General features: G+C 36.5%; 53 protein-coding genes and 2 riboswitches. Of the genes, 21 read left to right on the forward strand and 32 right to left on the reverse strand.

Features of this window, described 5'->3' with window-relative positions; all coding sequences use genetic code 11:
- Positions 1–975: 975 nt before the first annotated feature.
- Genes D8M06_RS17370 through D8M06_RS17380 form a run of 3 tightly spaced genes read left to right on the forward strand, consistent with a single transcriptional unit; the run spans position 976 to position 3,555 of the window.
- Positions 976–1,965 (forward strand): ABC transporter substrate-binding protein, encoded by a 990-nt coding sequence (locus tag D8M06_RS17370; RefSeq protein ID WP_121205856.1) that lies wholly within the window; start codon positions 976–978, stop codon positions 1,963–1,965.
- 13 nt (positions 1,966–1,978) lie between these two features.
- Positions 1,979–2,758, forward strand: coding sequence for an ABC transporter ATP-binding protein (locus D8M06_RS17375; protein ID WP_121205857.1), 780 nt, complete (start codon positions 1,979–1,981; stop codon positions 2,756–2,758).
- Positions 2,755–3,555 (forward strand): ABC transporter permease, encoded by an 801-nt coding sequence (locus tag D8M06_RS17380; protein WP_121205858.1) that lies wholly within the window; start codon positions 2,755–2,757, stop codon positions 3,553–3,555. The genes D8M06_RS17375 and D8M06_RS17380 overlap by 4 nt, the downstream gene beginning before the upstream one ends.
- 751 nt (positions 3,556–4,306) lie before the next feature.
- On the opposite strand, the gene ytkD is transcribed toward D8M06_RS17380, so the two are convergent.
- The 8 genes from ytkD to D8M06_RS17420 form a co-directional block, all read right to left on the reverse strand.
- A complete protein-coding gene (gene ytkD / locus D8M06_RS17385) occupies positions 4,307–4,774 on the reverse strand; it encodes an RNA deprotection pyrophosphohydrolase (protein WP_121205859.1) in 468 nt (155 codons plus the stop codon).
- A gap of 27 nt (positions 4,775–4,801) precedes the next feature.
- Positions 4,802–5,347: a hypothetical protein gene (locus D8M06_RS17390; RefSeq protein WP_121205860.1), complete on the reverse strand. Its 546-nt coding sequence runs from the start codon at positions 5,345–5,347 to the stop codon at positions 4,802–4,804.
- A gap of 136 nt (positions 5,348–5,483) precedes the next feature.
- Complete coding sequence (locus D8M06_RS17395) at positions 5,484–5,789, reverse strand: hydrolase (RefSeq protein ID WP_121205861.1); 306 nt, start codon at positions 5,787–5,789, stop codon at positions 5,484–5,486.
- Between the two features lie 120 nt (positions 5,790–5,909).
- Positions 5,910–7,361 carry an o-succinylbenzoate--CoA ligase gene (locus D8M06_RS17400; protein WP_121205862.1) on the reverse strand — a complete coding sequence of 484 codons (1,452 nt, stop codon included), beginning with the start codon at positions 7,359–7,361 and terminating at the stop codon, positions 5,910–5,912.
- Between the two features lie 129 nt (positions 7,362–7,490).
- Positions 7,491–8,309 carry a 1,4-dihydroxy-2-naphthoyl-CoA synthase gene (gene menB / locus D8M06_RS17405; RefSeq protein WP_121205863.1) on the reverse strand — a complete coding sequence of 273 codons (819 nt, stop codon included), beginning with the start codon at positions 8,307–8,309 and terminating at the stop codon, positions 7,491–7,493.
- Between the two features lie 105 nt (positions 8,310–8,414).
- Positions 8,415–9,215, reverse strand: coding sequence for a 2-succinyl-6-hydroxy-2,4-cyclohexadiene-1-carboxylate synthase (gene menH / locus D8M06_RS17410; protein WP_121205864.1), 801 nt, complete (start codon positions 9,213–9,215; stop codon positions 8,415–8,417).
- Position 9,216: 1 nt separating this feature from the next.
- Positions 9,217–10,974 carry a 2-succinyl-5-enolpyruvyl-6-hydroxy-3-cyclohexene-1-carboxylic-acid synthase gene (gene menD / locus D8M06_RS17415; protein WP_121205865.1) on the reverse strand — a complete coding sequence of 586 codons (1,758 nt, stop codon included), beginning with the start codon at positions 10,972–10,974 and terminating at the stop codon, positions 9,217–9,219.
- Between the two features lie 3 nt (positions 10,975–10,977).
- Complete coding sequence (locus D8M06_RS17420) at positions 10,978–12,366, reverse strand: isochorismate synthase (RefSeq protein ID WP_121205866.1); 1,389 nt, start codon at positions 12,364–12,366, stop codon at positions 10,978–10,980.
- A 196-nt stretch (positions 12,367–12,562) separates the two neighbouring features.
- Here D8M06_RS17420 and D8M06_RS17425 point away from each other — a divergent pair, with 196 nt between their 5' ends.
- Both D8M06_RS17425 and D8M06_RS17430 read left to right on the forward strand, forming a co-directional pair.
- Positions 12,563–13,498 (forward strand): 1,4-dihydroxy-2-naphthoate polyprenyltransferase, encoded by a 936-nt coding sequence (locus D8M06_RS17425; protein ID WP_121205867.1) that lies wholly within the window; start codon positions 12,563–12,565, stop codon positions 13,496–13,498.
- Positions 13,499–13,545: 47 nt separating this feature from the next.
- Positions 13,546–13,935, forward strand: coding sequence for a hotdog fold thioesterase (locus tag D8M06_RS17430; protein ID WP_121205868.1), 390 nt, complete (start codon positions 13,546–13,548; stop codon positions 13,933–13,935).
- A 1,014-nt stretch (positions 13,936–14,949) separates the two neighbouring features.
- Here D8M06_RS17430 and D8M06_RS17435 read toward each other — a convergent pair.
- The 3 genes from D8M06_RS17435 to D8M06_RS17445 all read right to left on the reverse strand — a co-directional run bounded on the left by D8M06_RS17435 (position 14,950) and on the right by D8M06_RS17445 (position 22,131).
- Positions 14,950–15,537 (reverse strand): ECF transporter S component, encoded by a 588-nt coding sequence (locus D8M06_RS17435; RefSeq protein WP_421904686.1) that lies wholly within the window; start codon positions 15,535–15,537, stop codon positions 14,950–14,952.
- A gap of 168 nt (positions 15,538–15,705) precedes the next feature.
- Positions 15,706–15,849: riboswitch (FMN riboswitch) on the reverse strand.
- A gap of 138 nt (positions 15,850–15,987) precedes the next feature.
- The gene (locus D8M06_RS17440) at positions 15,988–20,358 is read right to left on the reverse strand and encodes a S8 family peptidase (RefSeq protein WP_241558983.1); all 4,371 of its coding nucleotides are present in this window, start codon (positions 20,356–20,358) and stop codon (positions 15,988–15,990) included.
- A gap of 714 nt (positions 20,359–21,072) precedes the next feature.
- Positions 21,073–22,131 carry a M20/M25/M40 family metallo-hydrolase gene (locus D8M06_RS17445; RefSeq protein ID WP_121205870.1) on the reverse strand — a complete coding sequence of 353 codons (1,059 nt, stop codon included), beginning with the start codon at positions 22,129–22,131 and terminating at the stop codon, positions 21,073–21,075.
- 122 nt (positions 22,132–22,253) lie between these two features.
- Here D8M06_RS17445 and D8M06_RS17450 point away from each other — a divergent pair, with 122 nt between their 5' ends.
- The 5 genes from D8M06_RS17450 (at position 22,254) to D8M06_RS17470 (ending at position 27,865) form a co-directional block, all read left to right on the forward strand.
- Positions 22,254–22,799, forward strand: coding sequence for a thioredoxin family protein (locus D8M06_RS17450; RefSeq protein WP_121205871.1), 546 nt, complete (start codon positions 22,254–22,256; stop codon positions 22,797–22,799).
- Positions 22,800–22,980: 181 nt separating this feature from the next.
- The gene (locus tag D8M06_RS17455; RefSeq protein WP_121205872.1) at positions 22,981–23,979 is read left to right on the forward strand and encodes a potassium channel family protein; all 999 of its coding nucleotides are present in this window, start codon (positions 22,981–22,983) and stop codon (positions 23,977–23,979) included.
- A 133-nt stretch (positions 23,980–24,112) separates the two neighbouring features.
- Complete coding sequence (yugI, locus tag D8M06_RS17460) at positions 24,113–24,502, forward strand: S1 domain-containing post-transcriptional regulator GSP13 (RefSeq protein ID WP_121205873.1); 390 nt, start codon at positions 24,113–24,115, stop codon at positions 24,500–24,502.
- 183 nt (positions 24,503–24,685) lie between these two features.
- Positions 24,686–26,032 carry a glucose-6-phosphate isomerase gene (locus D8M06_RS17465; RefSeq protein ID WP_121205874.1) on the forward strand — a complete coding sequence of 449 codons (1,347 nt, stop codon included), beginning with the start codon at positions 24,686–24,688 and terminating at the stop codon, positions 26,030–26,032.
- 663 nt (positions 26,033–26,695) lie between these two features.
- Entirely contained in the window at positions 26,696–27,865 is a 1,170-nt protein-coding gene (locus D8M06_RS17470) for a MalY/PatB family protein (RefSeq protein WP_121205875.1), read from the forward strand.
- Between the two features lie 403 nt (positions 27,866–28,268).
- On the opposite strand, the gene D8M06_RS17475 is transcribed toward D8M06_RS17470, so the two are convergent.
- Positions 28,269–28,859, reverse strand: a complete 591-nt coding sequence (locus D8M06_RS17475; RefSeq protein WP_121205876.1) for a superoxide dismutase family protein — start codon at positions 28,857–28,859, stop codon at positions 28,269–28,271.
- 137 nt (positions 28,860–28,996) lie between these two features.
- Positions 28,997–29,251 carry a hypothetical protein gene (locus tag D8M06_RS17480; protein ID WP_338323001.1) on the reverse strand — a complete coding sequence of 85 codons (255 nt, stop codon included), beginning with the start codon at positions 29,249–29,251 and terminating at the stop codon, positions 28,997–28,999.
- A 67-nt stretch (positions 29,252–29,318) separates the two neighbouring features.
- On the opposite strand from D8M06_RS17480, the gene kapB reads away from it, so the two are divergent.
- On the forward strand, positions 29,319–29,720 hold the full coding sequence (gene kapB, locus D8M06_RS17485; RefSeq protein WP_121205878.1) for a kinase-associated lipoprotein KapB: 402 nt from the start codon (positions 29,319–29,321) through the stop codon (positions 29,718–29,720).
- A gap of 34 nt (positions 29,721–29,754) precedes the next feature.
- On the opposite strand, the gene D8M06_RS17490 is transcribed toward kapB, so the two are convergent.
- Positions 29,755–30,018, reverse strand: coding sequence for a phosphocarrier protein HPr (locus tag D8M06_RS17490; protein ID WP_121205879.1), 264 nt, complete (start codon positions 30,016–30,018; stop codon positions 29,755–29,757).
- 204 nt (positions 30,019–30,222) lie between these two features.
- On the opposite strand from D8M06_RS17490, the gene deoD reads away from it, so the two are divergent.
- From deoD to D8M06_RS17505, 3 genes are all read left to right on the forward strand, one after another.
- On the forward strand, positions 30,223–30,930 hold the full coding sequence (gene deoD / locus D8M06_RS17495; protein WP_121205880.1) for a purine-nucleoside phosphorylase: 708 nt from the start codon (positions 30,223–30,225) through the stop codon (positions 30,928–30,930).
- Positions 30,931–31,033: 103 nt separating this feature from the next.
- A complete protein-coding gene (locus D8M06_RS17500) occupies positions 31,034–31,624 on the forward strand; it encodes a biotin transporter BioY (protein WP_121205881.1) in 591 nt (196 codons plus the stop codon).
- A gap of 233 nt (positions 31,625–31,857) precedes the next feature.
- A complete protein-coding gene (locus D8M06_RS17505; protein WP_121205882.1) occupies positions 31,858–32,334 on the forward strand; it encodes a divergent PAP2 family protein in 477 nt (158 codons plus the stop codon).
- 399 nt (positions 32,335–32,733) lie between these two features.
- Here the strand turns inward: D8M06_RS17505 and D8M06_RS17510 are convergent, their stop codons facing one another.
- Both D8M06_RS17510 and D8M06_RS17515 read right to left on the reverse strand, forming a co-directional pair.
- Positions 32,734–33,408: a 3D domain-containing protein gene (locus tag D8M06_RS17510; protein ID WP_121205883.1), complete on the reverse strand. Its 675-nt coding sequence runs from the start codon at positions 33,406–33,408 to the stop codon at positions 32,734–32,736.
- A 314-nt stretch (positions 33,409–33,722) separates the two neighbouring features.
- A complete protein-coding gene (locus D8M06_RS17515) occupies positions 33,723–34,034 on the reverse strand; it encodes a YuiB family protein (protein ID WP_121205884.1) in 312 nt (103 codons plus the stop codon).
- Positions 34,035–34,281: 247 nt separating this feature from the next.
- On the opposite strand from D8M06_RS17515, the gene D8M06_RS17520 reads away from it, so the two are divergent.
- On the forward strand, positions 34,282–35,274 hold the full coding sequence (locus D8M06_RS17520) for an NAD(P)/FAD-dependent oxidoreductase (RefSeq protein WP_121205885.1): 993 nt from the start codon (positions 34,282–34,284) through the stop codon (positions 35,272–35,274).
- 46 nt (positions 35,275–35,320) lie between these two features.
- Here D8M06_RS17520 and D8M06_RS17525 read toward each other — a convergent pair whose 3' ends face one another.
- The 3 genes from D8M06_RS17525 to D8M06_RS17535 form a co-directional block, all read right to left on the reverse strand.
- Positions 35,321–36,022 carry a Crp/Fnr family transcriptional regulator gene (locus tag D8M06_RS17525; protein WP_121205886.1) on the reverse strand — a complete coding sequence of 234 codons (702 nt, stop codon included), beginning with the start codon at positions 36,020–36,022 and terminating at the stop codon, positions 35,321–35,323.
- 481 nt (positions 36,023–36,503) lie between these two features.
- Positions 36,504–36,860: a HesB/IscA family protein gene (locus D8M06_RS17530; protein WP_121205887.1), complete on the reverse strand. Its 357-nt coding sequence runs from the start codon at positions 36,858–36,860 to the stop codon at positions 36,504–36,506.
- A 111-nt stretch (positions 36,861–36,971) separates the two neighbouring features.
- Positions 36,972–37,298 (reverse strand): YuzD family protein, encoded by a 327-nt coding sequence (locus tag D8M06_RS17535; protein WP_241558984.1) that lies wholly within the window; start codon positions 37,296–37,298, stop codon positions 36,972–36,974.
- 173 nt (positions 37,299–37,471) lie between these two features.
- Here D8M06_RS17535 and D8M06_RS17540 point away from each other — a divergent pair, with 173 nt between their 5' ends.
- Positions 37,472–37,696, forward strand: coding sequence for a NifU family protein (locus D8M06_RS17540; RefSeq protein ID WP_085991476.1), 225 nt, complete (start codon positions 37,472–37,474; stop codon positions 37,694–37,696).
- Between the two features lie 152 nt (positions 37,697–37,848).
- Here the strand turns inward: D8M06_RS17540 and D8M06_RS17545 are convergent, their stop codons facing one another.
- Entirely contained in the window at positions 37,849–38,811 is a 963-nt protein-coding gene (locus tag D8M06_RS17545) for a 2-hydroxyacid dehydrogenase (RefSeq protein WP_121205889.1), read from the reverse strand.
- A 24-nt stretch (positions 38,812–38,835) separates the two neighbouring features.
- Complete coding sequence (locus D8M06_RS17550; RefSeq protein ID WP_121205890.1) at positions 38,836–39,810, reverse strand: protein kinase family protein; 975 nt, start codon at positions 39,808–39,810, stop codon at positions 38,836–38,838.
- 125 nt (positions 39,811–39,935) lie between these two features.
- Here D8M06_RS17550 and D8M06_RS17555 point away from each other — a divergent pair, with 125 nt between their 5' ends.
- Complete coding sequence (locus tag D8M06_RS17555) at positions 39,936–40,445, forward strand: phosphatidylglycerophosphatase A family protein (protein WP_421904697.1); 510 nt, start codon at positions 39,936–39,938, stop codon at positions 40,443–40,445.
- A gap of 214 nt (positions 40,446–40,659) precedes the next feature.
- On the opposite strand, the gene D8M06_RS17560 is transcribed toward D8M06_RS17555, so the two are convergent.
- The 3 genes from D8M06_RS17560 to D8M06_RS17570 are packed head-to-tail and all read right to left on the reverse strand — an operon-like array spanning position 40,660 to position 42,541.
- Positions 40,660–41,433, reverse strand: a complete 774-nt coding sequence (locus tag D8M06_RS17560) for a TIGR01457 family HAD-type hydrolase (protein ID WP_121205892.1) — start codon at positions 41,431–41,433, stop codon at positions 40,660–40,662.
- A gap of 14 nt (positions 41,434–41,447) precedes the next feature.
- A complete protein-coding gene (locus D8M06_RS17565; protein ID WP_121205893.1) occupies positions 41,448–42,089 on the reverse strand; it encodes a helix-turn-helix transcriptional regulator in 642 nt (213 codons plus the stop codon).
- Positions 42,090–42,103: 14 nt separating this feature from the next.
- The gene (locus tag D8M06_RS17570; protein ID WP_121205894.1) at positions 42,104–42,541 is read right to left on the reverse strand and encodes a DUF86 domain-containing protein; all 438 of its coding nucleotides are present in this window, start codon (positions 42,539–42,541) and stop codon (positions 42,104–42,106) included.
- A 121-nt stretch (positions 42,542–42,662) separates the two neighbouring features.
- Between D8M06_RS17570 and D8M06_RS17575 the strand changes: the two genes are divergently transcribed.
- A complete protein-coding gene (locus D8M06_RS17575; RefSeq protein WP_121205895.1) occupies positions 42,663–44,090 on the forward strand; it encodes an amidase in 1,428 nt (475 codons plus the stop codon).
- 86 nt (positions 44,091–44,176) lie between these two features.
- On the opposite strand, the gene D8M06_RS17580 is transcribed toward D8M06_RS17575, so the two are convergent.
- Positions 44,177–44,488 (reverse strand): hypothetical protein, encoded by a 312-nt coding sequence (locus D8M06_RS17580; protein ID WP_121205896.1) that lies wholly within the window; start codon positions 44,486–44,488, stop codon positions 44,177–44,179.
- Between the two features lie 752 nt (positions 44,489–45,240).
- Between D8M06_RS17580 and D8M06_RS17585 the strand changes: the two genes are divergently transcribed.
- Positions 45,241–45,492 carry a hypothetical protein gene (locus D8M06_RS17585; protein WP_121205897.1) on the forward strand — a complete coding sequence of 84 codons (252 nt, stop codon included), beginning with the start codon at positions 45,241–45,243 and terminating at the stop codon, positions 45,490–45,492.
- Positions 45,493–45,528: 36 nt separating this feature from the next.
- On the opposite strand, the gene D8M06_RS17590 is transcribed toward D8M06_RS17585, so the two are convergent.
- A complete protein-coding gene (locus tag D8M06_RS17590) occupies positions 45,529–45,804 on the reverse strand; it encodes a YutD family protein (protein ID WP_121205898.1) in 276 nt (91 codons plus the stop codon).
- Between the two features lie 133 nt (positions 45,805–45,937).
- On the opposite strand from D8M06_RS17590, the gene D8M06_RS17595 reads away from it, so the two are divergent.
- Positions 45,938–46,498, forward strand: a complete 561-nt coding sequence (locus D8M06_RS17595) for a YhcN/YlaJ family sporulation lipoprotein (RefSeq protein ID WP_121205899.1) — start codon at positions 45,938–45,940, stop codon at positions 46,496–46,498.
- Positions 46,499–46,595: 97 nt separating this feature from the next.
- Positions 46,596–47,528, forward strand: coding sequence for a M23 family metallopeptidase (locus D8M06_RS17600; RefSeq protein WP_121205907.1), 933 nt, complete (start codon positions 46,596–46,598; stop codon positions 47,526–47,528).
- Between the two features lie 50 nt (positions 47,529–47,578).
- On the opposite strand, the gene D8M06_RS17605 is transcribed toward D8M06_RS17600, so the two are convergent.
- From D8M06_RS17605 to D8M06_RS17630, 6 genes are all read right to left on the reverse strand, one after another.
- Entirely contained in the window at positions 47,579–47,686 is a 108-nt protein-coding gene (locus tag D8M06_RS17605; RefSeq protein WP_121205900.1) for a MetS family NSS transporter small subunit, read from the reverse strand.
- Positions 47,687–49,219, reverse strand: coding sequence for a sodium-dependent transporter (locus tag D8M06_RS17610; RefSeq protein ID WP_121205901.1), 1,533 nt, complete (start codon positions 49,217–49,219; stop codon positions 47,687–47,689).
- Positions 49,220–49,461: 242 nt separating this feature from the next.
- On the reverse strand, positions 49,462–51,015 hold the full coding sequence (locus D8M06_RS17615) for a Na+/H+ antiporter NhaC family protein (protein WP_121205902.1): 1,554 nt from the start codon (positions 51,013–51,015) through the stop codon (positions 49,462–49,464).
- Positions 51,016–51,171: 156 nt separating this feature from the next.
- Positions 51,172–51,349, reverse strand: a riboswitch (Lysine riboswitch).
- Positions 51,350–51,394: 45 nt separating this feature from the next.
- Positions 51,395–52,204 carry a sporulation protein YunB gene (yunB, locus tag D8M06_RS17620; RefSeq protein ID WP_121205903.1) on the reverse strand — a complete coding sequence of 270 codons (810 nt, stop codon included), beginning with the start codon at positions 52,202–52,204 and terminating at the stop codon, positions 51,395–51,397.
- 53 nt (positions 52,205–52,257) lie between these two features.
- Positions 52,258–53,340 carry an HD-GYP domain-containing protein gene (locus D8M06_RS17625; protein WP_121205904.1) on the reverse strand — a complete coding sequence of 361 codons (1,083 nt, stop codon included), beginning with the start codon at positions 53,338–53,340 and terminating at the stop codon, positions 52,258–52,260.
- Between the two features lie 161 nt (positions 53,341–53,501).
- Positions 53,502–53,813, reverse strand: a complete 312-nt coding sequence (locus D8M06_RS17630; protein WP_121205905.1) for a YunC family protein — start codon at positions 53,811–53,813, stop codon at positions 53,502–53,504.
- Positions 53,814–54,262: the final 449 nt, after the last annotated feature.

Genomic DNA, 54,262 nt, shown 5'->3' on the forward strand with positions numbered 1-54,262 from the left:
TTATCTCTAAAAGGGATATATGGGAAGAGCCACATGCGAAGGTCCGCACGTGTGAGCTCTGTGAGAGGCGTGGTCAGTAATGGCGACGCCTACTCGGTTATTTAGATAACTTAATCGCACGTTTTCTCAGATATTTATTTTTTTTGGTTCATTTCTGAAAGTTTGTTGATTTTTAACATACTTTACATTTTGTATAGATTTCTAATATCTTTAATTCAGAATACTGCTTTATACCCGCTACGGAAATACACTACGCTTTCCGCGGGCGCTACTGAGCCTACTCCGAGCTATTGCTCTCCGTAGTCTCATCTAGGCTTTTCATCCCGCAGGACAAGGAACGCTTCGGCAGGGTTACATCGCACGCAGAAAAAAGTGGTTTTCTTTTTTCAAGGAGTCTCCGTGTATTTCCTGCGCTAAGTTTCCTACTCTACCTGATTTTAACTAGAAAAATTCTGTATTTACGAGGAACAACTACCTTAAACGTGACAATATGGAGTAAATCTTAAAATTATTTAGAGTTTCAACATAGCGGAGGCAGAATGCGGAGACTCTTCGAAAATAAAAGGCAATTTTCTTCGTGCGATGCAATGCTGACATAGCCTTCCTTGTCCTGCGGGAAAAGTACGTGTCCGAAGCCCCCGCAGGAAGTGGGTTTCTTCCGAGGAAGCTGAGGCCGTGCCCGCGGAAAGCGAAGTATTCTACTGGAGCGAAACCCAGCACAAAACATTCATAAGTGTAAGTGAGAGCTACATTATTCTGAACTAAATAAATCAGGAATTTCTATCAACTGTAAACTTCCAAAAAAACAAACGATACAAAAGGGCCTTTTGTTTAGATTTACAACCCGATAAAATACGTAATCCACCTCCCCTCACCCATCCAAGCAAAAAGTTTTCTATATAGGCATTCACACATTTTTCACCAAAGCATAAAATGTTTTGACAATCAGAAAATTTAGGAAAGAGGGTCAAATGTATGAGAAAGATTAGATATCTTGCATTAACTTCTATCGGTTTGCTTATCTTTCTTTCGGCTTGCGGTTCTACTGGTACAACAAAAATTAGCTTAGCAGAGGTTACAAGATCCGTATTTTATACACCAATGTACGTTGCCATAGAGGAAGGTTTTTTTGAGGAGGAAGGATTGGAAATTGATTTGCAAACGACCTGGGGTGGTGATACAACAATGACCACACTATTATCAGGTGGAGCAGACATTGCACTAGTAGGAGCAGAGACATCGATTTATGTTTATGCACAGGACTCTAGGGACTATGCTATTAATTTCGCCCAATTAACCCAAACAGACGGTACTTTCCTAGTGGCTAAGGAACCGAAACCTGACTTTGAATGGGAAGATTTAGAAGGTAGTAACTTTCTAGGTCAGCGTGTTGGAGGAATGCCACAAATGGTTGGAGAATATGTCTTGAAGAAGCATGATATTGATCCACAATCAGATGTTAATCTCGATCAAAGTGTTGATTTTGCCAATATTCCAGGAGCTTTTGCTTCCGGTGATTATGAATATGTACAATTATTCGAACCAACTGCTAGTGTGTTTGAACGAGAAGGTACAGGACATATTGTTGCATCATTTGGTGAAGAATCAGGTAAGGTTCCTTATACAGGATTTTTAGCAAAGCAAAGTTTCATGGATGAAAATGAAGAAGCTGTCACAAATTTTACAAAGGCAATATATAAAGCACAGAAATGGGTTCAAGAAAATGATGCCGATAAAATTGCAGAAGTAGTAGCTCCATTCTTTGAAGATACAGATGTAGAATTATTAGCATCTTCTATTGAGCGATATAAGAGTCAAGACTCCTTTGCTACAGATCCAATTCTTGACGAGGAAGAATGGAAACAATTAAAAGCCATTATGGGTGAAGCAGGAGAATTACCTGAAGATGTGCCATACGAAGAATTGGTGAATACGAAATTTGCTGAAGAAGTCATTAATAACTAAGGAGGGAAATACGTTGTCATTTCTAACCTTAGAACATGTATCACACCATTACTTCTCAAAAACTGATTATACTAAAGCTTTAGACGATATATCCTTTTCCTTAAAAGAAGGTGAATTTGTTGCATTACTTGGACCAAGCGGTTGCGGTAAGTCCACAATCCTGTCCATTATTGCAGGAATCATGAAGCAAACAGTAGGAAATGTATTGCTTGAAAAAAAGCCAATTGATGAATCCGAGCTTGCAATAGGTTATATGTTACAACAGGATTATTTATTTCCTTGGAAGACGATTATTGACAATGTATTATTAGGTCCCAAGATTAATAACAAGTCAACCGATGAATTGAGAAACAATGCAATTAAAATGTTACAAGAAGTAGGTTTATCTAATGTTCAAGACAGCTATCCATCTTCCCTTTCTGGTGGAATGCGACAGCGGGTAGCACTTGTCAGAACATTGATTAATGATCCTAAAGTATTGTTGCTTGATGAACCATTTTCTGCACTTGATTATCAAACAAAATTAAAATTAGAAGATTTAGTTGGCAAACTTTTAAAAAACTATCATAAAACAGCGATTCTTGTTACCCATGATATTGGGGAAGCAATTGCTATGAGTGATCGTATATTAGTAATGAATGCAAATCCAGGAAGTATTGCCAAAACATTTGAAGTGCCGATTGAATTACGACAATCACTGCCTTTAACTGTACGTAAACATCCTAAATACCAAGTACTTTTTGATAAAATTTGGGAAGAACTAGACAAACGAGAAGGTGGTGACATTCGATGAAAAGCGATAAACAATTATATGATAATTATCTCAAGAAGTTAAAAAAGGAAAGAAAAATCGTTTTGACATGGCAAGTAATTATTCTAGCTGTATTCTTTGTGTTATGGGAAGTAGCAAGTCGCTTTTATTGGATTGACCCACTTCTGTTTAGTTCACCCACAAAAGTATCTATATCGGTGGTGGAGAGATTTTCAAACGGTTCTATGTTTACCCATTTATCTGTAACACTATTTGAAACAATTTTAGGGTTTATTATTGGAACTATAGGTGGTGTGGTATTAGCAACTTTACTCTGGTCCTTCACCCGATTCTCCAAAGTCATGGATCCTTATTTAGTAGTGCTAAACGCCATGCCTAAAGTTGCTCTTGGTCCAATTATTATCGTTGCTCTTGGTCCCGGTTATATGGCGATTATTATGATGGGATTTCTTGTTTCAGTCATTATTACGACACTTACTGTTTATTCGGCGTTCAATGAAGTCGACCCCAATTATTCGAAAGTACTAAAGAGCTTTGGTGCTACAAGATGGCAATGTTTCAAAGAGGCTGTCTTTCCAGCAACAATGCCAACTATGATTTCCACATTAAAAGTCAATGTTGGTTTATCTTGGGTAGGTGTAATAGTCGGAGAATATCTCGTTTCCAAACAAGGATTAGGTTACTTGATTATCTATGGATTCCAGGTCTTCGATTTTACTCTCGTTATGTCGAGTCTGGTCATGATTGCAATACTTGCGGCCATCATGTATAAATTAGTGGAAAAGTTAGAAAGCTGGCTGATTAAACACACGGTATAAAACAACGGATATAAAGCGACAAGAAGTCGATACTTCTTGTCGCTTTTTCAACAAATCTTTATTTATATTTTTATATAGATTGTTAATATCTATAATTCAGAATAGTGTAGCTCTCGCTTACATTTATGTTTGTTTTGTGCGATCATTCGCTCCGGCAGAATACTTCGCTTTCCGCGGGCACGGCCTCAGCCTCCTCGCGGAAAAACATACCTGCGCCTGCGTCCACTAGTAACGCTTCGAAGTAGGCTTCCTCGGCGCAAGGGTCAAAGAAGCTTAGTCAAGTAGTACCCTCGCTGTGGGGTCTTCGGACACGTGCTATTCCCGCAGGAGTCTCCGTATTCTTCCTCCGCTAAAATAGGCGCTCAAGATTACTTTGGGCTTATAGCTCTAGAAATTACGTTTGAAAACCGTTAAAATCCTTTAAACAGCATATTTCTTTTTTATACAAATAGAGCAGACGCATAGCGGAGGAAATACACGGAGACTCCTGCGGGAAGAAGAGCATCGGTGAGACTACGTAGTGCTTCAGCACGAAGGAGGCTCACCAGCTCCCCGCGGAAAGCGGAGTGTATTTCCGTAGCGGTGTTAACGAATCGCTTCATTAGTTATTTATTCTTAATTAAATATATCAGGAGTTTCTAACAAATAACGATATAAAAATACCCTTTCTCGATATAAGCACACATGTCCTTCCAACAAATTTAGGGATAAAACTCAAGAAAAAAAGACCATCCCATTTATAGGATTGATCTTAAAGTTTGCATTTAATATGCTCCATACTGTAATCAAGCACATTATCTTTCATAATGAAACTATACAACTTATTGTTTTTTACATTTGCTGGAATTTCATCTAGTAATACAGGGCCAGCAGTTTCAAAGTAAGATTCCTGCTCTTCTAATGTATGAATCACAGCATAATAAACATTCTTTATAACATAGTCACTTTTACCATCAACATAATATTGACCAATATAAGAGATGTTTTTAACCGTTCCGCCTGTTTCTTCTTTTATTTCACGAATAGCTGCTTGTAATGCCGTTTCTCCTGCTTCAACTTTTCCACCAGGAAATTCTAAACCTCTTTCCTTATGCTTGGTTAATAACCATTTATCCCGATACTTACAAATCACCCACACGTGCTTAGGGTTCTTTGAAAAAGGATGATCCTCAAAGGAAAGTGTCACTTCATTATTGTAATAATCTCTAAATGTCTTCAATACTTTCAACTGCCTTTTGGTACGATACTATCGATGAGTGATATTGGTTATTTTCCAAGTTTTATGATATGTGAATTCCATTTCAATGGTATAATTACCATCTAAATCAGTAGTATTATTCTGAATAATCTTTACCGTATTGTTACTAACCTGCTCTATATCATAGTCATTATCCTGAATAAACCAAGGTGGAGTTTCTGTCGGTAATATATACATTCCGTCTGCTTTTTCCTCGTAATAAAAGTCAACATACGACTTTGCAGTCTCTCGGGTAGATACCTTCTCAAACTCTGTTAATAAATCTTCCTTCGTATTAAATTGTTTAACCTTATAATTTTCTTCAGAATCTTGTACTAATATATCCATAAAACGGTTTGTTAGTTGTACAATATTATCATGCGTTAGTTCTTTTTTTTCGTTTTTTAATGGAAACGCTTCGTCCTTCTCTAAAGAAGCGGAAATAAGTGAATGATTTTTAGCCGACACAGGCATCGTAGTTCCATCTGTAAGAAATAGAACAACCATTATTAAACTTATCGTTGCAACACCCAGAATTGCAGCTAAATTCTTCATGTTTATCCCCCTTAGTTCTGCTATTATACTATTCCTTTTTATCTAAGGGGTTAAACATCTCAAAAGTAAGGAATATCATGTTTTATAGTTCTTATTTGTAGGATACCATAATTTGTATTCAATTACATCTTGTTATCTACAAGATTTCCATGCTTTCAATATGACTCTTCGTTGTCTCATCCCCAAGTTCATGCAACATCCGATATACTTCCAGCATATTTTCATCATATTGATCATTTGCAGTATCATTATGGTATTCAACTAATGGAATATGCGATCGAATAAATGACCCAAAACTTGCCTTGTGCATATTCTCAAATTTTCTTCGCAAGTACCCAATTTCACTATCTGATGCATATATTGTCAGATAATCATTGTTATCATGTTTTGCTTGCGAAATTTCACCGTTACCTACATTTATAAAGTACTTACTTTTATCCATACAGAGCACCTCCTAGTACTAATTTGGCTTTCTGTATAGAATCTATTCTTTATCAGACGTTGTTTTGGTATATGTTGAACATCAAATCCATATTTTTGTTTGAAGGATGTAAACACGCCATTATTCCATTCTTAAATCAAGCAATTTACTCCGTACTAATTTATTCGACGCATTCCTGGGAAGTTCCTCTACAAAATAAATCTCTTTTGGTATTTTATACTTTGCCAGTCTTTCACCCGCAAATGCTACTATTTCATCTATACTAACGTCCTCATACTTAACAATAAAAGCAACTGGAACTTGCCCCCAAACATCGTCATCTTTTCCAGTTACACCAACTTCTTCAACTTGTTCCATTCCAGAAAGTACACTCTCAACCTCCGATGGATATATATTTTCACCTCCGGATATAATCAGGTCTTTTCGACGATCGACTACATATAAATAACCATCATGATCCAAGTATCCCATATCCCCTGTTGCCAACCACCCCTCTTCAAAGGAGTTCACATTAGCTTGTTCATTTTTATAATAACCTTTTGTTACCATTGGTCCCTTCACCATAATCTCACCAATTGTATATATATCTGACTGGTTAACTTTCAGTTGTGCAGGGAATAAAGGTTTTCCTGCTGAACCAATTTTCTCAAGCGCATCCTGTGGACTTAACGTAACAATCTGTGAGGAGGTTTCTGTCATCCCATATGATTGAAAGACTGGAACATCTTTCGACTTCGCTTTCTCAAGCATTGGCTTCGGCGCTGGTCCCCCACCTAAAAGCAGGCACCTTAAGCTTTTAGGATATAAATCTTCCCCCAGTTTGTTTAATAAATTTTGTACCATCATGGTTACAACAGACATAATCGTAATGCCCTTATTCATTAAAATATAATGAACAATATCTACGTCGAATTTTTCTAACACATAAATCGGCATTCCATAAATGACATTTTTAATCAAAGCGGATAGTCCACTAACATGGAAGATTGGCAAAGTAATGAGCCACTTGTCATCTTTATTTAGGCCTAAATTAAGTGCTGACCCTATTGCACTCCACCAATGGTTTCCATATGTATGAATGACCCCCTTAGGAAACCCAGTAGTTCCTGAGGTGTAAATTATTGTAAAAGTGTCATCCAAACAAAGTTCGGATGCAAGTATTATTTCTTTCTCGGTAAATCGTTCTACATCAGAAAAAGAATAGACCTGTTCTACGTTTAAGGGGTCTGCCGTTTGCTTACATTCATCTGCAGTTAATAATATGCTCACCTCAGCATCCGTCACCTGGTAATTTATCTCATTAGTAGTTAAACGTGTATTAAGTAAAACTCCCACTGCTCCTAGGTAACTTAATGCATGAATGGCTGTTATCATTGCAATACCATTGTTCGATAATATTCCTACATGAGTTCCTTTTTTAACACCTAGTTGCGATAATTTTCTAGCAAAAGATTGACTAGCTGCCTTCAATTCATGAAAAGTATAAGCTTTTCCATTATAAAGCTCAATTGCTTTTTTATTCGGTACAAGGTCTGCCTGTTTGGTTAGCCAATGTGGAATAGTCTCCGACATAATATTTCTCCTTTCTTTTGCAAACAAAAACCCTTGCTAGATAAGCAAAGGTTTTTGTTAGAAGATTTTCCTTTATGTTTCTAAAAGTCCGGCATCAGAAATCATCAGTCGTTCTTTTGAAACAAACAATCAAGGAAAACGAGGGAACTTCTTGAAGTCTGGTTTTCTTTTCTCTTTAAACGCATCTCGACCTTCTTTAGCCTCATCCGTTGTATAATAAAGCAATGTTGCGTCTCCACCCATTTGCTGAAGCCCAGCTAAACCATCTGTATCCGCATTGAAGGATGCTTTTAAGAAACGAAGTGCTGTTGGTGATTTTTCGAGAATTTCCTCGCACCATTGAAGCGTTTCTCCTTCTAATTTTTCAAGTGGTACTACAGAGTTTACCATTCCCATTTCATATGCTTCTTCTGCATTATACTGACGACACAGATACCAGATTTCACGAGCACGTTTATGTCCTACCATTCTTGCAAGGTATCCTGCACCATATCCGGCATCAAAGCTACCAACTTTAGGGCCAGTTTGTCCAAAAATGGCATTATCAGCTGCTATTGTTAAGTCACAGACAACATGTAATACATGGCCACCACCAATAGCATATCCTGAAACCATGGCAATTACTGGTTTCGGTATGGTTCGGATAAGTCTTTGTAAATCTAAAACATTTAAACGTGGAACTTGGTCACTTCCAACATATCCACCATGCCCCCGAACACTTTGGTCCCCACCAGAGCAAAATGCTTTATCTCCTGCACCGGCTAGAATGATGACACCAATTTCAGAATCATCACGAGCATCAGCAAATGCATCAATCATTTCATTCACAGTTAGTGGAGTAAACGCATTTCTTTTTTCAGGACGATTAATTGTTACTTTTGCAACCCCATTGTATTTTTCATAGATGATTTCTTCATATTGTTTTGCTTTTTCCCATTGAACAGTCATGATAATCCTCCTTTATTTTCATTGCTTATGTATTTTCTAACGTATGCAATGTATGAATCTAATTTTCTTCCACCACATTACCACATATAGATGCATGCAGGTAACCTAGTTAACAGAAATAAATTCTGTTACTAGTTTATCAAACATCTCTGGTTTTTCCACGTGTATCGCATGCCCTGCGTCTCCACATATTTTTAGCTTACACGAAACAAAAAGTTTTTGCATCTTTTTATTAATTCGAATAAACTTTTCATCTTTTTCACCAACGATTAGTAAAATTGGCATGTCTAACTGATGTAGATCCCCCCACCAGGAAGGCTGTCTACCTGTTCCCATATAACGAAGAGACATTGCTAATCCTTCTTCAACCTGAGCTAATCGTTCTTCTCGAATTTGTACTTGGATTTCTTTTGGCAATTCCTTCTGAGTTTCAAACAAAGGAAGGTTTTCCCAAAAATCAACAAAGCTGAGAATCCCATCAGTTTCTATTTTTCTTGCTATTTTTTCATCTTTTTCCATTCGTACCTTGCGTTCCTCTGTTGTATATAAGCCAGGAGAAGCACTTTCTAAAATGAGTGTCCTTAGTTTTTCTGGATAGAGCATGGCAAACGATAGGGCCGTTCTCCCACCCATTGAGTAACCCACAAGATGGAAAGAATTTATTCTCATTTCTTGTAAGAGTTGATTTACGTCTTTACAGCATTGCTCCATCGTTCGAGGTGTTTTCATTTTTGTATGGCCATGTCCTGGCAAATCAATGACGATTATTTTAAACCTAGTACTTTCTGATTTAATGTATTGTTGCCAAGTTGATGTACTTCCAGTAAATCCATGAAGAAGCACCACAGGTTCCCCTTCTCCATGAATCTCATAATAATATGTTGCATCACCAATGGAAGCGTACATTTTATTCACCCCAACGCTCTAAAATTTCCTTTTCGATTGCTTCCCATTTCTTACGGTGCCATTCTACATTTTCCGTTCGATCTGTTTTAATTTCAATAACATGCAAACCTTCTTGTTTATAGCTTGTTTCCAGTAATTTCTTCAATTCATCTTCTGTGTTTGCATTTCCATATTTACCACCATACATGAAAGCTGCATATCTAAAGTCAATATCAATCGGGGTACCAAATAATGCTTCAAAATGTTTCTTATCATTGGATTGTGGTAAAAAGGAAAAAATCCCACCACCATTATTATTAACTAACAATATCGTAACATCTAAGTTGTGCTGTTTGGCAGCTAATAACCCGTTCATATCATGATAAAAAGACAAATCACCTGCAACAATTGTTACTTGTTTACCAGATGTGGCTGCGCCTATACCACTCGATAGAAGACCATCTATTCCATTAGCTCCCCGATTGGCTAAAAGAGTAACTTTTTTGTCCGTTGTCATGAAAAAAGTGTCCACATCACGAATCGGCATACTGTTTGCTGCATATACGTAACTATCTTCAGGAGTTACTTCAAAAAGACTGCGTACTGCTTCCCCTTCAGTAATTTCTTCTTCTTGACCCGTTAATAAATGTTTTTTCGCAACATTGTTCATATCCTTCCATGTTTTTAACCATGTAGCATCAAACGTGTTTTCGAAATCAGCAACACTTAGTAGATCCTCGCAAAGGCATACAGAATCAGCAAATATAAACTCGGTAACATTACCGGATGGATCACGATAACCAGAATAATTTTCTACAACAAATTGTAAGACATCTTTATTTTCCTTCATATAAAACAGATAAGGTTTAGATACTGGCATCGCACCAAATCGTATAATAAAATCTGGTTTCAATTGATCACGGATTTGTTTATTCCGAAGAATCGCATCGTAACCCTCAATAATATTATCTAAACGGTGACTTCCAGCACGCACCTGTGATAAAGGGTCAGCAAGAATAGGTAATCCCCATTCATTCGCGAGTTCTGTAACCGCTTCTGCAAAATGTTCATCCATTTGCGGACCACAGACAATCAAGCCTTTTTGCTTACTTTCTATTTTCTTTACAAGTAATTGTAATTGATAGGCGGTCAATTGTTTTAATCCATCATGGGTAAAACCATTTATTTTTTCTTCTGTTTCTATACCTAGAGGTTCCCAAATATTCCCTAGCGAAAAGTCTGGGGTAAGTGGTTCCCGATATGGAAAGTTTAAATGAACTGGCCCTGCATTCCCTTCTTTTGCCATGTATACCGAACGAGCTGCATTATTACGTACATAATGTAACATTTCTGGAGTAGCTTCTGGAACCGCCATTTCCTGAAACCATTTCACATAGTCTCCATACATTTTTATTTGTTCAATTGCTTGAGGTGCACCGATATGTCTCAATTCGTGTGGCCGATCTGCTGTCAGAACAATGAGAGGAACTCGGCTGTAATGGGCCTCAATAATCGCCGGAAAGTAATTAGCTGTTGCAGTTCCGGATGTACAAACGAGCGCTACTGCATTCTCCGACTGCTTTGCCATTCCCAAAGCAAAGAATGCAGCCGAACGTTCATCAATTATAATCCATTCTTTAATTGCAGGATGCTCTGTAAAAGTTAATGCAAGAGGAGTTGAACGAGAGCCTGGAGAAATGACCACATCTGTTACTCCATTTTTAATTAATTCATCGACAAAATTTGCTGTATATCTAGTTAAACATTCTGTATGCTCCATTATTTATTGTCCTCCTAATACGGATAACATTGGTAAAAACTTAATATTTGTTTCTTCATATTCTGCCTCTGGATCTGAATCTTTCACTACTCCACATCCAGCAAATAATGAAGCTTCCTCTCCCTGTACAAGTGCAGATCGAATAGCAACAGCGAATTCCCCATTTTGATTACTGTCTAACCAGCCAATTGGAGCACCGTACCAACCTCTATCCATGTGCTCATGTTCTCGTATGAAAGCGAGAGATTCCTCTGTGGGTGTTCCACCTAACGCAGGTGTCGGGTGTAGATTCTCAATAATATCAAAGATACTATAACCTTGTTTCAGCGTAGCTGTTACTGGTGTATAAAGATGCTGAAGGTTTCTTAATGGATAGATAACAGGATTATTAGGAACTTCTAAATCTGTGCAATAATCTTCCATCGCTTGCTTAATCATTTGTACTACAAAGTCATGCTCTTTTCTATTTTTAGGATCATGTAAAAGTTCTTTACCTATTTGTTTATCTTCCTCTGCTGTCTTCCCTCTTGGCGCAGTTCCTGCTAAGCAGGTAGATAACAGGTGTTCCTTTTCCCTCTTCACAAGTCTCTCAGGTGTCGCACCAATAAAACAGTCATTTCCTTTTTCAAAAGCAAAAATATAGCTATTTGGCTGTGTTTCCAATAACTTTCGTAAAACGGATGTAATACTGGCTCTTTCATTAAATTTCAATCGAATCTCTCTTGCCAATACAATCTTTTCAGCTTTGCCCTGACAAATTTCCTCTGTTGCTTTCTTAACTGTATTTTTCCATTCAAATGGGGCTATTTCATTTTTAAACTGAATCGTTAAGTCCTGAATCTCCAATTCAGAATGAGCAAAAAGAATTCGTTCCACTCGTTCTATCTCATTCGCTAATTGTGTTGGAAGATCATCTTTTCTCACTTGAATGTTCACCGTGAAGTAACAGTCATCCTTATTTACTGATAGTAAAAATTCAGGAATGGTAAAATGACTTTGTTTATAATTCGACCAAATAGCTGATGGCTCTTTCTTCGGATCAAAAGCCATTCCGCCTAATGCTACAATGCCAGTTCCAGGGCTTTCATATGGATTGTAAATTAGGGCCTTGGACAAAATATCTCGCCATGCCTTCTTCGTTCCTGTAAAACGCGATTCTTCAGCAAGGATTTCATACACCTGTCCAATTCCTACTAGATAAAAATCCTTATCAGAATTCGTCCAAAATGTACGGCTTTTCTCTATATGCTTTGCTCCTTCAAAGAACTGAAGTGCATCAAAATTTTCTATTTTATTTGTTATACTGACAAGTCGATATTCTTCATCTTTTGAGATTTTTTGTATAGCTTTTTCTATTAACTCTTCTACTTGCCTATGTTTTATTTCAATCATTCTGTTGACCTCCGATAGATATGACAAAAACATCCATATACATTTTATGCTCTTTTTACATGTTTCTCAAGAAAAGCACTTATCTTTTTTTATTTTTCCTGTTCTATATAGGTATAAACATTGACACGGACCTATTATTCTCCTAAAATTAGAATGATATATGTGCGTAAGCAATAAATTCAGGGGGAAAACTTACATGCAATCAACAAATAACAATAATATAAAGAAAGCTTTAAATGAAAGGGACGGTTTTCACGTATGGTGGCGCATGATGCGTCCACACACATTAACTGCCTCTTTTATACCAGTATTTGTAGGTACGATGCTTGCATTTACTGAAGGTTCTGTTGATTGGCTATTATTCCTCGGAATGCTAATCGCATCCTTATTCATACAAACTGCAACGAACTTATTTAATGAGTACTATGATTTTAAACGCGGATTGGATACAGAGGAATCTGTTGGTATTGGCGGATCAATCGTTCGTGATGGGATAAAGCCAAAAACGATTAAGAATCTTGGCATAGCCCTTTATATTCTTGCGATGCTTCTAGGTGTATATATTTGTATGGAGTCCAACTGGTGGATTATGGTAATTGGACTAGCATGCATGGCTGTGGGATATTACTACACAGGTGGACCTTTGCCTATTTCATCTACTCCATTTGGGGAATTGGCTTCTGGCTTAGTCATGGGATCAGTCATCATCGGAATTAGCTATTTTATCCAAACCAATATGATAACCGGTGAAGTAATATGGATTTCTCTTCCTATTATGATTCTTATAGGGAGTATTAATATGGCAAACAATATTCGCGACCGTGACGGAGATGCAAAAGGCGGACGAAAAACCATCCCTGTTTTATTAGGAAGAGAAAAAGCAATAACACTTATGGCCATTTTATTTGTTATCACGTATGTTTTAACTGCTGTTTATATAATTTTAGGCTTACTACCATTATGGTCTATCCTTACGTTTATTAGTGTAGTAGTCGCAAAAGATGTTATAAAAAATTTCCGTGGAAAAACCAAACCTCTTGAGATGATGCCTGCTATGAAAGCAACAGGAAAAACAAATACTATTTACGGGATTCTATTAGGGCTTTCATTGTTGATTAGTCATTTTATCTAAATGACATCATTTTAAATATATAAATGAAGAGAAGAGGTGAAGTTTTTATGGATCGCATGCAAAATACATTAATGGAATCACTAGGTATCGAGACTGTGTCACTAGATAGCAGTTTAGTAGTTTTGACCATGCCAGTAGACCACCGCACACACCAGCCAATGGGCTTCTTACACGGCGGTGCTTCCGTTGCATTAGCCGAAACAGCAGCTAGTGTAGGGGCATCACTAAATGTCGATTTGAAAAAAAACAATGTATTTGGTATTGAAATAAATGCCAACCATATTAAAAGTAAAAGAGAAGGCATTGTTACCGCAAAAGCCAAACCCGTACACCTCGGAAAAACAACCATGGTCTGGGAAATTAACATAACAGACGAAGAAGAACAGCTAATATGTATATCAAGATGTACTGTTGGTGTTGTACCAAAGAAAAAATAAAATAGCTTGTAACAAAGTTTTGTGCTCGGAGGAATTTAAAATTCAACCGAGCTATTTTTATCCTATTGGATGGATAGCTTTTCTTTAAAATAGGCTCTTTTATAAAAGATTGTTGTTTTTTGTAATATGACTTTGGTTCATATTTTATATAGAGTTCTATTATCTTTAATTCAGAATAGTGTAGTTCTCGCTTACACTTATGTTTGATTTGTGCGATCATTCGCTCCGGCAGAATACTTCGCTTTCCGCGGGCACGGCCTCAGCCTCCTCGCGGAAAAACCATCGCTGCGGGGTCTTCGGACACGTGCTTTTCCCGCAGGACAAGGAAGTCTTCGTCAGCATTACATCGCACGAAGAAAATTGCCCTTTATTTTCGAGGAGTCTCCGCATTCTGCCTCCGCTATCTTACATGCGCTAAAAATTTACAAAACTATAGTCTATAATGTCACGTTCGGGGGAGTTTTCCCGTAAAGAGAGTAATTTCCTAGATAAAATTAAGCAGAGCAGGAACTAAGCGAAGGAAATACACGGAGACTCCTTGAAAAAAAGGAGACCACTTTTTTCTGCGTGCGATGTAACCCTGCCAAGCGTTCCGATGAAGAGCATCGGTGAGACTACGTAGTGAGGGAACTACTTGAATCATCTTCCTCGTTCCCTTGCGCCGAGAAAGCCCGCTTCGAAGCACTACTGGAAGACGCAGGCGCACACGCTTTTCAGCACGAAGGAGGCTCATCAGCTCCCCGCGGAAAGCGGAGTGTATTTCCGTAGCGGTGTTAACGAATCGCTCCATTAGTTATTTATTCTTAATTAAATATATCAGGAGTTTCTATCAAATACGACAATAAAAAAGCAACAAAATTTACGATATGGCTCAGGTTCGTTGATTTTCGTTTTCATACCAATTTCATAGAGTCTCCTGACCACTTTACTACAAACCATGACCCATTTTTCCAGCTATAAAAATTCCTCCACAAATCAAAAAGAGCCAACCATCATATGGTTAGCTCTTTTAATCTATGCTAATCTTGCTTGTTGTTTTTCAATCCAAGTTTTCATTTTAATAAATAAAGGAACGAATAGAAGTCCTACTACTATCCCTTTAATTGCATTAAACGGGAGTACACCGGCAATAACAGAAGCCCAAATAACTTGTGGTGTCATTTCCCATCCCATAAACCAACCATATGCTGGTAATATAAAGAAATAGTTCAATACACTCATTCCGACTGCCATGATAACTGTTCCTGTTACTAGACCAGACACTACACTCTTAACATCTTTTCTAAATTTGTGATAAAACACAGATACAGGAACAACGAACATTAAACCTGCCAAAAAGTTCGCTACCACACCTATTGGATCCCCAGCACCAGAAACAGCTAGATAAAGTAGATTTTTCACTGCTACTACGATAACTCCAGCCATTGGAGAAAAAATAAGGGACGCCATCAGTGCCGGAACATCACTAAAATCGATTTTTAGATACGGTGGTAAAAACGGGAGCGGGAAATTCACAAAAAATAATACGAGTGAAATAGTCCCAAGTAAAGCTAGAATAATAAGTTTAAGTAATTTGGATGATTGTGGATTTTTTTTCATCATCATTTCCTCCTTCAATTTATCGATTCCTCTCTTGTCGTGAAGGAGAAGCCTTGGTCTGATAAAGAACCGCTATTAAACCATAAAAACCCTAAAGCCTAATGGGGCTTTAGGGTATAGTCATACAAATTTAATAGCAATTACGGTACACAAACATACCATAATCAGGCTCGACATCTTCTCTCATCCAGACTGTAACTGTCGGTCCTGGATTTTCACCAGGTCCACCACAATAGTAATTATTGCGGGTCGCGGACTTCAAGCTTAAAGCTATTTACCGCCGGTCGGGAATTTCACCCTGCCCCGAAGATTAGAATCGATTATTTAATTTTACAACATTATTATACTACTATAATATGCTTTTGAAAAGAGTTTTTCACTAATTTCTATTAAAAAGTATCAGAAGCTAATAGCCTCTACACCTTTTTAAAACATTCTCTCTAAAAGAAAGGACTATTTGTTGCTTCCTTTTCCTTTCCCGCTGTTATTGCCCTTTCCTTTATTTGGGTTATCCTTGCCATTACCTTTTCCTTTTCCTTTACCATTCCCATTATCCTCAACAATGCTTACTTTACCTTCAGCTTCTTCCATTGTTTCATTACCGAAGTCATCAATCACTTTCACTTGGATTACAGCACCTTCAGCAACTAAATCTCCCGGAGCTGTCCAGTAACCAACATAATGTCCCTCTGATGTTTCCATCATAGGAAGTTCCGTTGCATTCTGTACGTTAATATTCGTTAAAGGCATTAGCATAGAGAAGGTTGCAGTTAAATCTGCTTCACTGTCAAATTCAATCACAACCGTTTCACCTGCTTTAACCTCTTGGTCTTCTGTTGGTGTTACATTTTCAATTACTGGAGCAGTATAGTCAGCTTCGATTGTAATCGTTTCAGCAGCCTGATTACCAGCCGCATCCGTAGCAACTACTTCAATTTCATTTTCCCCTTCTTCAAGGATAATTCGTTTCGAATAGCTTCCATCTGTTACAGAAGCTTCCGCACCGTTTACTTCGACATTTTCAAGATTTTCATCTGCAATAGTTCCCTCTACACTTACAGTCTCACGATTTGTCTTATCTCCATCTACTGGATTATCAATCGTTAATTCAGGTGCCTCTGTATCTAGAGTAACGGTAACTGGTTCTGAAATATTCACTTCTTCGCCATTAGAATACGTAACTACAGTCAATACATTTTCACCTTCTGTAAGTTCAGCAGGGAGTTCAAAAGTGCCATTTTCGTCAATATCTACTGTATCTACTTCTTCCCCATTATTTAATAAGGAAATAGTAGTAGTAGGAGATGCTGTACCTTCAACTGTTAATTCAGATTCATTGGTAATGACACCTTCAGATGGTGAAGTAATTTCAGCTTTTTCTATGGTGTGAGCAATTCGAGCTCGAATCATGTAGTTACCTTCAGCAGCTGGCGATGGTGACCATGCTCCACTTACACTTTGATAACTTCTTCCAGCATTTTCACTGCTCTCATCTGTTGCCAAGCCAGGAACATTAGGATTAGCTCCTGTTTGAACATACACCATGTAGAAATCGCCTTCTACTTGGATATTCTGATCCCTGAGGTCAACAACCGTCCATTCATCCAAGCTTCGAATAGCTTCAGCATCAATTGGACCAGCTAATTTTTCACCCGGCAAACCATCTTCACCGGTTGCATCCCAAACTTCAACTGCAAATGGTGTGTCACCAGGAGTAGGCCAATCAGTACCATGGAATTGGAATACCCCATCCGTTACGATTGCAGAATCCTGTCCTTCTGGTAAGGACATCTTCACAGCCCATTTATTACCTGCATCATAGTATGCACGCGCATTTTCTGCTGTACCATCGTCATATCCAATTTCTCCACCAGGATAGGTGAATAATGGTTCTAATTCAATATTAAGTTCTTGGTCTTCATCAAAGTTTACTTCCATTTCCTTGCTATGGAAATCTCGAGCAATTACTTTCAATGTGTAAGTTCCTTCATATGCTGTTAATTCATAATTACCATCTTCATCTGTTTCAACAGGTTCAACATTTGCATCTTCCACTAATAGAAGACTTGCACCTTCGACAGGATCGCCAGAATTAGCACTCGTTACCGTACCATTAACTGTAGCTTGTGGTAACTCTTCTAAGGTGAAATTAGCAGTTACTGTTTCATCATCTGCAAGAGAAACGGACTGTTCCTCAGAATGATAACCATAAGCTTCCGCTACCAATGTAAAGTCTCCTGCTGGATGCATAAAAGAATACGATCCATCAGCTGGATTCGTTGCAACAGAACGGTCACTTTCTAGCACATTTACTTGTGCTCCTAAAGGAAGTAAGCTTGGGTGAACCGCATTAAGAGAATCAGTTACAGCTACATCGTCTTTTTCTATACTAGGTTTAATCTTACTTGGGTCTACTTTTTCCCCTTTCTTCGTATCGTTCTTTTCCCCCTTCTTAGTATCTGAATTTCCGATAATACCAAGGGATGCAGTTGGTTCATCTAATTCTAATGAAGTATCTGACAATGTAACATCATCGATAAACCAACCATCTCTTTGTACACTACCGTCTGTATCTAAATTAAATCCAAGATAGACACGTTCTCCAGCATATTCAGAAAGGTCCACTTCAAATGATTCCCAACCATTCGTTGTGTTCGTAAATTGTGCAAGTGGTGCCCAATCATCCATATCGGATGAAATAAACACATGTCCATAATCCCAATTATTTTCAATATTGTACCATTGTTCGAATTGAAGATAGGATTCTCCCTCTGGTAAATCTACTGGTGGCATTACTAAAGTTGAATTTTCATTGTTTGAATAAGTTCCTTCAGGGTTTGTCGCATAAACATATTCCCCGGAGGCAGCACTCTCAGGACCACTTGTTGGTACTCCGCGCTCCCATGTACTATTTTCACCAAAGATGGACCAGCCTGCAGGACTCTCTTCAAAGTTTGTGGAGTAACCTACAGAAACACCAGGAAGAATGGTAATAGAATATTCATCACTCGTTACTTCATTATCACCGAAGTCGTTGATAACCCATTGATACGCAAGTGTTTCTCCATTAATTATTTCTCCAGGGATTGTTGCTTCATATTCACCAGATTTATAATCACCTGAGATTCGACTAGCTTCCACAGATTCTCCATCAACGATTAACTCCACAGATGTCACACTAATGTTATCACTTACTTCAACTGTTAAATCTAAATCCATTCCTTCATAAGTTTCAGCAGGTGCAGAATGTTCAAAGACAGGTTCTTCTGCATCTTCTCCGTCAACCGTAACTTGACCTTCAATCGTTCCAAGTCCGGAAGCTACTGTACCAACTGCCGCAAAAGCATCTACTAATCCATGACCATATCCATTATTTGGCGCTTCTGGATATTCACTATCTGTCATTGGTACAGCTGTTTCTATTAATATTTCTTCAATTTCATCAACTGTCAAACTAGAGTTTGCAGATTCTAACAACGCAACAACACCAGCTATAGCAGGAGTTGCCATGGAAGTACCATTGTAACTAGCATAGCCACCGCCAGGTATAGAAGAACGAACTGCTACACCAGGTGCAGAAATATCCGGTTTGATTTCATCATATGGGGATGGACCACGTAATGAAAATTCCGCTAGATTATCGCCATTATCTGTTGCTCCAACCGCAAAAGATTCTGGATAGTTAGATGGCACTGCTACAGATCCAGGACCACCCGGATTAAATAAAGTGGTGTTTCCTGCTGCAAATGCAGGAAAGATATCTGCTGCTCTCCAAGCAATGACTGTATCACGGTACCATTCATCTAGACCAGAACCGCCACCCCAAGAGTTATTCACAACATCTGGAGCTTTCGAAGCATCTCCACCAGGAGCCAACAACCATTCAGCAGCTGCTAATAAATCCGTGTCATATGCTCCATCATCGGTAAACGCCTGAACGGCAATCCATTCCGCCCCTGGAGCTACACCTACTTGATTATTTCCATTTGTTTCACTACCTACCATTGTCCCCATTGTATGTGTTCCATGACCATCCGTATCATATGGTTCTGTTTCTCCATTTACAGGGTCAAAGAAACTATACGTATGATCCACGTCACCAGTTGCTGCATCATAGCCAGCGTATTTATCCATTAATGCTGGGTGATCCCATTCCACTCCAGTATCAATATTAGCTACAACTACACCAGCTCCGTCAATACCCATACCCCAAACATCAGGAGCGCCTACACGATCGATATTCCATTCGATACTTTGTGTTTCCGAATCAGGTGTTTCTTCTTTTACTGAATCAAATAATTGTCTTTGTTCGTTAGGCAAAATCTTTTCAACCTCGGCAAAGTTTGCTATCTTTTCTGCAATTGATTTTGTAGCTGTTACTGCCATCCCGTTAACAATATGATAAGAATGGTAGTCTTTAACAGCACCTTTTTCCTTTTGTTTTTCTAAGAACTCCTTTACATTAGCTTGTGATGTTAAAGCAGTTGCTTTTAATTCGGAAATAACAGCAGAGCGTTGCGCATGTTCTTGTCCATTCGCTGACAAGTTCGCTTTTTGTGCATTCTTTCTAGCTTCTGCCGCTACTTTCATTGAATCAGCTCTTTCACTAAACTTAACCAGGAAAGTTACTTCATCATCATCTTTAAATTGTGTTAATAATCGATCACTAACTTTCGTTTCTGCTAGTTTAGTAGAATCATTTAGTGACTCTGAAACTTTACTAGATTCAGCTAACGACACACTTGGTGCAACTAATGAAAATGTCATTAACACGGAAGCCGCAATACTAAACAGTTTCGTCTGTTTTTTTCGTTTCTTTCTCAATTTGTTTCCTCCCCTCGAATTTTAACACTTCAAATGTTTGGTTATGCAGCTTAGTAGTTTCACACCAAGTAATATCCATCTGTTATATGGGGTGTGTCCTCCAAAAAACCGCTGCAAATTTACATACTACCCTCCTTCTAGATGTATTTAATGATATAAAAGTACAATCTCAGTTGTTGATTCAAGTATAGTAGATAACAAGGGGAGTTATTGTCAGATAATGTCGATTTTAATCTGAATATTCAAAATTGATAGATTTGATACACATTTTCATCATTTGGTTCATGGGCTAAAATCCTAATTAAAAACCTTTAATCACTCATGTAGGTCTAAAATTACAAAATAGTCCACTTGTATTTAGGTCTCCTTATAAAAAATGATTAATAGGACCCATCTATATTCTGTAGATTGCATCAGATTTTTCCTAATAAAGAAATACAGGATATTTACACTACCTGAATTTACAATTTATAGGTACTATGCATTAACTAATCTGTATTACCCAGACAAGCATAGTTCTAATAACCTGAAGATAAATAATATAATATTTGAAACGTTTATAATTTTCACTTTAAAAATAATAGAAATTGTAGATCGATTTGATTAAAAGGTCTTGAACAAAAATCTCTCTTTAGTGAATAACGATAACTTTTGTAAGCAAAAAAAATAACAGACAACTAATAAAGTAGTTGTCTGTTATTTTTTCATTCTTATTTAGTCTTCTAATGGATTTAAACTTTCATTCCCGCTAAGATCAGAAATCATGGTTACAAGTAGTTCAATTTCTTCTTCCATATCTTTTAAACTAGCTGTTTCTACTGGAGAGTGCATGTATCTCAGTGGTAAAGATACCAAGGAGACAGGAACACCTTTTCCAGTCAGTCGCATTTTATCAGCATCTGTACCTGTCATGCGAGGAGTTAATTCGTATTGAACTTCCATATTAAGATTTTTTGCAGTATCCTCCAATAATTTGTTCATCTTAATGTTAATAGGGGCCCCTTTGGCTAATACAGGTCCTTTTTCCAAACGTACATCCCCGTGCTTATTTTTATTAACACCAGGATAATCAGTAGCAAATGTAACATCGCAAGCAATTGCCATAGTCGGATTGATACCTGCAGCAGCAAAATACGCTCCTCCCATGTTTGTTTCTTCGTTTACGGTACTTGCAGCATATACTCCGACGTTAACTCCCTTTTCAGATAAACGTTTTAGTACTTCTGCAACAATAAACGATCCCGTACGATTGTCTAAACCTCGGCCTGAAATATACCGGTCCATTAAAACTTCTGGTTCTGTCTTATATACACAAAGATCACCAATTTGGACATACATTTCTGCCTCTTCTTTAGATTGATAACCACAATCGATAAATAAATCACTTAAATCAAAATCATTTTTTAAACCACCATGATGCTGTGCGTTTACACCAATTACCCCTGTTGTGTTGCCTTTATAACCTAAAACTGTTACACGCATTCCAACGGCAGCTTTCGGATTAATTCCACCCATTTTATCAAAATGAAGAAATCCACTTTCGTCAATTCGATTTACAACAAGTGCGATTTCATCAGAATGACCTGCAAGTAGCACTTTAAAATCAGCATCAGGATTGAGTACTCCTATCGCATTTCCTGCGTTGTCCGTGATAATTTCATCAGCAAACTCTTTTACGTAATGGATCCACTTTTTTTGAATCTCCATTTCCATACTAGATGGAGAAGGAGTTTTTAATAGGTCTAATAGAAATTCCTTATTGAAATTTGTCATCATCTTTCCTCCTAAATTAAGCATCTATTCCCATGATAGCAAACATTTATATTTAGAGCACTTTTGTTTACGCATACATTTATTATCGATAAAATGATAGAAAAGAGAAATGAGGTTAGTAAATGGATTTAAATCAATGGTTTGAAAAAGGAATGTCTGCAACTAGTTATATTGAATCAATGGAGAAAAATAAAGATGGTTTAAAGCATATTTACCAAAACTTCCAGCTTCCAGATGAACAAGACTTTTTTAACAAAATCAAAGAAAAGAAACTCCGAGCTCTCGTATTAACCGAAGACTGGTGCGGAGACGCCATGTTAAATATACCAATTTTATTAAAGCTGTCTGATAAAACGGATATAGAAGTTCGTATGCTTTTACGTGATCAGAACCTAGAATTAATGGATCAATATCTGACGAACGGAAAGTCAAGATCCATTCCTATTTTTATTTTTATGGATGAACAAGGAAATGAAGTGGCTAAATGGGGACCGCGCGCAGGGAAAGTGCAACAGTTTGTTGATGAATCCCGAAGTAAACTTCCACCCCAAGATGATGTTGAGTATCAGATGAAAACAAAGGAACTTTTTTCGACTATGCAGCGAACTTTTCAAGAACATGAAGATTTTTGGAATGAAGTCTATCAAAGTATCAAAAGTGTATTATAGGTCTGAACGGAAAGAATGGTATTGATTCTAAATCAATACCATTTTTTATTATAGCTGTTTTCTAATTGCTTACGAAACAGCTTTTTCTATTGTCTATTTGCTTAAAAATACTTTTTCAAGTATATCATCCAATTTTATATGTCAATACTGTTAAAAAATCTCTCTTTAATAGGGTGACATGATGACGGCAAAATTTTTCAAACACCTATATTTCCGCTTACCAAACATAATTAAACTTCTAATATCTGTCGTTTTTATTATGACCCTCTTTGGAATTATTATCCATTTTGTAGAGCCAAGGCAATTTCCAACAATATTTGACGGGGTTTGGTGGGCGTTTGTAACGGCAGCAACAGTTGGTTATGGTGATTATGTTCCATTGACATCTTCTGGACGGATTGTTGCTATATCTCTAATACTAACCGGAGGCGGCATTATTGCTTTTTATATTTCCTCCATTTCTTCTGAGACTATAAAAAAGGAACATGACTTACAGCATGGAAAGTTACGATTTAAAGGTAACAATCATTTGGTCTTTATTGGCTGGAACGAACGAACAAGGCAATTAATCAAAACAGTTACAGATATATTTCCAGAAGTTCAAATTGTCTTGATCGATCGTACAGAGCGAAGAATTTATTATCAGGAATTTCCTGTTCATTTTATTCATGGAGATGCAACGGAAGATTCCATTCTAGACATGGCCAATATTCATCAAGCTTCTAGAGTCCTAATAACTGCAGACGATTCAAAAAACGAAAGACAAGCCGATAATTGGACTATCCTTTCCGTTTTAGCTGTGCGTGGCAATAACAAAGATATTCCAATTGTAGCCGAAGTTTTATCAAAAGTTCAGGTGGAGAATGCTTTAAGAGCAGGTGCTACAACCATTATAAGCTCTAACGATTTTATGAGTATTTTATTTTTCCATGAATTGTCCCATAAAAAAACAGCTGCTCCATTTGAAGATATCATTCAAATCTTAAATCAAAAACAATTTTCTCACACAAAATGCCCGAAAGAATTAGTCGATCTTACCTTTTTAGAAGCATCTAGTATATTATTAAAACAAGGACATCTCCTACTCGGTATCATCCGTGAGAAAGAATGTAAAATACATCCTCCTACTGGTTTTGTTTTAAAAGAAGGAGATATTTTGTTGTCACTACTAGATTGGTAAAAATCAATCCATTATTGCAAGGTAATTTTTTTATCTATCGTTATTATAATAGGTGAAATTCCCTTTGCGAGAATGACTAATGTATGTTAAAATAGTTTATTGTGTGAAAAGAATCGAATAGGAGTTGTTCAGCATGACAAATAAATTTGAGGCTGGTCAAGTATTAGACGGTAAAGTTACAGGTATTCAGCCATACGGAGCGTTTGTTGCATTAGATGACGAAACACAAGGACTAGTTCATATTTCTGAAATTACTCATGGATTTGTTAAAGATATTAACGATCATTTAACAGTTGGAGATGAAGTAAAAGTTAAAGTATTGAATGTGGATGAAGAAAAGAGTAAAGTATCTCTATCCATTCGTGCAACGGAAGAAGCACCAAAAAAACCTGCTAGAGTCAAAAAAGTACAAGCTGCACCCAAACAGCAAGACACAGAGACAGCTGGATTCAATACGTTAAAAGACAAACTTCAAGAATGGATTGAACAATCTGAAGAACGTGAAGGAACATTCAAAAATTAATTAATTTTTTCTTTAAAAACACGTGTAATCTTGCACGTGTTTTTATTTTTGCTTTTTGTCGTTACTACACATATCAAGTTTTGTTCAATATTTTACAATCTCTGTCTTGATTTAATATAGTGAATTCGATAAAGTATTTATGTACAAACTAACACAGTATTAGGATTTAAGAGGAGGATTACCATGACACACGTTTCATTTAAATACGATAAAGCATTATCATTCTTTAATCAAAGTGAAATAGATAATCTTAATGACTTTGTCGGCGCTGCACATAACATGTTACATAATAAAACAGGTGCAGGCAGTGACTTTTTAGGTTGGGTTGACTTACCGGAAAACTACGATAAAGAAGAATATGCACGCATCAAAGCATCTGCTGAGAAAATCAGAAAAGACTCTGATGTACTTCTAGTTATCGGTATTGGTGGTTCCTACTTAGGAGCACGCGCTGCATTGGAAATGCTTAACCACTCATTCCAGAACCTACTTTCAAAAGAAGAAAGAAATGCACCACAAATTATTTTTGTTGGACACCATTTAAGTTCTACTTATATGAGCGAGTTATTTGATGTTTTAAAGGACAAAGATTTTTCCATCAATGTTATTTCTAAGAGTGGAACAACGACAGAACCAGCTGTTGCCTTCCGTATTTTCAAAAAGCTATTAGAAGAAAAATACGGTAAGGATGAAGCCCAAAAACGCATCTATGCTACTACTGATAAAGAAAAAGGTGCATTAAAAACTTCTGCTGATGAAGCGGGATATGAAACTTTTGTCATTCCTGATGATGTTGGAGGAAGATATTCCGTATTAACAGCAGTAGGGCTCCTTCCAATCGCTGTTAGCGGCGTTTCTACCGACGACATGATGCAAGGTGCAAAAGATGCTATGAATGATTTCTCTGAACCATCTCTAGAGAAAAATGCTGCCTATCAATATGCTGCTGTAAGAAATATTTTATACAGCAAAGGCAAAGTAACAGAACTGCTTATTAACTATGAGCCAAGTCTACAATATTTTTCTGAATGGTGGAAACAATTATTTGGAGAAAGTGAAGGAAAAGACCAAAAAGGAATCTACCCTTCTTCTGCCAACTTTACGACAGATTTGCATTCACTAGGTCAATACATTCAAGAAGGTCGTCGCAATATTTTCGAAACAGTTCTGCATGTAAACAAGTCGAAAAAAGACCTTACACTTGAAGCAGAAGAAAATAATTCAGATGGACTAAACTACTTAGCTGGAAAAACTATCCATGAAATCAATGACAAAGCATTCCAAGGTACGATGCTTGCACATACGGATGGAGAAGTTCCAAACTTAATTGTTGAAGTACCAGAACTTGATGCTTATACATTCGGATATCTTGTTTACTTCTTTGAAAAAGCGTGTGGCATGAGTGGATACTTATTAGGGGTAAATCCATTTGATCAACCAGGTGTAGAAGCTTATAAGAAAAATATGTTTGCTTTATTAGGAAAACCAGGTTTTGAAAGTGAAAAAGAAAAGCTAGAAAAAAGATTATAATATATAATGTAAAAGCACCTCAACATTGGGGTGCTTTTCTTTTCTTAAACATACTTACACTAATCTACCTTCATTATAGATAGAAGCTATTTTCTAATAGATAAGTACTAAGGTTACCCCGCCCACCGAAGAGATTCTTTTTACCGTTTATGTTGCATTTTTTATAGAATGTGGATATCTTCACTTCAGAATAGTCTAGCGCTCGCGGGAACGGACTCAGCATCCGCTTTCATAGAAATTCAAGATATTTTGGGGGTATAGCTCATGAAATCACGTTTATATCAGTTAGCTTTCCTAAAAATAGCATATTTCTTGTTTATACATGTAGAGCACCAAACTAGCGGAGTATTTCCGCAACAGATGTTAAGCACATTCCTATGAATTCAGAGTATACGAATTCGTATCAATTCCGACATAATAAGCAACAAAACTTATGAAAGAACCTAAAAATATAATTATATTTTCGATCACAAATTTTTTTTAGAAAACAGGTTTATATTTTTCACACTCGGGTATAACTAATAACGTAAGACTTTCTCGTATTCCCCCTGTATGCAAGGCGTTTAGACGCTTTGCTTTTTTTTTTGGACTTTTTCCCAATATCTATCTACTTTTTCTGTTATAATAAGCAATAATTAACGTTTAGGAGGTTTACACTTACATATGAGTATTTTTGATGAAGTACATGATCGTTTAAATACACGTTCCATGAAGTGGGATATGCGCCATTTAGTTTTTGAATCCGAGGATGTATTACCTATGTGGGTGGCAGACATGGATTTCAAAGCACCAAAGGAAGTAAATGAGGCCTTGATCAAGCGTGCTGAACACGGCATTTATGGATACACAGCTGTTGATAATGAAGTAAAAGATTCCATAGTGAACTGGGTAAAAACAAGACATAACTGGGGCATTAACCGGGAATGGCTATCATTCAGTAAAGGTGTGGTCACTACCTTACACATGGCCATACGTGCTTTTACCGAAGTAAATGATAAAGTTCTAATTCAAACACCTGTCTATACTCCATTTTATAAGGTAATTGAAGCACACGACAGAAAGATTGTGAAAAATCCACTCTTTAAAGAAGACAATTATTATAAAATTGATTTTAAAGACTTTGAGGAAAAGTTGAAATCAGGAGTTAAAGCATTTATTCTATGTTCTCCACATAATCCTGTGGGCCGAGTTTGGAAGAAGGAAGAACTAGAAGAAATGGCCAGACTATGTCTGAAGCATGATGTAGTTATTCTTTCTGATGAAATACATGCTGATTTAGTATTTAATGGAGAAAAGCATATCCCTATCGCTTCTCTTTCTGACGAAATTGCAGCTAATACGATTACATGCATGGCACCCTCTAAAACATTTAACTTAGCTGGTTTAGAAGCATCATATGCCATTACAACAGATAAAGAAAAACGCGAGAAGCTAATTGATGAATTTAATAAGCAGGGACATGGAAATGGACTAAATACCATGGCGAATACGGCATTAGAAGCCGCATACAAATACGGTGCACCTTGGCTTAATGAGTTAAATTCTGTTTTGGAAGGTCATAAAAATTATGTAACCGAACAATTAGAAAACCGAACAGATTTAAAAGTTACTCGTTCAGAAGGGACATATCTTCTCTGGATTGACTGTAGTGCATTAAATTTAAATGCCGAAGAATTAAAACAGTTTATGATTCATCAAGCAAAAGTCGGATTAAATACTGGAATCGATTATGGTGAGGAAGCTGCACAGTTTATGCGTATGAACATCGCCTGCCCACGTGCAACGATAGAAGAAGGAGTAAATAGAATCATTGAAGCAGTAAACAATAGATAAATGTAAAAGAGGCGGGACATAACTAAAGTGTTTAACTCAGAAAACGAACAATGTGCTACATTGCGGAGGAAATATACGTAGACTCCTTGAAAAAAGAAAACCATTTTTTCTGCGTGCGATGTAACCCTGCCGAAGCGTTCCTTGTCCTGCGGGAAGAAGAGCATCGCTGAGACTGCGTAGTGAGGGAACTACTTGAATATTCTTCCTTGTTCCCTTGCGCCGAGAAAGCCCGCTTCGAAGCATTACTGGAAGACGCAGGCTCACACGCTTTTCAGCACGAAGGAGGCTCACCAGCTCCCCTAAGGTGCGCGTAGTATATTTCCGGAGCGGTATTTATGCACCAATCCACCAATCATGTTCGGGTTTTCCTTTGAGAAAATACTTTTGTCCCGGCCTCTTTTTCTTATTCATCCTGGTTCTCATTTGTTTCTGTTGGATCAGAAGGAGTTTCTTCTGCGGAAGATTTGCTATCAGCGTTAGGATCAGCCTTTATTTCTCCACAAATAATACGTACTCCTGAATCACCTGCGGGCTGACTCACTCCATCATCTTGGGATTCATGAACAACTAATGATGTTCCATCTCCTCTTAAAATCGATTGTTTCCCATCTGTTAAAGTTGCTCCAGCAAGCATCAATTCAGCATCCACTAATCCTCCAGCGTCTGCTTCAATATTTGGTAAATCCCCAAGATGAGATCCTTTTGGGTGCATTAATCCATGTTCATTTCCTTCTGGATCAAGATGATTTCCTGCACTTTGAAAATCTGGCCCCTCACAGGACGAAAATTCATGAACATGTATCCCATGAAATCCTGGCGACAGTCCCTCTAACTTTAACTTAATTTGAACTCCATCTGGCATCTCATTCAATGTAGCATTCCCTACCATATCCCCCGCAGCATTATACATTTCAACAGTTCGTGTTGTCTCATCAGCTCCACCGTTACAAGCAGACAAAACAAAAATCATTAAAATTAAAAACATCACACGCATGAAACTAACCCCTTTTAAAGCGCATTTTCCAATATTATTCACCATCCTACCAAATTTATTCAAGGAGTGCCTGGCACTTCCCGGATTTTGTCGAAAAAAAGTGTTTCTTTCATTATTGAAAGAAACACTTTTTTTACTTACCTTTCACTTTTAGCTTTAGCTGATTCCTTTAGTCGTTTTTCATATTTTTTATTGAATTCCTGTTCATCTTTTTTCGATTTTCGGTAGAACAAGTACATGGCTATACCAGCTAAAGTCATAAAAATAACAAATGATATGACAGCAGGGATATATTCTGCTTTATCCTCAGGAAAATATAAAAATGGCATGAATAGATACATCGAATCACTTCCTTCTTTTTTCATTATACCAAAATATAAATTGTTACCCAATCAATCGAATCTTATTATTCGCTTATTCCTTCTGTTTTTGGCAATATACTAAGTGGAGGTGTTCATTTTGGCGGAAGTAAACATTGGAGATATTGTAAAAGCCCACTATAACTCAGGAACATACATTGGAAAAGTAATAGAAGATAGAGGGCAGAACTACCTAATAGAAGTCCACGCTGTTCACAAACATCCATTGCAAGGTGATTTGCATAACTACGGTAAGATAGATGTTGTATTCCATGAACGCAAGGCACTTTTTTACAAAGAGAAAATGAACGTAAAAAAACCAGCTGTACATTTATACGAAGAAAACATTCCATCATATGGCGAATCACTAAAGAAGGCTGTTATTACCTATAAAGAAAAACTGGAACAGGAAGATTCAGATTATAGCCGGGCTGCTATCTCAAAATTAAACGATTTAGAAGAAAATTATTATAAAAAAAGCTACTATAACATAAAAAGCTAGGGGAAGTAACTTCCCTCTAGCTTTTAGTTTTACCTTATTCACCTAAATGTTCTTTAATTACTTCACCAAGAGCTTGAACTGCTTCTTCTTCGTCACTGCCATCAGCAGTAATTTCAATCTCTGCACCATTAGGGATTCCTAATGACATAACGCCCATAATGGATTTTAAGTTTACACTTTTCCCTTTATAATTTACGTTAATATCAGATTGAAACTGACCAGCTTTATTAACGAGTAAAGTAGCCGGACGAGCATGGACTCCTGTTTCTGCAGTAATTGTAAATGTTTGTGCCTTCATTATATTCATCCTTCCAGTACTATTAAAATTCTAGATCGTACGTTTTTTATATTATGTACGAAATGACTATATTTATTATATACAATAACAGTCATTTAAGAAACCAAAAAGAACATTTTTTCAACATTTCCTTCTAAAATTTGTCTTTATTTTTACATTATGATAACGTTATTTTGAAAAACATGACTTGAGGAGGATTTACCGATGAGTGTACATATAGGTGCTAAAAAAGGTGAAATTGCAGATAAAATTTTGTTACCAGGTGATCCATTAAGAGCGAAATTTATTGCCGAAACATTCTTAGAAGATGTTACGCAATATAATGAAGTACGTGGAATGCTTGGATACACAGGAACATATAAAGGTGAACGTGTTTCTGTACAAGGAACCGGAATGGGAGTTCCTTCCATTTCCATATATGTAAACGAATTGATTCAGGAATACGATGTTCAAAAATTGGTTCGTGTTGGTACATGTGGAGCTCTTCAGAAAGATGTAAAAGTAAGAGATGTTATTTTAGCACAAGGAGCAACTACAGATTCCGGAGTCAATCGTATGGTCTTTAATGGCATTGATTTTGCTCCATTAGCTGACTTTGAACTGTTGAAACATGCATATGATGTAGGGACAGAAAGAGGCTCAAAACTTCGAGTAGGAAACATCTTTACCAGTGACTCTTTTTATCGTGAGAATGCCAAGGAAATTAATGAATTGTTGGCTAGTTACCAAGTACTTGCAATTGAGATGGAATCCACTGCACTTTATACGCTAGCAGCAAAATACGGAAGACAGGCATTGTCTATTTTAACGGTTTCTGATCATATATTAACAGGGGAAGAAACAACCTCTGAAGAACGTCAAACATCATTTAATGAAATGATGGAAATTGCATTAGATGCAATCATTAAGTAGTAATGTCGTAATGTACAAAACCTTTAATCGTTAACCGTTAATAAAACAAGTTGACATTATACTCTCCCCCCTTTATCCTTTTAGTAAAGGGGGGAGTTTTTTTATGAGAAGTTTACGACCAATAGATATAACTTACGGGGCTGTATTTGTTTGTTTAATGACGGTTGGAGCAAACATAACCGTTTGGTTTCCAATACTAGCCATACCAATTGGAGGTACAAGCGTTCCGTTATCGTTACAAACTTTCTTTGCTATTTTAGCTGGAATGATGTTGGGGAAGAAGATAGGTCCTATCGCTATGATAACCTATACATTTATCGGGACAGCAGGTGTACCCGTCTTTGCTGGGCTACAGGGGGGACCATTTGCCTTAATTAGCCCAACAGGCGGATTTATTTTATCTTTCATCTTTGTCGCCTTTTTCGCAGGATCGATTACAGAGTTAGCAAAGAGTCCTACTATTTCTGTTTACACCGTGGCAGCGATTGTTGGATTACTTGTCAATTATGTAATAGGGGTAACTTACATGTATATAGCAATGAATACATGGCTTGAACTGGAAATAGCTTATAAGCTAGCATGGGCAGGTATGATTCCATTTCTAATAAAAGACACTGCTTTATCCATTCTTGGAGCTGTGTTTATGGTAAATGTTTCTAAAAGACTTCCTGCAAAATGGCAGCGGGCTGCATAAAAAATGATCTATTTCAGAACCTTTTATTGGAAAGGTTCTTTTTTATGCTGAATCTTACATCCTACAATTGGAAAAGGTCTTGTATTAGGCGGATATTCAATCATGTCACTCCCCCATTTCGTTTACCTGCACTTAACGGTATGGTAAAATAATAGCATCTACATAATATAAGAAAACCCCTTCAAACTAATATAAACTCAAAGTCTAGAAGCAGAAAGGTGTTCATGCATATTATGGAATTATTTCTTAATTTCCCTATTTGGGCTGCATTGTCTGCAATCGTTTTTGCCCAGTTCATTAAAATCCCAATAAAATTTCTAGTAACAAAGGAATTCACACCTAATATTGCTTTTAGTACTGGAGGTATGCCAAGTAGTCATTCTGCTGCAGTAACTGCCTTAACTACAGCTATTGGAATAGTTGAAGGTGTATCATCCTCCATATTTGCCTTGTCAGCAATATTTAGTGTGATTACTATGTATGATGCCTCTGGAGTCCGCCGTCATGCTGGAAGGCATGCGGTAGCCTTAAATCGTCTCATTGATGACTTCCAATTATTTTTTGATCACGCAAAAGACTGGAACAGGAAAGAAGAATATGAAAAGCGAAAACAATTGAAAGAACTTTTAGGACATGAACCTAGTGAAGTATTTTTCGGATCAGTTACAGGTATAATTGTTGCTTTTCTGGTCTACCCATTATTCTTTTAAAAAGGCTCTTTTCGTATAGTTTGTTGCTTTTTGAAACTTTACAGTTGATAGAAATTGCTGATATATATAATTAACAATAGTGCTATTACCCGCTACGGAAATACCTGCCCGGAGCGGGAATCAACAACGCACTACATTACACATTTATCTTTAATTAAGTTAATCAGGAGTCTATATAAAATGTAAAAAACAACAATCTTTTAGAAAAGAGCCTTTAAAAAAGACAACTAAAAATCCAAGAAGAACTTCCATGTAGAAAACATAAAATCAAAAAATTCGCTTATGTACTAGATTTCATAAGCGAATTTTTTATTGATTTAAATACCTAAATTGATTCCAATTTATCTTCCCTGAGTATATCCTCAGAAATATCGTTTTCCACTGATACGATTGTTTGCACTATTCTTTTACAATCTGCTGTCTGAATACTTGCAATGTCTCGTCTTCATTCAACTTAGTTAACTCTTCATCTGTCAATTCACCATTGCCTTGTTCGATTACGTATACTTCTACTTCTTGTTTACCCCACTCATCGTAGACATCTTCCACTGTGTGATAGTACAAATCAATTTTGTTTCCTTTAATCGCACTACCAGTATCAGCAACAACACCATAACCATAGCCTGGAATAAACAAAATAGTACCAATTGAAAACACACTTGTATCAGCAGCTATAGTAGAATATAAATCTCTTTTTACTTTTACTCCAGAGTACGTAATTCCATACTGCGGATGCGAGCTTGTCTTACCCGTCGATTCAATTCCTGCTGTATAACCAGTAGCGACTACTGTCTGTGAAGGATATTGATCAACATCTACTGCTTCCTCTAAAGTACTTGGCCCTTCAATCTCATCACTTGATAACAATTTCTCCGTTGATTGAAAATGATTTAATCCTTTCTCTTTTAGCTCGATTTTCCTATACTCTGTTGTTTCTTTTTCCATAAATACGTTTTCTGCCCATACTTTAAAATCAGAAATCGTCACATTCGATATAGATGATACAGTAACATATAAGGCAATGATAAATAGTAGTGATAATGACGTTCTTCTCATTACATTTTTTAATCTCATAAATACAAAAACACCTCTCTGGTAATATACCTTTGAAGTTTTGCTATTTCCGGTAGATTAATTTTCCGCTTATTAATGATTATTATTTACCGGATGTGATATTTTTGATACATTAGCATAAATTTATACACCTATATACCACCAATAGCTTAGCTCCAATTTTTTTCTTTATACCAGTTCAGCGTTTCCAATAAGTCTGAATTTATACATTTATCTGTTATATTATTCTGATAAGTTTGTACAAATTGAAAGTTCCTCCCACAAAAAAAGTACTTAAACAATATGTTTAAGCACTAATTTTTGATACTAGAAGATTAAAACATTCTATAACCACTCTTACGAAGTAGTTTCATTACATAACCCGCAACAATCGTTCCCAAAAAACCAAAGATAAAAAGAATAATATCAAATGCTGTCAAACTCGCTAGCTTGGTTCCGAGTGTTGTAAATGATTGACCTGGATTTGTAAAATATTCCCAAGTAGATAGCGTATCTATCATTAGCAAAATAATAAGTGGATAGAGAAATGCCATTAACCATGTTTTACGAATAAGCATATTTACAATAAAAGCGATACCAAAAAACATAACGAAATATAATATGATAGAAACAATCAGTTGTACCATGAAGTAACTCCCTTCATTCTATATGTATCGACATCATTTTCATTTTATATGAAAATAAGCAAAAAGCAAAGAAACAGGATTTGACTAAAACATCGTCAACTTGAATACATAAGAGACTATTTCTACATTTTCCATCGTTAAAAATTGTATTAATACCACTCATCCGTTGTTTATGATACTATTATAATTGCATGTAAACTGGAATTTATATAAATATAATTAATAGAAAGAAAAGAGGGTATTTTCCATGTCTGATAAAGTATTTGATGTAACAATAATTGGAGCAGGCCCTGTCGGTTTATTCACTGCCTTTTACGGAGGTATGCGACAAGCAAGTGTGAAAATTCTCGAAAGTCTACCACATACTGGTGGGCAGTTAGAGGCCCTATATCCAGAAAAATATATATATGATGTAGCAGGTTTTCCAAAAATTCGCGCAAAGGAATTAGTAGCTAATTTAGAAAAACAGGCTCGAGTTTTTGACCCTACAATCGTTTTAGGACAAGCTGTTGAAACAGTGGAACGTCTTGCAGATGAAACACTTAAATTAACTTCCAACACTGGAGAAATCCATCTTACCAAAACAATGATTATTACGGCTGGTAATGGTGCTTTTCAACCTCGTCGATTAAATATCGGAGAAAGCGAAGAATTTGAAGGAGTTAATCTGCATTATTACGTAAGAGACATGAATCAATTCGAAGGTCAGCATGTAGTTCTTTTAGGTGGTGGGGATTCCGCGGTCGATTGGGCGCTAATGCTAGAACCTATTGCAAAAAAAGTAACATTAGTACACCGTCGAGATCAGTTCAGAGCCCATGAACGAAGTGTAGAGCAACTTCAAGCATCTTCAGTTGAGATATTAACACCATATGTTGCGGCAGATATTTCAACCTCAAATCAAATAGATCGATTAATTTTACAAGAAGTAAAAGGGGACAAAAAAGTAGAGTTGGAACCAGACTCCATCATTTGTAACTATGGATTTATTTCTAAATTAGGCCCTATAAAAGACTGGGGTTTGAATATAGAAAAAAACAGTATCGTAGTTAACTCTAAAATGGAAACGAACATCCCAGGAATTTATGCTGCTGGAGATATTTGCACGTATGATGGAAAAGTAAACCTCATTGCAACTGGATTTGGCGAAGGTCCAACTGCAATCAATAACGCCAAACGATACATCGATCCAAAAGCACGAGTTCAACCAAAGCACTCATCAGATATGGATTTGTTTTAAGAACAAAAGCTATGACGCAGGGAAATTTTTCTGCATCATAGCTTTTTTAGTTTTCTATACTAATATTCTCGAGTGCCTGTTTATCTAAAATACGAATGCGACGTTGACCCTTCTGCTCAATCCAGCCATTTGTTTGGAAGTTAGAAAGTCTCCTGCTTATTGTTTCGGAAGTAGTTCCTAAGTAAGAAGCAAGATCCTTTTTGCTCATTGGCAGGTTTATTTCATTAGAATTTGATTTCTTTGCCAATTCCACCAAATAATCTGCCGTTCTAGTTTCTACATCTTTAGAGCTCAGATTTCCAACTAATTTTTCTGTCTCGTCCAATCGAGTACTAAATTCCTGTAATATTTTGACTGCAATGGTTGGGTGCTGCTGCATTAACAGTTGCATATCATCACGATGTATTGCACAAATTTCTGTTTTTTCCATCGCCTCGGCATGACTGTCGAGCGTTTTTTCAGTGAATAATGCAAGTTCTCCCATAAACTCACCAGATTCAATTATTCTTAAGAGTTGCTCTTTTCCGGATTCGAATAACTGATAATTTTTAACTCGACCTTGATGAACGATATACAAATATTCCAGCGGTTCCCCATCCCGGAAAATAACTTCTCCTTTTTTGTAATTTAAACGCCTACTCATCTCTACAATCTTTAACATTTCTTCATAGGTCAAATGATTAAAAAATGGTACCTTGGAAACACATAATTGATTCATACTAACATCATGATTACAAGACTTACTCATTAAAGTCCTCCTTTAGAAGCATTATAACGTATGGAAGGTATGAAGAGGTGCACCGAGTAATTTTGTACGAAGCTTTCCTTGTCCTGCGGGGTCTTCAGACACGTGCTTTTCCCTCAGGAGTCAACTGCCCTCCGCTCCAATCAACCAGCTTAATAGTAGTAGGCTATATTTACATAGATAATAATGTGCAAAGGAGCCAAAAGAACCAAACTAGCGAAGGAAATACACGGAGACTCCTGCGGGAGGAAAGGCCTAGGTGAGACCCCGCAGAGCGTCAGCTCGAGGAGGCTCAGCAGCCGCCTACGGAAAGCGCAGTGTATTTCCGTAGCGAGAGTTAAGCACATTACTCTGAATTCATATTATCAGGAGTTTGTTTCTATCAACTGATAAACTTCAAAAAGTAACAAACTATACAAAATGGCCTTTACAAAACAAAAAAACTAGAACGCATCATTAACAGAGCATTCTAGCTTTATATGAATTAACAATCTCCTGGTGTACCAGCAGCTTCTTTCGTTCTAAACGAAGAACCGCAGCCACAAGAGTATACAGCTTTTGGATTATCAATAGTAAAGCCGCCACCCATCATATTTTCTTTATAATCAATGGTTGTTCCTTCGACAATCGGGATATCCTGTGAATTAATAACAACTGGGATTCCTTTCACTTCTTCTTGATGATCTAATTCTGGATTAATTTCTTCATCAAATCCAATGGAATAAGACAATCCGCTGCATCCGCCACCTTTAACACCGAAACGAAGACGTACATTCTCACTTTCTTCTTTCATCATAACTTGAATACGAGCACTTGCTTGATCAGTTAAATTTATAACCATTAGTCACGGACCTCCTCTATTCACATCATTATTCTTAAGTATACAAACTATTCCAATCGACTTCAACTAATTTTTATTAAGGAAGGTATTTCCACTACAATTATACTCACCCTATTGTAATTTTAATCCATATCGATCTAATAATTTATAAATAGGTTTTAATCTTGGGATTCCTTCTGCCACAAGTTCATCATTAATCATTACAATTGGCCAAAACAAATCTTCCTCTTCTATTCTACTAACAAATTGAAGATGTTTTTTTTCATTAGGTGGTTCATTTATATCTACGTACTCATAAGAAATTTCGTCATCGATATACTTTCTGCCTATTGCTGCTTGCAACCATTCATAAGTGTCCTTAGAACTTGGTGCCCCAACACAGCTTGCACAAATCTGTTCTGCTCCATATATCGTAATCTTTACTTTTTCTTTAACCAAATGAATCCCTCCCATTTCCAGATACTTTTATTTTACAAAATGTTCATATAAAGATAAAATAAAAGTATCTTACCATTTGATAAACAATATAAAAGTGCTCTAAGGCTTAAAATTGAATAGATTTTTTTTCTGATTCACTCTATAATAATAACTAGGGAAAGGAGAGATGGATTATGTATGAACAAGTACAAGAGGTACTGAATAAATTACGTCCATTCTTATTACGTGACGGTGGAGATGTTGAATTAGTTGATGTAGATGAGGATGGCATTGTTTTACTTCGTCTAATGGGTGCATGCGGCAACTGCCCAAGTTCTACCATCACCTTGAAAGCTGGTATTGAACGCGCACTTACTTCAGAAGTTCCTGGAGTAAAAGAAATTGAGCAGGTATTCTAAATAATAATAATCTCAAAGGCAGGTAACGAATTCTTCGTACCTGCCTTTTTTCATGGTGTAGGAACTTATAAAAATATAATAGATGTGCATAACAAGCATGAATGGCTAGGGGGAGTCTATACGTCGCTAACCGGGTGCTTGCGCTTTTGCTCTTAAATGGGAGTTATCGGCCCTGTCCCTTGGAGTACCCCGTCTGCATTTTCTAAACAAAGTTCAATCATTTTTCTCCGTGTTTCCATACTGGCTGAACCAATGTGCGGCAGGCACACAACATTACTTAGCTTCATTAGTGGATGTTCCCGATCAATTGGCTCTTCTGCAAAAACGTCCAACCCCGCCCCAGAAATTTGATTTGCCTTTAATGCCTTAATTAATGCAGACTCATCAACTACTCCACCTCTAGAAATATTTATAAATATACTTGAGTTCTTCATCTTTTGAAAAGCTTCCTCATTAAATAATTGCTCTGTCTCTTCATTAAGCGGAACAACTGAAACAACAAAATCTGATTGACGCAGGAGTTCATCTATACTAACATATTTTGCCCCTAGAACTTCCTCAGCATTTACTTTTCTACTACGATTATGATATAGGATTTTCATTCCAAACCCTGTTGCTCTCCTTGCTATCGCTTCTCCTATTCTTCCCATCCCAACGATACCAATGGTTTTGTGATGAATATCTGATCCAGCGAGCAAAAATGGTGCCCAATTTTCCCACTGATTTGTTTTTATGTAATGATTTGCTTCTATGATGCGTCTTGCTGAAGCCATTAGTAAAGCAAATCCTAAATCAGCTGTCGTTTCAGTCAATACATCTGGAGTATTAGTCACAACCACCCCTTCTTTTTTAGTAGCTTCCAGATTGATATTATCGTAACCTACAGCTAAGTTTGCAATAACCCTCAAATTTGGCGCAACCTTCAATAGACTTTCATCAACCTTTTCACTTAACAAACATATTAAACCATCTGCATCTTGGACTTCCTTTAACAATACATCCCTAGGGACAGGAACTGCCTCTTTATCCCACATACGAAATTGATATCGGTCTTTATATGGATGCAGAAGTTCAGCTGGTATTTGACGTGAAATATAAATAATCGGTTTCTTCATTCTAATACACCCCTTCTCTATCACTTACAACCAGTGTAACACAGGTATATTAGATGCTTCAGGGTCTATACCTAGCCTTTCAAAAAATTGTCTGACTGCTTCTTCATATTGATTTTGCTTACCTAGTAGTTCTTTTAATTCTACATATAAGCTGTCAACATTTTCTCCTAAGAAGCCACGATTGATCAAGTCATAAAAATGGACCGGATAAAGCAATCGTCCGTATATTAATCGCAAACTAAAGATGGATAATGGGCGAACGGATTGGTAATCATTCAAAAATGTAATTATATTATTCTGATTATCCCGACGCACTAAAGAATAACGAATATATTCTGCTATATCCCTTGCAGGGTGATCATACATTAAATTATCCGTCCATAGTATGGGATTTCTTAATTGATTCTTATAACGATTGAAAGTAATCGTACCCTGATCAGATTCATGAAATCTTGTTTCCGCTTCACTTTCGTTCATATATTGGATGGCATTTTCACTTATACCAATAACATAAGGAAAGACATCCATCAATAAACGATAATAAGCACACGGATTTTGATTTGCCTCTTCCTCCATTTTTGCTTCAAAAACAGTAAGTTTATCAATCCATAACGATTTCCAAGCACCATAGCTGGAAATCTCTCTTGGTTGGTATTGATATCTTGCACCAATTTGATGAAAGTTCGCTAAAACAATACCGTCTGGATTTCGATCATCATGCTTCATTTCTTGTACTTTAATGACCATATAATTATGATCATGATATGGAGTAAACCACTCCCCCTGAAGATTTGGAATAGGTACGGAGGTGTGCTCCAGATGATTATCAATTAGATAATATGCAAGACTTGCCTGTTCCAAATAAACCATTTCCTTGTTATCGATAGAAGTGGTAAAATAGTAATTATTACCATTTCTGTATCCTTCTTTACCATCCAACCATATTTTTTCTTCAACTTGGATACCATAGTAAGTAGAAAGAAATCCACTAAAAGGCAAGGAATCTCTCCTTTCTATATTTATTTATAAATATTTAAAGGGAAGGATAATTAAATTGTTTTAAACCTCCTAATAAAGTGTATGTATAGGAAAGACATATCTTTAACAATAAAAAGAAAAAGGTGATAAATTTGGCTAAAACAAGTGAATTAGAAAAGAAGGCAAGAGAACTTTTATCAGAAAGAGGAGTATCCATTGATAATATTGCTGAATTAGTATACTATCTGCAATCAGCTTATCACGATGAACTCACAATGGACCTTTGCAGAGAAAATGTGGAGAAGGTATTAACAAAACGTGAGGTACAAAACGCAATTATTACTGGGATCCAATTAGATATCTTAGCCGAGAAAAAACAACTAGACGAACCACTTCAAGAAATAATTGAGAAAGATGAAGGACTATATGGCGTTGATGAAATTGTTGCTTTTTCCATTATAAATGTTTATGGTTCCATCGGTTTTACGAACTATGGGTATATTGATAAACAGAAACCAGGTATCCTGAAGAAACTAAATGATAAATCCTCTGGTGAATGCCATACCTTTTTAGATGACATCGTCGGTGCAATAGCAGCAGCCGCCTCCAGCCGATTAGCTCATACGTACGAAGAACTTGCAGAAGATGATGAGTAAATATATTACTTACACGTTGTTTTTAAAGAAGGCTGTTTTCTAAAAGATTGTGGCTTTTTCAACATAAGTAATTGTAAAGTGTTTGGACTCGCTGCGGCAGAATACTTGCGGTTCGTGGGAATGGCCTCAGCCTCCCTCGGAAGAAAACCACTTCCTTATCACTACGAAGAGTAAATAAGACCCGGGGACACTTAATCCCCGAGTCTTAGATAAATTATATTTTGTCCATCCATTCACGTAAACTATGAACATAATGGGTTGGTTTTGTTTCAAACTTTTCAAATTCCGAATACGGGGTGACGCCAGTGAATACCATTAGTGTATCCATCCCAGCATTTATCCCTGCTTTAATATCTGTGTCATAATTATCTCCAACCATCAATGTTTCTTCTTTTGATAATCCAATAATATTCAGCGCTTCTTCCATAATAATCGCTTCAGGTTTACCGATAAACGTTGGAGCAACTCCGGTGCTTACCGTGACCACGGAAGTAATTGAACCATTACCAGGAAGCAGGCCTCTTTCTGTCGGTATCGCCACATCATCATTAGTAGAGATAAAAGTTGCACCATTTCGAACGGCTAAACAGGCTTTTGCAAATTTTTCATAATTTACTTGTCGATCAAGGCCAACAATAACGTAATCGGCATGTTCCCCGTCAACCACAGTTAAACCACTCTTCTCTATAGCATGACGAATTCCTTCCTCCCCAATCACATAACAAGTAGCATTATCTTTTTGATGTTTAATAAAATTTGCCGTTGCTAAACTAGTTGTTACGATTTGTTCAGGTTTAGATTTAATTCCCATTTTATTTAATTTATTGGATACATCTTCACCTGTTTTCGTAGAATTATTTGTTACGAAAAGATAAGGAATTTCTTTTTCTACTAATTTATTTACAAATTCTGCAGCTGCCTCTATCGGTTCTTCTCCCAAATACATGGTTCCGTCTAGATCAATTAAATAACCCTTATATTGCTTCAATTTATTTCCTCATTTCAATCTGTTGTTGGATATGGATTTTTTATTGTCCATTTACATAGATGGTCGCCCTTCGTTATACAGGATCGAGCAGAGACCTCTTTACCAGAAAATAGGTGCTCAAACATTTTCTTTTCATTTATACAAACTTGATGGTAGGTGGATGCAATATTTGAAATCGGACAATTGTAATTTCTAATTTCGTAATCGCCTTGTTCTGTTTTCTCAATCTCCACCATATATCCATTTTCATTCTGGATTTGGGCAACCTGATTAATTTTTTCTTCTAAGCCACTCGATTCAAAATTCGATTCAAAATAAGCTTTTTCTCTTTGCATTCGTTTTTCTAATAAATCATAGACAGCCTGTTCTCCCTGAAGCTCTTCTAAATCTTTTAACAATTCTACCGGTAGCGATTGATATTGGTTTGGAAAAGTTGAATGTCCTTTTTCCGTTAGTTCATACGTAAGGTAAGGTCTTCCAATATTTTGTTTATGAGAAATTTTCTTTAGCAATCCTTGTTTTTCTAATTCATGAAGATGTTTACGTACTGCAACTTCAGATATAGTAAAATGTTCCATTATGTTCCCTATTGTCATCGCATGATTCTTTTTTAATATATTCAGTAGTTTTCGCTTTGGTGGTGTTTGTTTATTCATTCACATCACCTCCATTACCTATTTGAAAATGCATTTGCAACTCCCAATTCATTAGTTAAATAGGTATTAATATGAGAACTAAAATGTTCTAGCGTTTTCTTTTTATCTTTAATTACTTTTTCTAAATGAGCATAATCTACATTCATGTAATTATTGACAAGCATTTTGCGAAGACTAATAAATTCCTTGTAATCTGCTTCTTCTTCAGCAGGAAGCACTTTTTCATCAATTAATATGTCAATAATATCATCATAGCTTCCTGGATCACGCATAATAAATCCATCAATCATCATGTTTCCAACATCTAGAATTGCTTCAATCAATACATGAGCCATTCTTTCTTGACTAAATTTTTCGAGTGCCGTTTCAAACGATTTCCCTTCTAGTTCAGCTAATACTTTTTCCATATATAAAAGGATTTCTTCAATTTTTTTTCGATCAACAAAATACATGTGTGCTCTCCCCCTGTTAGACTGTTAATTTATATAAAATTATCATATCATATTACATATAAAATAAGAGCATCACAAAGGAAATCGTTTTAAAAATATCACAAATAATGAGGGAAATAGGATGACGATTACATCAATAATAGATATGGATGCCACATCCCTTGCCGGATCCATAAAAAAAGGTGAGATATCAAGTTCAGAAGCAGTTAAAAGCTACATAGAACAAATAAATAAATTCAATCCAAAAATTAATGCTATGGTTGAAAATAGGTTTGAGCAAGCACTGGTTGAAGCTGAGTTAATTGATAAGCAATCCGTACCCAACCATGCTAAAGGCCCTCTTTATGGTGTGCCAATTAGTGTCAAAGAGGCATTCAATGTCACCAATATGAAAACCACAGGTGGGCTCGAACATCGCCAAGACCTAATATCCCGACACGATGCAGATGTTATTACCAAATTAAAAGATGCTGGGGCAATAATTTTAGGAAAAACCAATACCCCCACCTTGTGCTTTAGTCAAGAGACTGAAAACAAATTATACGGAAGAACAAACAACCCTTGGGATATTATGAAAACAGCTGGTGGTTCTAGCGGTGGCGAAGGAGCATTACTGGCTGCAGGTGGATCAGGTGTTGGGATTGGTTCCGATATAGGTGGCTCTATTCGAATTCCAGCACATTTTAATGGCGTCATTGGATTTAAACCTGGTATGAATCAAGTCCTTGCAGAAGGATATTTTCCATCAGTCAGTTCGGTATTACAAGAGAGAATGTTCGCTATAGGTCCGATGGGAAAATCAGTGCAGGACATGAGGTTAATGTACCAAATCATTTCTGGAAAGTCTGTAGCAACAAGACATTTGCAAAGTTTCAAAATTGAAGTTCTTCCAGGAACGATTGAGTATCCTCTATCCGATATAACAAAAGAAGTGCTAAATAATATAGAAGGATACTTAGGGAAATTCTTTTCGATTAAAAGAACAGTTCCCCCATTTTTTGAAGAAAGTGCAAGACTATGGCAAGATATCTTATCAAGTAATGATAGTCAATTATTAGAGCATGAATCCTTCAGTAATGATCGTTCTGGTATAGTACATGCTTTTATAAGAGAAAAATTAACACAGCGAAAAAAAATACATCCCTTCCTATCTTTAGGGATTATCGGTTCAAAAGTATTTAAACCATCAGGAAAACGACTATTACAAGTGAAGAACACTTTAAAACAAGGGGACAGTAGATTAAATGATTATTTGAATAATCGTCTGCTCATTTTTCCTGTATACCATAACAGTGCACCCAAACACGGGCAGGTGTATCATGAAATCTTCTCTATTCGTAAAACCTTTTTAAACTATATGCCATATGTAGCGTATGCAAATGTTTGGGGACTGCCATCACTAACAATTCCTGTAGATTCAGATGAAAATAATCTACCAATAGGCATTCAGATTATTGGTTCCATAGGAAATGAGGATGCTATTTTTCGATTAGGGAAGTTATTGGAAAAAAGATTTCGTGGATACGTACGGTGCAAGAAATATGACTAAACAAATACCCAACAAATTCCGTTAAAGAATTTGTTGGGTTACTGTTTTCTCACATTAGAGTGAATTTGAACAAGAAAAAATTCCTTTTATATAACTTTTTCTGATTCATCTGATCTATTTTTATAAGCATCTATAAGCAAGAATATCGCAGTAATAATATGCATGATCATTCCTAATATGGGTATCCACCCAACACAGGAAGTTACAATTCCTAAGACACTTCCATGAATCTTCTTCTGGTCTCTTACCGAAAAAACAAGTGTAACAATATGCAATACTAGCATAAATACTAAGGGCAGCCATGCATAGGCAAGGATAATGGCACCGCCAACAAGAGGAATCCCCCAAAAAGCTTCCAGACCACCACTGATCCATTTTAAAATGGTTGAAACAAGCAACCGCTTCAACTCCTTTTTTCATTTAGGTTGATTACTGAAAGATTGAAACTTCAATACTCGCCCTGCAGAAAATGATTTGTAGCTTTTTACCGTTTATGTCGCATTTTGTATAGACTGTTGATTACTTTAATTAAGAATACTGCTATATATCCGCTACGGAAATACACTACGCGCACCTTAGGGGAGCTGGTGAGCCTCCTTCGTGCTGAAAAGCTTGTGCGCCTGCGTCTTCCAGTAATGCTTCGAAGCGGGCTTTCTCGGCGCAAGGGAACAAGAATATTCAAGTAGTTCCCTCACTACGCAGTCTCACCGATGCTCTTCTTCCCGCAGGACAAGGTACGCTTCGGCAGGGTTTCATCGCACGCAGAAAAAAGTGGTTTTCTTTTTTCAAGGAGTCTCCGTGTATTTCCTTCGCTAGTTTAGTGCTTTTTAACTTCCAATCGTGTTATAAAGGCTCTTAGATATAGCCACTACTATTAAGCAAGTTGATTGGAACGGAGGGCAGTCGACTCCTGCGGGAAGAGCGGCTCATCAGCCGCCCTAAGGTGCGCGACTGCCCGGAGCGGAAATCAACAACGCACCTTATTTCATATTTATTCCAAATTAAATAAATCAGCACTTTGTATCAATTCCGACACAGTTATAAGCGATTAAACTTTTAGTTATGCACTATTATGTATTGGAACTCCGAATAAGTATTATCATACATTCCCTAACTTTGCTTAAACTACTATGTGAAAGGGGGAAAAGAAATGCCTAAAGAGCGTAATAAAAAATTTTCCGATTTCTCTAATGTAGACAAAACGCAAAACGAGTTAATTCCTGAAGAATTCCCTGAAGGAGCTTTTGGTTCAGCATTCAATAAAGATAAGCCAGTAACCAGCAAAACAACACCTTGGGAAGAAGGGCAAAAGCGGACGAGCGCATTTGTCTATCCTGATGAAGAACAACATGAAGATCTTCCTAGACAAACACCTGGGGCTCACCCTATCCACGACGAGTAACAGAAAGGAGCAGTAGGTTAAATCTAACTACTGCTCCTATTTTCTTATTTTCTTCAACACAAAATAAGCACATCCAAAATTACAGTATTCATATAGATAATCATCCAACGTACTTATCTTCGTATCAATCGACGCCTTGGAATTTCTATCATTATAAAACCCCTTTAGGCGAAGCTGATTGTGGCCCCAATCCCCAACAATATAATCATATTTTGCTAATATGTCGGAGTAACGTTCTTTAAATACAGTTTCTTGATATCCATCCTTTACGTTTTCTATGATTTCATATTGCTTTCCATTTAATTGAATCAATTTGGAAATCACCTCACTTACAACTCCATCTATTTTACCACATGTTGAAATACAGAAACAGAAATTTCAGTGCATTAATTCCATAATTAACAGCAAAATAAAAAGGAAATAACGTTTAAAGGAGGTATTCAATATGAAAACTATTATCATAACTATGATTACTCTAAGCTCGTTCTTCATCATGAGTGCTTGTAATACAGATACAGACAATACAATGCAAGAAAGGGATAAGGTTGCTGAAGAACTTAATCCAAACAATGAAAGGGAAGCCACTGATAATCAAGATCTTAATCAACAATTAGGTTATGTTAAATACTCTAAAAATGACCTTGACGAAAATATGGAACAAGAAGCAAAAATTGACCGTCCCGAAATGGCTGAAATGATTACAAGGACTATCTTAAGAAATGACGGATTTGAAGAAGTTGCTACTTTAGTTACCGATCAAGAAGTATTAATCGCTTATGAAGAGAGTGATAAAAATGAAACGGGGAGAACTGCAGAAATTGCTAAAAAGACGGCAGAATCGATGATGCCAAGTTTTTATGAGATATATGTATCAAAAAATTCTACTTTAATGCAGGATATACAAAGCCTACATAATTCCACAACAAATCGGAATTATGACAATTTAATCGAGCAACTTATTAAAGAAATGAAAAAGTCCCCTCAAGGTAAGGATGATAATGTGTAAGGTACCAACTTCACAAATACCCATTACAACAATAAATACGCTCATTTAGGAGGTGATAAATTTGCATCGAATTCTAATTGTTCTTTTAGTCAGCATAATGGTCTTAATTGGTACAGCAACTGGAATAAATGCAGAAGATGATGATAAAGATGCGATTTATGAGAAAAGAATGGCTCTTTTCAAGAAGACTGAAGCTTTAACACAGATACCGTGGTATTACTTTGCAGCTATTGATAATTTTGAACGCAATACTAAAGACAGCAGGAAACCTGAAAAAGTCATTTCCATTGAAATACCATTGGAACTGTGGTTTGGCATAGGAAACGTCAATAAAAGTCAAAAGGCCGAGATAATTAAACTGTTCGATGGTAAAGGAAAAGACGGTAATGGTGACGGTAAGGCTGATCCTGACAATGCCGAAGATATTCTATATACAATGGGTAATATGATATTAGAATACGGCCCTACAGAAGATGATATTAAGATTGCTCTGTGGAATTATTATAAACGTGACCTAACCGTCCAGACTATCAAAAATACAGCAAAAGTATTTCAAAAGTTTAAGGAAATTAATTTAACGAACCGAGATTTTCCAGTCGATACCGGTTATAACTATACCTATCACAATACCTGGGGAGATCGAAGAGGATTTGGTGGTATACGTATACATGAAGGCACAGACATATTTGCAGATTATGGGACGCCCGTTAAATCTACTACGTATGGTGTCGTGGAAATGATGGGGTGGAACCTATACGGAGGATGGCGTATAGGAATAAGGGATATATACAACATTTATCATTACTATGCACATATGAGCGGGTACAATGATGATTTAAAATTAGGTCAAGTTGTTAAACCAGGTGATGTCCTTGGAAGTGTTGGTTCTACAGGATATGGACCTCCTGGAACATCGGGTAAATTCCCTCCACACTTACATTATGGTATGTATAAAGATAACGGAAAAAATGAATTCTCTTTCGACCCATATCCTTACTTAAGAAAATGGGAAAGAATGACGAGGGATTAATTATTAGGAGAGCCTTAAAAATGTTACGGCTCTCCTGATTAAATGTTAATTTACTTCACTTCTTTTCCTTTCTTAATAGCATGGGAAATACTAAGTCCAAGCCCTCCCCAAATTATTAACATACCTAGGATCATTACGAAGATAGCTCCACCAGTCATTTATTTTGCCTCCTTCGTTTTTTCGATATCATTAGCAGAGTCTGCTGATTTCCATTTAGTAAACATCAACAGGATTCCAATAATTAATGCTGCTCCAGCTACACTCCAACCGGCAGCCATGATAAATCCATCGGAATAGCCTCCATAATTTCCTGTTTCTGTTTCAAATTGCTTCAATAGGTTTAGTTTAAAGAGGTCAAACATCATATACCCTAACACAATAGGTGTAATTACTCCCAAACTAATATTCCACCAAGCACCTAATCGAATGTCGGAAATCCCATTAGCATGTTCTTGTAATGTTTTCATCTTTCTTAAAATCCATGCAACCATTACAACCTCTATTAATCCAACAAAAGCAACACCAAACTGATTAATAAAATAGTCTACTGCATCTAAGAAATTCAATCCACCCTGTGTTGCATAAAGTAATGATACTAAAGCGGATAGTCCACCACCTAATAATACTGCTTTTGATCTTGATATTTTAAATTTATCTACTAGTGCTGATATATATGCTTCACAAATAGAGATTAATGAACTTAATCCAGCCAATACTAACGATGCGAAGAATAAAAATCCAAATAACCCATTCAATGCAGGTAGCTCATTGATTATTTGCGGGAATACCACAAACGCTAACCCTACTCCACCAGCAACTACCTCATCTATGCCAACACCTGCTTGGCCAGCCATGAATCCTAGTATAGCAAAAACCCCAATACCAGCTAGTAATTCAAAACTGGAATTTCCAAAACCAACAATAAATGCATTGTTTGTAATATCAGATTTTTTTGGTAAATAACTGGAGTATGCAATCATAATTGCAAATGCAATGGATAAACTAAAGAAAATCTGGCCATATGCTGCTACCCAAACATCTGAAGACATAATACTGTTAAAATCGGGTTGGAAGAATGCATTTAATCCATCGATTGCTCCAGGTAAAGTTAGTGCACGTACAACAATAATTAAGAATAAAACGATTAATAGCGGAATAAAGATACGATTGGCAATTTCTATACCTTTTTTTACACCTTTGAATAATATTCCTAGTACTAAAACCCATACTATGATTAATGGAACAAGTACTCCTGGCACAAAGTTTCCTGTTTGACCAGGATCCGTCAGATTTAGGTAATTGCTAAATAAAAATCCTTCTGTGTCAGATCCCCAAGATAAATTAAATGAAAAAATAGAATAAGACATTGCCCATGCAATAATGACTGAATAATAAGTGGAAATAACAAATGCAACTAATGCTCCCCACCAACCTAACCATTCAGCCTTCTTATTCATACGGCTGAAAGATAAAGGTGCCGAGCCACGATACTTATGACCTATCGTAAACTCCATAATTAATAGTGGTATCCCTGCAGTAAGTAGAGCAAATAGATAAGGAATAAAGAATGCTCCTCCACCATTTTCATAAGCAACAGATGGAAAACGCCAAATATTCCCTAAGCCCACGGCTGAACCAACTGCAGCTAAGATAAAACCTGCTCTTGTCCCCCACTGTGAACGTGTCTCCATATAAATGCCTCCCCTTTTTTGTTTGCTATCGATTGAGTCCCATACCCCACAATAGCGAAGTTTAAAAACATTTCTCTACTAATATTAATTTGTATTATAAAGGTACTTTTATCCTATGTCAAAAGAATAATACAAATTTTTAAACGATTTACAAGATTTTCTAGAATCTAACATTAATATGTTAATAAAATAAAAAACTATCCTCCCATTACTAATAGATGAAAGAATAGTTTTCATTATGCTTAAAATTCCTTATTCCGTATAAAGATTTTTATCGTTAAACTAATAATTATTAGTAGAATTATTGAGATTATAATCGAAATGAATATTTGTCCTGAAAATCCTACAATTAAATACCCAACAATAGCAACTACTGCTGCTATGATAGCATATGGTATTTGCGTTATAACGTGGTCAATATGGTTTGCTCCTGCTCCGGTCGACGACAAAATAGTTGTATCTGAAATTGGTGTACAATGGTCACCAAATACTGATCCTGCTAGTACAGCTGCAAGAGATGGTAACAACATATCAATATCTGTAATAGCTGCTACTTCCGCTGCTATTGGCAGCATGATCCCAAAGGTGCCCCAAGACGTACCTGTGGCCAAAGCCATAAATCCTGAAACAATGAAGAACAAGAGTGGTAAAAGTGCAGCACTAACTTGCATACTACTAAATAATTGAGCTAAATATTGGCCAGTTTCCAGAGTACCAATTATCGAACCAATCATCCAAGCCAACAGTAAAATATAAATAGCTGGAAGCATTGTTTTGATACCTTCTAAAAGCATTTTCCCAATATTTGCTTTTGGTGTACTTTGTCCTAAATGGAAAACTAGAGAAGTAATTACTGCAGCGATTCCACCAAAAAATAAGGACAAATTAACATTGGTATTAGCAAATATAGTTAATATATTTACTTTCCCCTCACTAGCATTTGCACCTGTAATAATCATTGTTGTAACTGTAACAGCTACAAGAACAATTATTGGAAGTAGTAAGTGATACACCTTTCCTTTAGGATGTGGCTTAAATGTATTACTTAAATCTCCTGGTACATTATTTTGTTTTGGGTCTATAACTTCACCAGTACGAATTGCACGAAGTTCATGCCTACGCATCGGTCCTATATCAAGTTTTAAATACGCAACTAGAAATACTAAAATAATGGCTGATAATGCATAAAAATTTAATGGAATCATCTGTATAAATGCTTGTAAAGGTTGAATCTCTGTTATACCATTCGCTGCAAACATCCCACCTAAAATACCAATGATATAAGCACCCCAGCTTGATATTGGAGACACAACAGTAATAGGTGCCGAAGTCGAATCGATGATATAAGCTAATTTTGCACGTGAAATTTTCTGTCTATCAGTCAATGGCCGAGCTACTTGCCCAACTGCTAAAGCATTAAAATAATCATCAATAAAAATAATTAGTCCTAACAATCCAGACATAGCCTGAGCACCTCGACGGGTTTTCACACGGTCCATCATCCATTCTCCAAATGCACGACTTCCCCCAGAAGCCTGAAGAAACGCCGTCATCATACCTAATAATAATAGAAATCCAATAAGTAAGAGATTTCCGGTATTTAAGGCTCCATCTGAAATAAATATTTCATAAAAAACAATCCAAATCTCTTGAATCGTTCCTAATATATTAAATTCATGGATAAATAAAGCACCAATAATAATCCCCGCACCTAAAGATAATAAAACTTTTCTAGTTATAATAACTAATACTAACATTATTATTGCCGGAATAATTGAATAAAAAGTTCCCTCCATCATGTTTACCTCCGATTTTATTTTTTCATAGGTGTGAGGAGATATGTTGAAATGTTGGTGTACGAGCATACGTATTTTCAAATAAATGCTGTTTTAAACACAAAAAAACAAAGACAGAAAATAACCTATCTTTGTTAAAATACGTTATCCTCCATTTCGATCAGTAGTTCTCCATGCACCTATTTCCTGCATGACAGTACACCTCTTGTTCAAAAGCATACCAGCAGTAATAAGTTTGACCCTTATTACGCTTCGGCAAACAATCCTTTCGCTAACAATCATCGTTGTCATTCTCCTGCTAGTTACTAATCTTGTTTGCACCTCTACCTCACCGATCTGAGGTCTATTATTAATTTCCGATAACTACTATACTAGATTATTACTCATCTGACAAGTCCTCTTGAACACCTTCTTCATTTTTAATATCATCCTTTGGTACCGCTATAGATGGACCGTCTCCTCCCCCACCATAAAAGTCAGGTACGTCTCCCATTATCGCGCCACTATCTATATATATTTCTGTCTGAACAGTTGTTACATCAGTAATATATGGAATGATTATTTGTACATCTGCCTCGACATTAACGTATAAGGAGACCCAAGAACCATTAATACCAAGCGGTTCTGTCTCTCTTTTGATATTTGTTCGTACAGCACCTACAAGTTCAAGATTAATGGGAATTTTTGGTCCTAAATTTGCTAAGACTGCATTGCCAGTAATTTCCCCGAGTGGTACTTCAATTAATGTAGGATCTTGAGCAGCACGATCCTCTGCTCCATCACTATAATTATAAGGTTCATGCAAAGAATAATCATATGAAATAGGATCCCCTCTATTCATGTGAAGGAAAAATTCCTCTACACGATCTGTTGCAACCCTATTTATTTCACTCACTACATTTTGATTCCAATTGTATGTAGCTACATGCCCTTCATTGTCATAAGTGATATTTAGTACATCACTAAAGTCATACCCCTCTGCAAATCTTACAGCCATATTAATAGCTCTTGTTGCAAATTCCTCTGTCTTTGTTTCTGATATTTCAATAATCGCTGGTGTCAGGCCCCGACTAATAATCTGCATACTAATAATAATGCAGATAACAAAAATGAAAAGACTGATAACAAATATACTTTTACCCGAGGGTGCTGCAAATCTTTTCTTACCAAACCGTTTACGTGAACTCATAAAACCCCCCCTAAAACAACTTATGCTTGTTTCAGGGGGGTTAGAATTCAAAACTAGTCCTTCATTACAGAAACTATGGTAAGATTTAGCACCTTGCTAAGATCGATTTCATATGGTGCGACTTCTGTTTCCTTTTCTTTTACAACGCGAATCACTGGTCGATCACAAAGGTGTTGATTTTGTCTTGCTACTACACCTTTCCTGCCATCACTCAATTCAACCGACAAACCTATTGGAAATACAACAATACTTTTTTTAAAGGCTTCAACCATCTCTTTATCAAATAAATGGACAGCTCCAGCATAAAGTATCTCCAGGCCTTCATGCGGGAGCATTGCATCACGATAGACACGGTTACTTGTAACGGCATCAAAAACATCGGCAACTCCAATTACTTTAGCATATGTATGTAATTCATTGCCAACAAGTCCACGCGGATAACCAGAACCATCCAATCGCTCATGATGCTCGTACGCGCAGTGCGCAACCACAGAAGGAACACCACCATTCTTACTTAAAAATCTATATCCTAGAACTGTATGATTTTTCACAATCTCAAATTCCTCGTCTGATAATCTATCAGGTTTTTGCAAGATATCCTGTTCAATAAAAATCTTACCGACATCATGCAGTAAAGAGCCAATTCCAATATCCATTAGTTTTTTATTAGTAAAGTTTAAATTCACACCAATTGCTAAAGAATAGATAGCTACATTTAATGAATGCTGAAATATATAATTATCTGTTAGGAAGATATCCGTAAGCATGGACAATGATTGATCATTATTTTTTATTTCTTCCGTTAACTTCTTCACTACATCCATTAATTCCTTCCCTTTTTTATCTAGGATATAGGATTTTTCCATGATACCTTGCTTTTTTATCTCCGTAAATGTATCTTTTATTGTTCTTGTCGCTTCTGTCCGCAATTTATCAGGAATAAGTGATTCTACATATATATCCTTTGTCCGTTCATCTTCTATGTACACGTAAGTAATACCGTAATTGATAAGCCTTCTTATCACTTTATCTGTCAAACTCATCCCGCTAGAAATAAGTACAACTCCATTTTCATTATAAATAGATTGTGCAAGAACAGCTCCTGGTTTAATCGTTTTGGTATTTACAAGTTTCATAAGGTTCTCCTAACTTTGTCTTTTTCGACCTTATTAGACATATGTCTACAAAAATAGTAACAGATATTCGACAGGTTTTCTATAAATTAATTTAATTTTTTGTAATTAACATAAAAAGCAGGAGCACCAATAGACTAAAGTGCTTCTGCTATTTGAAAGATTTATGATATTTTAAGTAGTGCTTCTTTGCCAGTCATTCCAACTTCCCATCCAAAATTCTCTCGAGAAGCATCTGTTACTTTTGCTAAGGGTGCGTGCAATAACTGATCTATCGTCCGAACTCCTTCTGCACGACCTGCTATTACTTCTCGTGTTTTTAGTTTAGGATTATCATCAAAGAAATCTACATCCAAAGCCGCACACATAATATAACCAACATCATTCGAGATTACTAATAATGTTGTTTTTGGCAGTTCAACTGTTGTTGCAGTAAAATACTTTCCTTCCACTTCTAAAGGTTTTACTGTAACCATATAAATCTTGTGCCTCCTTCGTAAAGTACATTATATCTGTATGCAGGAAAGTAGTGGAATGTCACAAATAACTCCAAGATTAATCAATAAATTATGAGGGGGATATTTTTTTAGTTATATTTAAATCGTAGTTGATAGAAACTGTTGATTTATTTCATTAATAATTTTTTAATTAAGAATAGTGCTTTATATCCGCTACGGAAATACACTACGCTTTCCGCGGGCGCTGCTGAGCCTACTCCGAGCTATCGCTCTCCGTAGTCTCACCTAGGCTTTTCTTCCCGCAGGAGTCTCCGTGTATTTCCTTCGCTATGTTGTCAACTCTACTTGTATAAACAAGAAATATGCTATTTCAAGAATAATAATGGTCTTAAACGTGATTTCAAGAACATTCATCTCAAAAATATCTCATGCATCTATCTTAGCGGAGGCAGAATACGGAGACTCCT

Origin of the sequence: Oceanobacillus halophilus (assembly GCF_003628505.1) — a bacterium.
In the GTDB taxonomy this organism is placed as follows: domain Bacteria; phylum Bacillota; class Bacilli; order Bacillales; family Amphibacillaceae; genus Oceanobacillus; species Oceanobacillus halophilus.

What these genes read in the sequence shown, in the direction of transcription:
- D8M06_RS17380 (WP_121205858.1), top strand. Translation starts at nt 2,755, where the DNA reads ATGAAAAGCGATAAACAATTATATGATAATTATCTCAAGAAGTTAAAA.
- D8M06_RS17595 (WP_121205899.1), top strand. Translation starts at nt 45,938, where the DNA reads ATGAAAACTATTATCATAACTATGATTACTCTAAGCTCGTTCTTCATC.
- D8M06_RS17390 (WP_121205860.1), bottom strand. Translation starts at nt 5,347, where the DNA reads ATGAAGAATTTAGCTGCAATTCTGGGTGTTGCAACGATAAGTTTAATA.
- D8M06_RS17575 (WP_121205895.1), top strand. Translation starts at nt 42,663, where the DNA reads ATGACGATTACATCAATAATAGATATGGATGCCACATCCCTTGCCGGA.
- D8M06_RS17545 (WP_121205889.1), bottom strand. Translation starts at nt 38,811, where the DNA reads ATGAAGAAACCGATTATTTATATTTCACGTCAAATACCAGCTGAACTT.
- D8M06_RS17490 (WP_121205879.1), bottom strand. Translation starts at nt 30,018, where the DNA reads ATGAAGGCACAAACATTTACAATTACTGCAGAAACAGGAGTCCATGCT.
- menB (WP_121205863.1), bottom strand. Translation starts at nt 8,309, where the DNA reads ATGACTGTTCAATGGGAAAAAGCAAAACAATATGAAGAAATCATCTAT.
- D8M06_RS17400 (WP_121205862.1), bottom strand. Translation starts at nt 7,361, where the DNA reads ATGTCGGAGACTATTCCACATTGGCTAACCAAACAGGCAGACCTTGTA.
- menH (WP_121205864.1), bottom strand. Translation starts at nt 9,215, where the DNA reads ATGTACGCTTCCATTGGTGATGCAACATATTATTATGAGATTCATGGA.
- D8M06_RS17505 (WP_121205882.1), top strand. Translation starts at nt 31,858, where the DNA reads ATGGAATTATTTCTTAATTTCCCTATTTGGGCTGCATTGTCTGCAATC.
- D8M06_RS17510 (WP_121205883.1), bottom strand. Translation starts at nt 33,408, where the DNA reads ATGAGATTAAAAAATGTAATGAGAAGAACGTCATTATCACTACTATTT.
- D8M06_RS17540 (WP_085991476.1), top strand. Translation starts at nt 37,472, where the DNA reads ATGTATGAACAAGTACAAGAGGTACTGAATAAATTACGTCCATTCTTA.
- deoD (WP_121205880.1), top strand. Translation starts at nt 30,223, where the DNA reads ATGAGTGTACATATAGGTGCTAAAAAAGGTGAAATTGCAGATAAAATT.
- D8M06_RS17420 (WP_121205866.1), bottom strand. Translation starts at nt 12,366, where the DNA reads ATGATTGAAATAAAACATAGGCAAGTAGAAGAGTTAATAGAAAAAGCT.
- menD (WP_121205865.1), bottom strand. Translation starts at nt 10,974, where the DNA reads ATGGAGCATACAGAATGTTTAACTAGATATACAGCAAATTTTGTCGAT.
- D8M06_RS17600 (WP_121205907.1), top strand. Translation starts at nt 46,596, where the DNA reads ATGGTCTTAATTGGTACAGCAACTGGAATAAATGCAGAAGATGATGAT.
- D8M06_RS17520 (WP_121205885.1), top strand. Translation starts at nt 34,282, where the DNA reads ATGTCTGATAAAGTATTTGATGTAACAATAATTGGAGCAGGCCCTGTC.
- D8M06_RS17450 (WP_121205871.1), top strand. Translation starts at nt 22,254, where the DNA reads ATGGATTTAAATCAATGGTTTGAAAAAGGAATGTCTGCAACTAGTTAT.
- D8M06_RS17525 (WP_121205886.1), bottom strand. Translation starts at nt 36,022, where the DNA reads ATGAGTAAGTCTTGTAATCATGATGTTAGTATGAATCAATTATGTGTT.
- D8M06_RS17465 (WP_121205874.1), top strand. Translation starts at nt 24,686, where the DNA reads ATGACACACGTTTCATTTAAATACGATAAAGCATTATCATTCTTTAAT.
- D8M06_RS17625 (WP_121205904.1), bottom strand. Translation starts at nt 53,340, where the DNA reads ATGAAACTTGTAAATACCAAAACGATTAAACCAGGAGCTGTTCTTGCA.
- D8M06_RS17605 (WP_121205900.1), bottom strand. Translation starts at nt 47,686, where the DNA reads ATGACTGGTGGAGCTATCTTCGTAATGATCCTAGGTATGTTAATAATT.
- D8M06_RS17615 (WP_121205902.1), bottom strand. Translation starts at nt 51,015, where the DNA reads ATGGAGGGAACTTTTTATTCAATTATTCCGGCAATAATAATGTTAGTA.
- D8M06_RS17630 (WP_121205905.1), bottom strand. Translation starts at nt 53,813, where the DNA reads ATGGTTACAGTAAAACCTTTAGAAGTGGAAGGAAAGTATTTTACTGCA.
- D8M06_RS17430 (WP_121205868.1), top strand. Translation starts at nt 13,546, where the DNA reads ATGGATCGCATGCAAAATACATTAATGGAATCACTAGGTATCGAGACT.
- D8M06_RS17610 (WP_121205901.1), bottom strand. Translation starts at nt 49,219, where the DNA reads ATGGAGACACGTTCACAGTGGGGGACAAGAGCAGGTTTTATCTTAGCT.
- D8M06_RS17370 (WP_121205856.1), top strand. Translation starts at nt 976, where the DNA reads ATGAGAAAGATTAGATATCTTGCATTAACTTCTATCGGTTTGCTTATC.
- D8M06_RS17515 (WP_121205884.1), bottom strand. Translation starts at nt 34,034, where the DNA reads ATGGTACAACTGATTGTTTCTATCATATTATATTTCGTTATGTTTTTT.
- D8M06_RS17570 (WP_121205894.1), bottom strand. Translation starts at nt 42,541, where the DNA reads ATGTATTTTGTTGATCGAAAAAAAATTGAAGAAATCCTTTTATATATG.
- D8M06_RS17530 (WP_121205887.1), bottom strand. Translation starts at nt 36,860, where the DNA reads ATGGTTATAAATTTAACTGATCAAGCAAGTGCTCGTATTCAAGTTATG.
- D8M06_RS17565 (WP_121205893.1), bottom strand. Translation starts at nt 42,089, where the DNA reads ATGAATAAACAAACACCACCAAAGCGAAAACTACTGAATATATTAAAA.
- D8M06_RS17435 (WP_421904686.1), bottom strand. Translation starts at nt 15,537, where the DNA reads ATGATGAAAAAAAATCCACAATCATCCAAATTACTTAAACTTATTATT.
- D8M06_RS17470 (WP_121205875.1), top strand. Translation starts at nt 26,696, where the DNA reads ATGAGTATTTTTGATGAAGTACATGATCGTTTAAATACACGTTCCATG.
- D8M06_RS17475 (WP_121205876.1), bottom strand. Translation starts at nt 28,859, where the DNA reads ATGCGTGTGATGTTTTTAATTTTAATGATTTTTGTTTTGTCTGCTTGT.
- D8M06_RS17395 (WP_121205861.1), bottom strand. Translation starts at nt 5,789, where the DNA reads ATGGATAAAAGTAAGTACTTTATAAATGTAGGTAACGGTGAAATTTCG.
- D8M06_RS17585 (WP_121205897.1), top strand. Translation starts at nt 45,241, where the DNA reads ATGCCTAAAGAGCGTAATAAAAAATTTTCCGATTTCTCTAATGTAGAC.
- yunB (WP_121205903.1), bottom strand. Translation starts at nt 52,204, where the DNA reads ATGAGTTCACGTAAACGGTTTGGTAAGAAAAGATTTGCAGCACCCTCG.
- D8M06_RS17500 (WP_121205881.1), top strand. Translation starts at nt 31,034, where the DNA reads ATGAGAAGTTTACGACCAATAGATATAACTTACGGGGCTGTATTTGTT.
- yugI (WP_121205873.1), top strand. Translation starts at nt 24,113, where the DNA reads ATGACAAATAAATTTGAGGCTGGTCAAGTATTAGACGGTAAAGTTACA.
- D8M06_RS17455 (WP_121205872.1), top strand. Translation starts at nt 22,981, where the DNA reads ATGACGGCAAAATTTTTCAAACACCTATATTTCCGCTTACCAAACATA.
- D8M06_RS17425 (WP_121205867.1), top strand. Translation starts at nt 12,563, where the DNA reads ATGCAATCAACAAATAACAATAATATAAAGAAAGCTTTAAATGAAAGG.
- D8M06_RS17445 (WP_121205870.1), bottom strand. Translation starts at nt 22,131, where the DNA reads ATGACAAATTTCAATAAGGAATTTCTATTAGACCTATTAAAAACTCCT.